Origin of the sequence: Muricoccus pecuniae (genome assembly GCF_014199205.1) — a bacterium.
Lineage (GTDB): Bacteria > Pseudomonadota > Alphaproteobacteria > Acetobacterales > Acetobacteraceae > Roseomonas > Roseomonas pecuniae.
In genome coordinates, this window is record NZ_JACIJD010000027.1 from 1 (window position 1) to 47275 (window position 47275).

General features: G+C 68.5%; 49 protein-coding genes and 3 pseudogenes. 38 read left to right on the forward strand and 14 right to left on the reverse strand.

Annotated features, from left to right (window positions below):
* The 4 genes from FHS87_RS23940 to tnpC form a co-directional block, all read left to right on the forward strand.
* A partial coding sequence (locus tag FHS87_RS23940) for an ATP-binding protein (protein ID WP_246418559.1) occupies nucleotides 1-194 on the forward strand: 194 nt, incomplete at its 5' end.
* On the forward strand, nucleotides 181-591 hold the full coding sequence (gene tnpA / locus FHS87_RS20020) for an IS66-like element accessory protein TnpA (RefSeq protein ID WP_073140531.1): 411 nt from the start codon (nucleotides 181-183) through the stop codon (nucleotides 589-591). The genes FHS87_RS23940 and tnpA, both read left to right, overlap by 14 nt.
* Nucleotides 588-944 carry an IS66 family insertion sequence element accessory protein TnpB gene (tnpB, locus tag FHS87_RS20025; protein ID WP_073140533.1) on the forward strand — a complete coding sequence of 119 codons (357 nt, stop codon included), beginning with the start codon at nucleotides 588-590 and terminating at the stop codon, nucleotides 942-944. Before tnpA ends, tnpB begins: the two co-directional genes overlap by 4 nt.
* A 13-nt stretch (nucleotides 945-957) precedes the next feature.
* On the forward strand, nucleotides 958-2532 hold the full coding sequence (gene tnpC / locus FHS87_RS20030; RefSeq protein ID WP_073140535.1) for an IS66 family transposase: 1575 nt from the start codon (nucleotides 958-960) through the stop codon (nucleotides 2530-2532).
* A gap of 400 nt (nucleotides 2533-2932) precedes the next feature.
* On the opposite strand, the gene vapC is transcribed toward tnpC, so the two are convergent.
* Together vapC and vapB are read right to left on the reverse strand one after the other, a co-directional pair.
* Entirely contained in the window at nucleotides 2933-3349 is a 417-nt protein-coding gene (gene vapC, locus FHS87_RS20035) for a type II toxin-antitoxin system tRNA(fMet)-specific endonuclease VapC (RefSeq protein ID WP_073140686.1), read from the reverse strand.
* Nucleotides 3349-3570: a type II toxin-antitoxin system VapB family antitoxin gene (gene vapB, locus FHS87_RS20040; protein ID WP_073140683.1), complete on the reverse strand. Its 222-nt coding sequence runs from the start codon at nucleotides 3568-3570 to the stop codon at nucleotides 3349-3351. The genes vapC and vapB overlap by 1 nt, the downstream gene beginning before the upstream one ends.
* 126 nt (nucleotides 3571-3696) lie before the next feature.
* On the opposite strand from vapB, the gene FHS87_RS20045 reads away from it, so the two are divergent.
* Nucleotides 3697-5598: a DEAD/DEAH box helicase gene (locus FHS87_RS20045; protein ID WP_184521128.1), complete on the forward strand. Its 1902-nt coding sequence runs from the start codon at nucleotides 3697-3699 to the stop codon at nucleotides 5596-5598.
* Between the two features lie 9 nt (nucleotides 5599-5607).
* On the opposite strand, the gene FHS87_RS20050 is transcribed toward FHS87_RS20045, so the two are convergent.
* Nucleotides 5608-6009, reverse strand: a complete 402-nt coding sequence (locus FHS87_RS20050) for a type II toxin-antitoxin system VapC family toxin (protein ID WP_184521129.1) — start codon at nucleotides 6007-6009, stop codon at nucleotides 5608-5610.
* A 65-nt stretch (nucleotides 6010-6074) separates the two neighbouring features.
* On the reverse strand, nucleotides 6075-6356 hold the full coding sequence (locus tag FHS87_RS24675) for a FitA-like ribbon-helix-helix domain-containing protein (protein WP_073140675.1): 282 nt from the start codon (nucleotides 6354-6356) through the stop codon (nucleotides 6075-6077).
* A gap of 548 nt (nucleotides 6357-6904) precedes the next feature.
* Here FHS87_RS24675 and FHS87_RS20055 point away from each other — a divergent pair.
* The 23 genes and pseudogenes from FHS87_RS20055 to dgt all read left to right on the forward strand — a co-directional run bounded on the left by FHS87_RS20055 (nucleotide 6905) and on the right by dgt (nucleotide 24400).
* Nucleotides 6905-7294: a hypothetical protein gene (locus tag FHS87_RS20055; RefSeq protein ID WP_073140672.1), complete on the forward strand. Its 390-nt coding sequence runs from the start codon at nucleotides 6905-6907 to the stop codon at nucleotides 7292-7294.
* A gap of 30 nt (nucleotides 7295-7324) precedes the next feature.
* The gene (locus FHS87_RS20060; RefSeq protein WP_075822074.1) at nucleotides 7325-8029 is read left to right on the forward strand and encodes a lytic transglycosylase domain-containing protein; all 705 of its coding nucleotides are present in this window, start codon (nucleotides 7325-7327) and stop codon (nucleotides 8027-8029) included.
* On the forward strand, nucleotides 8026-8322 hold the full coding sequence (locus tag FHS87_RS20065) for a TrbC/VirB2 family protein (protein ID WP_075822075.1): 297 nt from the start codon (nucleotides 8026-8028) through the stop codon (nucleotides 8320-8322). The genes FHS87_RS20060 and FHS87_RS20065 overlap by 4 nt, the downstream gene beginning before the upstream one ends.
* Nucleotides 8323-8336: 14 nt before the next feature.
* The gene (locus FHS87_RS20070) at nucleotides 8337-8678 is read left to right on the forward strand and encodes a type IV secretion system protein VirB3 (RefSeq protein ID WP_075822076.1); all 342 of its coding nucleotides are present in this window, start codon (nucleotides 8337-8339) and stop codon (nucleotides 8676-8678) included.
* A complete protein-coding gene (locus FHS87_RS20075; protein WP_075822077.1) occupies nucleotides 8671-11088 on the forward strand; it encodes a VirB4 family type IV secretion/conjugal transfer ATPase in 2418 nt (805 codons plus the stop codon). The genes FHS87_RS20070 and FHS87_RS20075 overlap by 8 nt, the downstream gene beginning before the upstream one ends.
* Nucleotides 11089-11102: 14 nt before the next feature.
* A complete protein-coding gene (locus FHS87_RS20080) occupies nucleotides 11103-11813 on the forward strand; it encodes a type IV secretion system protein (RefSeq protein ID WP_184521130.1) in 711 nt (236 codons plus the stop codon).
* Complete coding sequence (locus FHS87_RS20085; protein WP_073140636.1) at nucleotides 11813-12244, forward strand: hypothetical protein; 432 nt, start codon at nucleotides 11813-11815, stop codon at nucleotides 12242-12244. Before FHS87_RS20080 ends, FHS87_RS20085 begins: the two co-directional genes overlap by 1 nt.
* A complete protein-coding gene (locus FHS87_RS20090; RefSeq protein WP_073140639.1) occupies nucleotides 12234-13223 on the forward strand; it encodes a type IV secretion system protein in 990 nt (329 codons plus the stop codon). Before FHS87_RS20085 ends, FHS87_RS20090 begins: the two co-directional genes overlap by 11 nt.
* Nucleotides 13224-13269: 46 nt before the next feature.
* The gene (locus tag FHS87_RS20095) at nucleotides 13270-13443 is read left to right on the forward strand and encodes a type IV secretion system protein VirB7 (RefSeq protein ID WP_139281460.1); all 174 of its coding nucleotides are present in this window, start codon (nucleotides 13270-13272) and stop codon (nucleotides 13441-13443) included.
* Nucleotides 13440-14240, forward strand: coding sequence for a VirB8/TrbF family protein (locus tag FHS87_RS20100; RefSeq protein WP_184521131.1), 801 nt, complete (start codon nucleotides 13440-13442; stop codon nucleotides 14238-14240). The genes FHS87_RS20095 and FHS87_RS20100 overlap by 4 nt, the downstream gene beginning before the upstream one ends.
* Complete coding sequence (locus FHS87_RS20105) at nucleotides 14237-15277, forward strand: TrbG/VirB9 family P-type conjugative transfer protein (RefSeq protein ID WP_184521132.1); 1041 nt, start codon at nucleotides 14237-14239, stop codon at nucleotides 15275-15277. Before FHS87_RS20100 ends, FHS87_RS20105 begins: the two co-directional genes overlap by 4 nt.
* The gene (locus FHS87_RS24520) at nucleotides 15274-16449 is read left to right on the forward strand and encodes a TrbI/VirB10 family protein (RefSeq protein ID WP_184521133.1); all 1176 of its coding nucleotides are present in this window, start codon (nucleotides 15274-15276) and stop codon (nucleotides 16447-16449) included. The genes FHS87_RS20105 and FHS87_RS24520 overlap by 4 nt, the downstream gene beginning before the upstream one ends.
* An 11-nt stretch (nucleotides 16450-16460) precedes the next feature.
* Nucleotides 16461-16619, forward strand: coding sequence for a hypothetical protein (locus FHS87_RS20115; RefSeq protein WP_184521134.1), 159 nt, complete (start codon nucleotides 16461-16463; stop codon nucleotides 16617-16619).
* Nucleotides 16616-17656, forward strand: a complete 1041-nt coding sequence (virB11, locus tag FHS87_RS20120) for a P-type DNA transfer ATPase VirB11 (RefSeq protein ID WP_216348644.1) — start codon at nucleotides 16616-16618, stop codon at nucleotides 17654-17656. The genes FHS87_RS20115 and virB11 overlap by 4 nt, the downstream gene beginning before the upstream one ends.
* Nucleotides 17657-17805: 149 nt before the next feature.
* Nucleotides 17806-19602, forward strand: a complete 1797-nt coding sequence (locus FHS87_RS20125) for a type IV secretory system conjugative DNA transfer family protein (RefSeq protein ID WP_312862058.1) — start codon at nucleotides 17806-17808, stop codon at nucleotides 19600-19602.
* A gap of 9 nt (nucleotides 19603-19611) precedes the next feature.
* Nucleotides 19612-19836: a hypothetical protein gene (locus tag FHS87_RS20130; protein WP_184521135.1), complete on the forward strand. Its 225-nt coding sequence runs from the start codon at nucleotides 19612-19614 to the stop codon at nucleotides 19834-19836.
* Nucleotides 19837-19857: 21 nt separating this feature from the next.
* On the forward strand, nucleotides 19858-20082 hold the full coding sequence (locus FHS87_RS20135) for a hypothetical protein (protein WP_139281455.1): 225 nt from the start codon (nucleotides 19858-19860) through the stop codon (nucleotides 20080-20082).
* Between the two features lie 75 nt (nucleotides 20083-20157).
* On the forward strand, nucleotides 20158-20823 hold the full coding sequence (locus FHS87_RS20140; RefSeq protein ID WP_073140489.1) for a hypothetical protein: 666 nt from the start codon (nucleotides 20158-20160) through the stop codon (nucleotides 20821-20823).
* Nucleotides 20820-21974, forward strand: a complete 1155-nt coding sequence (locus FHS87_RS20145) for a helix-turn-helix domain-containing protein (protein WP_184521136.1) — start codon at nucleotides 20820-20822, stop codon at nucleotides 21972-21974. The genes FHS87_RS20140 and FHS87_RS20145 overlap by 4 nt, the downstream gene beginning before the upstream one ends.
* Nucleotides 21975-22030: 56 nt before the next feature.
* The gene (locus FHS87_RS24680) at nucleotides 22031-22381 is read left to right on the forward strand and encodes a transposase (RefSeq protein ID WP_073140494.1); all 351 of its coding nucleotides are present in this window, start codon (nucleotides 22031-22033) and stop codon (nucleotides 22379-22381) included.
* Nucleotides 22291-22698 (forward strand): annotated as a pseudogene (locus FHS87_RS23950) (transposase); the annotation flags it as partial. The gene FHS87_RS24680 and the pseudogene FHS87_RS23950, both read left to right, overlap by 91 nt.
* 174 nt (nucleotides 22699-22872) lie before the next feature.
* Nucleotides 22873-23034, forward strand: a complete 162-nt coding sequence (locus tag FHS87_RS20160) for a hypothetical protein (protein ID WP_171979089.1) — start codon at nucleotides 22873-22875, stop codon at nucleotides 23032-23034.
* Nucleotides 23035-23071: 37 nt separating this feature from the next.
* Nucleotides 23072-24400, forward strand: a complete 1329-nt coding sequence (gene dgt / locus FHS87_RS20165) for a dGTP triphosphohydrolase (RefSeq protein WP_216348643.1) — start codon at nucleotides 23072-23074, stop codon at nucleotides 24398-24400.
* Between the two features lie 97 nt (nucleotides 24401-24497).
* On the opposite strand, the gene FHS87_RS20170 is transcribed toward dgt, so the two are convergent.
* Genes FHS87_RS20170 through FHS87_RS20180 form a run of 3 tightly spaced genes read right to left on the reverse strand, consistent with a single transcriptional unit; the run spans nucleotide 24498 to nucleotide 30276 of the window.
* Nucleotides 24498-25283, reverse strand: a complete 786-nt coding sequence (locus FHS87_RS20170; protein ID WP_184521137.1) for an abortive infection family protein — start codon at nucleotides 25281-25283, stop codon at nucleotides 24498-24500.
* A gap of 28 nt (nucleotides 25284-25311) precedes the next feature.
* Nucleotides 25312-29952 carry a MobF family relaxase gene (gene mobF, locus FHS87_RS20175; protein WP_184521138.1) on the reverse strand — a complete coding sequence of 1547 codons (4641 nt, stop codon included), beginning with the start codon at nucleotides 29950-29952 and terminating at the stop codon, nucleotides 25312-25314.
* 12 nt (nucleotides 29953-29964) lie between these two features.
* On the reverse strand, nucleotides 29965-30276 hold the full coding sequence (locus FHS87_RS20180; protein WP_073140700.1) for a hypothetical protein: 312 nt from the start codon (nucleotides 30274-30276) through the stop codon (nucleotides 29965-29967).
* Nucleotides 30277-31053: 777 nt separating this feature from the next.
* On the opposite strand from FHS87_RS20180, the gene FHS87_RS20185 reads away from it, so the two are divergent.
* The 7 genes from FHS87_RS20185 to FHS87_RS20215 all read left to right on the forward strand — a co-directional run bounded on the left by FHS87_RS20185 (nucleotide 31054) and on the right by FHS87_RS20215 (nucleotide 35000).
* The gene (locus FHS87_RS20185; protein WP_083755604.1) at nucleotides 31054-31989 is read left to right on the forward strand and encodes a DEAD/DEAH box helicase family protein; all 936 of its coding nucleotides are present in this window, start codon (nucleotides 31054-31056) and stop codon (nucleotides 31987-31989) included.
* Between the two features lie 68 nt (nucleotides 31990-32057).
* A complete protein-coding gene (locus tag FHS87_RS20190) occupies nucleotides 32058-32612 on the forward strand; it encodes a hypothetical protein (RefSeq protein WP_073140702.1) in 555 nt (184 codons plus the stop codon).
* A 24-nt stretch (nucleotides 32613-32636) separates the two neighbouring features.
* The gene (locus FHS87_RS20195; protein WP_171979083.1) at nucleotides 32637-32804 is read left to right on the forward strand and encodes a hypothetical protein; all 168 of its coding nucleotides are present in this window, start codon (nucleotides 32637-32639) and stop codon (nucleotides 32802-32804) included.
* 52 nt (nucleotides 32805-32856) lie between these two features.
* Entirely contained in the window at nucleotides 32857-33102 is a 246-nt protein-coding gene (locus FHS87_RS20200; RefSeq protein ID WP_073140705.1) for a hypothetical protein, read from the forward strand.
* A 185-nt stretch (nucleotides 33103-33287) separates the two neighbouring features.
* The gene (locus FHS87_RS20205) at nucleotides 33288-34163 is read left to right on the forward strand and encodes a DUF932 domain-containing protein (RefSeq protein ID WP_075822449.1); all 876 of its coding nucleotides are present in this window, start codon (nucleotides 33288-33290) and stop codon (nucleotides 34161-34163) included.
* Nucleotides 34164-34233: 70 nt separating this feature from the next.
* On the forward strand, nucleotides 34234-34506 hold the full coding sequence (locus tag FHS87_RS20210) for a hypothetical protein (protein ID WP_073140138.1): 273 nt from the start codon (nucleotides 34234-34236) through the stop codon (nucleotides 34504-34506).
* A 128-nt stretch (nucleotides 34507-34634) separates the two neighbouring features.
* Nucleotides 34635-35000 carry a helix-turn-helix domain-containing protein gene (locus FHS87_RS20215; protein ID WP_184521139.1) on the forward strand — a complete coding sequence of 122 codons (366 nt, stop codon included), beginning with the start codon at nucleotides 34635-34637 and terminating at the stop codon, nucleotides 34998-35000.
* Between the two features lie 221 nt (nucleotides 35001-35221).
* Here FHS87_RS20215 and FHS87_RS20220 read toward each other — a convergent pair.
* The 6 genes and pseudogenes from FHS87_RS20220 to FHS87_RS20245 all read right to left on the reverse strand — a co-directional run.
* Nucleotides 35222-35797: pseudogene (locus tag FHS87_RS20220) on the reverse strand (IS66 family transposase); the annotation flags it as partial.
* Nucleotides 35798-35842: 45 nt separating this feature from the next.
* Nucleotides 35843-36790, reverse strand: a complete 948-nt coding sequence (locus FHS87_RS20225; protein ID WP_073140129.1) for a replication protein RepA — start codon at nucleotides 36788-36790, stop codon at nucleotides 35843-35845.
* 611 nt (nucleotides 36791-37401) lie between these two features.
* A complete protein-coding gene (locus FHS87_RS20230; protein WP_073140126.1) occupies nucleotides 37402-37959 on the reverse strand; it encodes an IS5 family transposase in 558 nt (185 codons plus the stop codon).
* Nucleotides 37875-38347 (reverse strand): annotated as a pseudogene (locus FHS87_RS20235) (IS5 family transposase); the annotation flags it as partial. The pseudogene FHS87_RS20235 and the gene FHS87_RS20230, both read right to left, overlap by 85 nt.
* A gap of 1918 nt (nucleotides 38348-40265) precedes the next feature.
* Nucleotides 40266-41021: a ParA family protein gene (locus tag FHS87_RS20240; protein WP_073140120.1), complete on the reverse strand. Its 756-nt coding sequence runs from the start codon at nucleotides 41019-41021 to the stop codon at nucleotides 40266-40268.
* Between the two features lie 1929 nt (nucleotides 41022-42950).
* The gene (locus tag FHS87_RS20245) at nucleotides 42951-43841 is read right to left on the reverse strand and encodes an IS110 family RNA-guided transposase (RefSeq protein WP_073140117.1); all 891 of its coding nucleotides are present in this window, start codon (nucleotides 43839-43841) and stop codon (nucleotides 42951-42953) included.
* A gap of 448 nt (nucleotides 43842-44289) precedes the next feature.
* On the opposite strand from FHS87_RS20245, the gene FHS87_RS20250 reads away from it, so the two are divergent.
* Nucleotides 44290-45276 carry a tyrosine-type recombinase/integrase gene (locus tag FHS87_RS20250; RefSeq protein WP_184521140.1) on the forward strand — a complete coding sequence of 329 codons (987 nt, stop codon included), beginning with the start codon at nucleotides 44290-44292 and terminating at the stop codon, nucleotides 45274-45276.
* Nucleotides 45277-45328: 52 nt separating this feature from the next.
* On the opposite strand, the gene FHS87_RS20255 is transcribed toward FHS87_RS20250, so the two are convergent.
* Nucleotides 45329-45523 (reverse strand): hypothetical protein, encoded by a 195-nt coding sequence (locus FHS87_RS20255; RefSeq protein WP_184520967.1) that lies wholly within the window; start codon nucleotides 45521-45523, stop codon nucleotides 45329-45331.
* A 28-nt stretch (nucleotides 45524-45551) separates the two neighbouring features.
* Here FHS87_RS20255 and FHS87_RS20260 point away from each other — a divergent pair, with 28 nt between their 5' ends.
* Nucleotides 45552-46283 (forward strand): hypothetical protein, encoded by a 732-nt coding sequence (locus tag FHS87_RS20260; protein ID WP_184521141.1) that lies wholly within the window; start codon nucleotides 45552-45554, stop codon nucleotides 46281-46283.
* A gap of 43 nt (nucleotides 46284-46326) precedes the next feature.
* On the forward strand, nucleotides 46327-47061 hold the full coding sequence (locus tag FHS87_RS20265; protein ID WP_184521142.1) for a segregation and condensation protein A: 735 nt from the start codon (nucleotides 46327-46329) through the stop codon (nucleotides 47059-47061).
* Nucleotides 47062-47275 lie beyond the last annotated feature (214 nt).

Below are 47275 nucleotides of genomic sequence, written 5' to 3' on the forward strand. Positions count from 1 at the left end.
CCCTGCTCGACCGGCTCACGCACCACTGCCACATCCTGGAGACCGGCAACGACAGTTTCCGGTTCAGGAGCAGCTCGGCCGAACCCAGGAACAGGGTAAGCGTGGCCACGAGGCCCGTCTTCCGGCGCGGTTGGTGGATGTGCTGGGTCGGCTTGGAGCAGGGAGCTTCGGGCCGACATTATGGTCGACATTAGTGGTGACGCGAAGGACGGCGGATATCGGCGTGTCGAGGTTCTGACCGGACCTGGCCGTCGGCGGAAGTGGTCGGACGACGACAAGGCACGGATCGTAGCGGAGACGCTGCGGCCCGGCACGGTGGTGGCCGAGGTGGCACGACGCTGGCAGGTCAGTTCGCAGCAGGTGTTCACGTGGCGGCGGGAGATGCGGCGTGCTGCGGTGGCGCCGCTGAGCTTTGTGCCGATCGTGCCGGCGCCGTCGATGCCTGTGCCCGAGCCGACAACAGTCTCGTCGGCAGGTTCCTCGCCACCGATCGAGGTGGAACTGGCGGGAGCGGTGCTGCACGTGGTGCCTGGCACAGATGTGGACCTGCTGACGATGGTGCTGCGGGCGATCCGGACATCGGCGGCATGATCGCGCCCCCGGCTGGCGCGCGGATCCTGCTGGCGACGAAGCCGGTCGACTTCCGCAAGGGCGCGCACAGCCTGGCGGCGCTGGCCGCCGAGGTGCTGGGCGCAGATCCGTTCTCCGGGGCGGTGCTGGTGTTCCGTTCGCGCCGTGCCGACCGGATCAAGATCCTCCTCTGGGACGGCGGCGGCCTGGTCCTGGTCTGGAAGCAATTGGAGGGAGGCGCGTTCCGCTGGCCGCCGGTGGTGGACGGCGTGCTGCGTCTGACGCCGGTGGAGTTCGCCGCGCTGTTCGACGGGATCGATTGGCGGCGCGTGCAAACGCTGCGGGAGATTCCCACGCCGAGCGCGCCGGCATAGAATCCGCGGCACGATGCGCGCCGCGGGAGACGACAGGCCGACACTGCCGGAGGACCCCGCAGCCCTGCGCGCGCTTCTGCTCGAGACGCTGGTCGAGGTCGACACGCTGGTCGCCGAGCGTGATGCGCTGACGGCGCAGAACGAGCGCCTCCAGCACCTGCTGCTGAAGCTGAAGCGCCGGCAGTTCGGGCAGAAATCCGAGAGGCTCCCCGAGGAGCAACTGCTGTTCGCCTTCGAGGAGATCGAGGCGACGCTGGCCGGGAACGCGGCCGAGGCCGGCAAGGCCTCTCCGGCGCTGCGCGACCAGCACAAGAAGCGCCGCCGGGCAGGCCGGGGCCGACTGCCGGCGCACCTGCCGCGCATCGAGCAGGTGCTGGCGCCCGAGGCGACGGTGTGCCCCTGCTGCCAGGGCCCGCTGGTCGAGATCGGCACCGATGCCGCCGAGCGGCTCGACGTGATCCCGGCGCGGTTCCGCGTCCTCGTCACGAAGCGGCCGAAGCTGGCCTGCCGGGCCTGCGCCGGCGTGGTGCTGCAGGCGCCCGCGCCGGCCCGCCTGATCGAGGGCGGGGTGCCGACCGAGGCAACGGTCGCCCACGTGCTGGTCTCTCGCTACGCCGACCATCTGCCCCTTTACCGCCAGGCGCAGATCCTGGCGCGGCAGGGGATCGAGATCGGCCGCGAGGTGCTGGCCGACTGGACCGGCACGGGGGCGCTGGAGATCATCCCGGTGGTCCGGCGCATGCGGGAGATCCTGCTGGCCTCCTCGCGGCTGTTCGCCGACGAGACCACGATGCCGGTCCTCGACCCTGGACGTGGCAAGACCAAGAAGGGCTATGCCTGGGCGATCGCGCGCGACGACCGGCCCTGGGGCGGGACGGACCCGCCGGCGGTGGTGTTCCACTACGCGCCGGGCCGCGGCGCCGAGCACGCGAAGGCACTGCTGGGCGGCTATCGCGGCATCCTCCAGTGCGACGGCTACGGCGCTTACAAGACGCTCGCCGCGGCGAGCGAGGGCATCACGCTGGCATTCTGCTGGTCGCACCTGCGCCGGCAGTTCATCGAGCTAGCCAAGGGCAAGACCGCGCCGATCGCCACCGAGACGCTGCAGAGGATTGCCGCCCTCTACGCGGTCGAGGCGGAACTGCGCGGCAAGCCGCCCGACATCCGCCGCGCCGTCCGCCAGGAACGAAGCCGCCCCCTTGTCGAGGACCTGTTCGCCTGGTTCTCGGCGCACCTCGCGCGGCTGCCGGGCAGCAGTCCGACGGCAGAGGCCATCCGCTACGCGCTGAACCATCGCGACGGCCTGATGCGGGTCCTCAAGGACGGTCGGATCGAGCTGGACACGAACACGGTGGAGCGCGCCATCCGACCGATCTGCCTCAGCCGCAAGAATGCGCTCTTTGCCTCCGGCGACGATGGCGGGGCCAGATGGGCGGCCGTGGCCTCGTTGGTGGAGACCTGCAAGCTCAACAGCGTCGACCCGCAGCGCTACCTCACCACAGTGCTGACGCGCCTGGTCAACGGCTGGCCCAACAGCCGCATCGACGAGCTCATGCCATGGCACTGCGCGGCCGACGAAAACAGCTGACGATCAAGCAAAGGCCGCAAGGGTCCGTAGACCTCGCTTACGGAACAGGAGGGCCAAAACACCTGCTTGACCCGCGGCCACAGCCCGCGGGACATATCCCCGCACGGGTCAGTTCTCGATGAAAACCCCGGGTCAGTTCTCAGCGAAACTCAACAAGTGTTCGTGGAGGCTGTGCGCCATCAGTCGTGAACCGGAGGCAGCGTTCCGGCCTTGGCTGAGCCGTCATTCTGGCCCTCCAGGCTGTTGCAAGAGCGTCGCGATGCCACGGGACAACGCGTCACGGGGCAGCCACGAGGGGTTCCTCAGCCGAGTGGGGACATGACCTAGCGCGTGCACGTCAACGACATCGTCGCGTAATGTATCTTATGTAAAATAGACGTCCTACTTGCCTGTTTTTCGGCTACTTTTCCTGCACTGACGCCAGCCAGTCCTCACAGCGTAGTCCCTCCACGCGGCGGAACTCGCTGAGGTTGCCTGTGACCACGACCAGCCCGCGGCTACGCGCGTGTCCCGCGATCATCAGATCGTAGGCACCAATAACCTGCCCGGCGCGCTCCAGCGCTGTGCGAATCTCTCCCGCATGCGCTGCTGCGTCCGCGTCGAAGGCCAGCACATCCAGCCGCGCCGTGAAGCGCTCCACCTCCCGCCGGTTCTCGATCGGGCGGGCCGACTTGCCCGCACCGTGCAGTAACTCCATCAGAACCACGGTCGAGATGCAGAGTGAGCCGGCCTCGGCGTTGAAGCGTGTTCGTAGGCCTTGCGGTCGATCTCGCAGAACACGGATGCAGAGATTCGTGTCCAGCAGATAGCGCAGCATCAGAAGCGCTCGCGTTCCTCGGCACGAGGCTGGTTGCGGTCCGGCAGGTCAATCCCGGGTGCACCGAAGAAGTCGTCCCAACTAGCATCCGCCGGCACGATGACCCGGCGGGTGCCGTCCCGGAGGATCGAGACTTCCCTAACACTTTCTGGAAAGGCCACGCCCTTCGGCAGACGTACGGCCTGCGTCCGGTTGCTCTGAAAGAGAGTGGTCCGGGTCATGTGAACCTCTTGGGATATACAATCCATATATCCCCGCCTTGCCAAGGCGCAAGGTTTATAAGCCCTAGACACAGGAATCACGCTGAATCAGTGTCTTGGGGTGCTCTGTTTTGATCTTCCCCCACCGTGACCCGCCGGCTCCGCTCCCACCAGCAACGCCTCGCCGGGGTGGTGGAGGCAATCGCCAACGGCGAGACGGAGGCACGCGACATCCTGGCCGCCGTAACGCCCGGCGGGGGTAAGTCGCTCCTGCCGGTCATTGCCGCCAGCTGCCTCGTCGCAGCCGGGATCGTGGAGCGGGTCTGCTGGGTGGTGCCGCGCGACAGCTTGCGCCTGCAGGCCGAGGAGGCCTTCGCCGATCCCCTCTGGCGGCGGGCGCTGGGCCACTCCCTTTCCGTACGCGCGGCCGACAACACGCCGGACCCGAGCCGTGGCCTGGCCGGCTACATCACGACCTATCAGGGCATCGCGGCCGCCCCGGACCTGCACCTGGCGGAGTTCCGACGCCGCCGCACGCTGCTGGTGGTGGACGAGGTGCACCACCTGCCGGCGCTGGCCGACATCGATCTTGTGGCCGCGGCGCAGGAGACAGAGGAGGACCAGGCGAGCGCCTGGTCCCGCGCCATCCTGCCCCTGCTGGAATGCGCCCGCGTCCGCCTGCTGCTCTCCGGCACGCTGGAGCGGGCGGACGGCAGGGGCATCCTCTGGCTGCCCTACCGCCGCGGCCCGAAGGCGCGCACGCGCGAGGTGGAGCTGGACGCCGAAGGGTGGGCGGTGGTCGGCTACTCCCGTGCCCAGGCGCTGGCCGAGCGCGCCGTGCTGCCCGTGACCTTCGGCGCGCTGGATGGCGAGGCCAGCTGGCGCGACGAGGACGGCAACGAGCTGGGCCCGCACCGCATCTCCGGCCTCTACCCCGACGAGACGACGCGCCCTGCCCTCTTCACCGCGCTGCGCACCGGCTTCGCGGAGGCGCTGCTGCGCGAAGCCTTCCTCGCGATCCGCGACCTGCGCGCGCGGCGCCGGCGGGAGCGCGGCCTGGCGCCGGGCGAGGCGGCGCGCGGCCTGGGCAAGTTGCTGGTGGTGGCGCCCGATCAGACGACGGCGCGCCACTACCTGGAGGTGGTGCGGAAGTGGGTCCCGACGGCTCAGGCCGCGGTTGTAGCGGGGCTCGCGACCTCGGACACGCCGCGCGCCCACGAGCTGCTCGCCGCCTTCCGGCTGATGCCGGAACCCTCGATCCTCGTGACAGTGGCCATGGCCTATGAGGGGCTGGACGCGCCCGAGGTGGCCGTGGTGGCGGCGCTGACCCACATCCGGTCGCGGCCCTGGCTCGAACAGATGGTGGCCCGCGCAACGCGAGTGGACCCGAATGCCGGGGGCTACGAGGCGCAGCAGGCGCTCGTCTTCCATCCCGACGACCCGCTGTTTGGCCTGTTCCGCCGCAGGATGGAGACGGAGCAGGGCACGATGGCGCGCCGGCCGAAGCCCCGCCGCGGGCAGATGGCGCTGCCGGACTGGCTGCTGGACAAGCTGCCGCCGGCGGAGAAGGAAGGCATCGTCCCGCTCTCCTCCAACGCGTTGGCGCTGCGCTACGACCGGCTGGCGCCCGGGCCAGAGCTGGCGATGCACCGGCCCGAGAACGAGGAAGCGCAGGGCGAGCTGCTGGAGGTGCCCTCAGTCGTCGAGCGGAGGCTGAGGGCACGGCTGGGGGAGATGGTGGCCGCCCAGGCGGTCGAGGACGAGGCGGGGGCGAGCGGATTGCGGGGTGGCCTGGCCGGGCCCGGCCTCTACCATCGCTACAACGCGGTCCTGAAGCGTGTGACGGGCGACAAGGCGCGGGCGCGCATGACGCTGGAGGAGCTGGAGGCCGCGATCGGCTGGATGGAGCGCAACCGGCTGGGCGACCACCTGCACCTTCTGGAGGGCGACCCGCGCTACGCCTGGTCCGCCCGAAAGCGGGGTGAGTGGAAGCCGCCCGTCGGCCGCCCCATGCGGCTGAGGCCTGAAGCACGGGCCTCCAGGAGGTAGGAGGCGCGTCTAGCCATCCTGTCCAGTGAGCCCCTGCTCCTCTGCCCAGCTGGAGAGCGGAATCACCATGCCCGCCACGAGCGGATCAGGGTGCCGCTTCATGTCCCGCACGAAGGGCGCGTCCGACACCACGACGCCCCGGGCTCCCATGGCGATGGCGAAAGCCAGGTAGAGCGTATCATAGGTCGAATGATTGGTAGCCAGGCCGATGTCGAGCGCGACGGAGTGGAGGTCCAGCCCCGTCGTCGAGGTTGGCTCCACCTGCGCCTGCAGGAGTGCCAGCCCTTCCCGTGCCTCCTCAGCTGTGAGGGCGCGCCTGCGTACCTGCAGCCAGAGGACATTTGTGGCCTCCCCCAGCCAGAAGTCAGGAAGGAGGAGCTCTTCACCTCCTGTCGCGAGCGCCTGAGCCAAGTGGCTGTCGGGCTCCTCGAGGACCTACTTCAGCCCCACGGATGCGTCCACAACCAGCGCCAAGCTCAGTCGCCCTTCGGCCTGTGGGCCAGTTGCTCGGTGCGACCTGCCCGCGACTGCTCCAAGAGCTCACTAGTCCCCGCTGAACCGCGCCCCGCCGTTCTGCGCCGGAACTCAGCCAGCCGCTCGGCCGCTTGTTCTCGGGCCGATGCAGGCCCTGGTCCCGTCAGCACGGCGCGCAGGATCTCCCGGTGTTCGGCTTCGGCAGAGCGGCCATGCTCCGCTGCACGGACCCGCAAGCGGCGGACGATCTCCTCGTCCAAGTTCCTCACTGTGAGGGCGGGCATACCTACCTTCCTTCGCCTCCAGCTTAGCTGATAGCAAAATGCCAGCAATGCAAGCAAGCCAGACCCGGTCCTGTTCGGGATGGGGCTACTGTGAGAGGGACCGGTACCTGATCGAGTCCGGGCACCCTCTTCCCCTTTCGAGGCTAGATGGCAGCGCCGATTCGCGGATCAGGGCAGCAGCCCGGGCGATTGGCAGTTCCGGAGCATGCCGGTCTCCGAGTTGTGACTTGCAGCTGAACATGTTCGAGACCGGCACCTCCGTGCGCACCTACGGATCCGCAAAGTTAGAAGTTCGGTTTTGTTCCCAACGCGGATAGGTCATGTAAGAAGGCGTTTTGCTCCTCCTTCTGCGTTGCAATTGCTGCGCTATGCTCGCTAGGGTTGCGGCACAACAGACCCAACTGCAGAAGCGAAATAGCAATTTTGGTTCTCCGCACCACCATCTCCAAGGGGCTGCAGGCCGGACCCTCGTGCGAGGTTCGGCAGCTACCACTCGGCAGGATGGCGGGTTCCCAGCTAAGTTCCCCCTCCGTCAGGGGAACGGATACTTGCGAGGGCTTCTGCAAGAGGCAGAGATCCGCGCCGGCCTGGAGGCTGGGGGGCGGATCGAGAACGTGGTCATCGTCGCGCGTCGCAGCGAGGCGGATGGGGTGGAGCACGTCCCCTACCTGCTTCCGAGCTGGCGGCGAGGCTACGTCGCTATCGGCCTCTTCCGAGGTGCCGGCGTGCGCGCCTATCGCGACCTCAACCGGCTGGTCCGCTTCATGCGCGACGAACTCGGCTTCCACGGCCCTATCTCCCTGCACGAGCCGGACTGCACGAAGCTCGCGAAGCTCCGCTCCTTCCTCGACGGCGCCGTGCCGGGCGGGCCGGTCCAGCCCAACAAGTCCCTGCCAGCCGGCGACGGGGTGGCGACGCCGGACACGCTCGACACCTAGCGAGGCGGCCCGCGGCCCGGTGGTGGCCGCGTGATCCTGGAACTGGCCGTCGTCGCGCAGCTCGCCGCCCGCTGCGCCCCCTCTGTCGCTATTGAGACGCTGGCCGCCGTCATGCGGACGGAAAGCGGCTTCAAGCCCTTCGCCCTGGGCGTGAACGGGCCGGGCGGCGGCGCGATCTTCCCCGAGACGCGCGAGGCCGCCGTGGCGCTCGCGACGGACCTCATCGAGCGCCAAGGCCGCTCCGTGGACCTGGGGCTGATGCAGGTGAACAGCGGCAACCTGCGCGCGCTGGGGCTGACGGTCGCGGAAGTCCTCGACCCCTGCACCAACCTGGCGGCCGGCGCCCGCATCCTGCGCAAGGGCTACGCCACGGCCAGCCGCGGCGAGGCGGACCCGCAGCAGGCGCTCCGCGTCGCCTTCTCCCGCTACAACACCGGTCACCCCGAGCGGGGCTTCGCCAACGGCTACGTCCGCCGCGTCCAGGGCGCGGCCGAGGTCGTGGTGCCGGCCATCCGTCTGCGCGGCGAGGCCGTCGGGGCGCCGCAGCGCCCGGCCGCCACCTCCGCCCCCGAGCTGCCCGACGACGATCCCGACGCGCCCCCGGAGTGGGACGTGTGGGCACGGGCCGCCCCTGCGAGCCGGCCGCGCTTGGTGGCCGTGCCTCGTGAGACCCCCGCGGCGTCGGGGGGCGCCGCGGGAGCCACCCCCACCGAGCCCCCGAGGACCGCAGAATGACCCTTTCTCCAAAGGCGCGGAACGTCGCCCTCTTCGCTGCCGTGGCCTGCGCCGCGCTGATCCTGCCCGACCTGGCGCACGCGCAGATCGGCGGCGGCGGCTCCGGCGTGGTCAACAGCCTGACGCAGTGGTTCATGACCAACGTGGCCCGCGGCCTGGTGATGCTCGGCATCATCGCCGTCGCCATCGGCCTCTTCGTCATGCGCTTCTCCGTCAGCGTCATCGCCTCCGTGGTGGCCGGCGGCCTGATCCTGGCCAACGCCGACACCATCGCCGGCTACTTCGGCTTCTGAGGGGCGGGCACGGCGTGGAACCCCTGACCGAAGATCCCTTGCACGTCGCGGCGACGCGGCCGGCCCTGATGTGGGGCCTGCCGCTGCCGCTGGCCCTCGCCCTGTTCGTGATCGGGGCCGAGGTGCAGGTGGTGTTCAAGGGCCTGACCGGCGTGACCTGGGCGCTCGCCCTGGTCGCCCCGGTCTGGATCGCAGCCCGGTTCCTCGTCGCCCGCGACTACAACGCGGTCGGCGTCGCGGTGCTCTGGCTCAACACCAGCGCCCGCGGCCTCGACACCGCCGATTGGGGCGGCGCCTCCGTCGCCCCACTGCCCGTAGGGAGCGCGCGGGGGCCGCGCGGCATGTCCAATGCGTAACCCCTTCCTCTCCGCCTCCGGGTGGAGCGAGCGCAGCGCCGACGACTACGTGCCTTTCGTCGGCCACGTCCGCGACGACGCCGTGCTGCGGACGGACGGGTCGGTGATGGGGATGCTGCGGCTGGTCGGCGCTCCCTTCGCTCTGGAGGACCACGCCCGGCGCAACAGCCGGCACCGCTTCCGCAACGCGGTCCTCCGCAACATCGCGGACGACACCCTGACGGTCGTGGAGACCATGGTACGGCACGACGGCGTGGCGCCGCTGCCGGCCGGGGCCTACCGATCCGCCTTCGCCGCCGATCTCGAGAACGCCTACCGCCGGGAGGTCCTGGCCGGGCGCGAGCGGGTCAACGAGTGGTTCGTGTCGGTGATCGTCACCCCGCGCGCCCCGGTGACGCGCGGTCTCAACGCCCTCCGCTCGCGCCTGGGCCGCAAGAAGGAGGCCGCCGCCACCACGGCCAGCGATGAGCTGATCCGCACCCTGGATGACCGGATGCTCGTGCTGGCCAAGGCCTATGCCGAGATGGGGCCGGTGCGGCTGGGCGTGCGCGAGGCCGGCGGGGTGATGTTCTCCGAGATTGCCGAAGCCCTGCGCCTGTTCCTGACGGCGCGCTTCCTTCCCGTGCCGATGGTCAGCGGCTCCCTCGGCGGCTCCATCTACACGGATCGGGTGATCTGCGGCCGGCGCGGCTTTGAGGTCCGCACCCCCGGCCGTCCATCCTTCGGCACCCTCATGGGGTTCAAGGAATACCCCGACCGCACCCGCCCGGGGATGCTCAACGACCTGCTCTCGGCCGACTGCCGGGTGGTGCTGACCAACTCCTTCCGCTTCCACTCCCGCGCCGCGGCGACCGGGAGCTTGGCGCGCAAGCAGGCGCAGATGGCCAATGCCGGCGACCGCGCCCTGAGCCAGATGGACGCCCTGCACGACGCCATGGACGACGTGGCCTCCAACCAGGCCACCATGGGATCGCACCACGTCTCCGTCGCCCTGCATTGCGACAGCCTGCCCGAGCTGGAGCGCCGCACCGGCGAGGTTCGCGCCGCCCTGACCAATGCCGGGGCCAGCGTCGCCGTGGAGGACCTGGGGACCGAGGCCGCCTATTGGGCGCAGCTCCCCGGCAACGCCGCTTGGCGCACCCGGCCCGGCGACATTTCCTCTCGAAACTTCGTGGGTTTCTCGTCCCTGGATGGCTACCCGCGGGGCGGCCCGTCCCCGGAGTGGGGCGCCCCGCTGCTGCGGCTGCTGACCTCGGCCAACACTGGCTTTGACCTGTCGCTCCACGTCGCCGGCCTGCCGCACATGGCCATTTTCGGCCCCTCCGGGTCGGGCAAGACCGTGTTCCTCGGCATGATGGTGGCCGCCCTGGAACGGGTGACGGGGCCGGGCGGGACCGTGGTGGTGTTCGACAAGGACAACGCCAACGAGATCCTCGTCCGCGCCATGGGCGGGCGCTACCTGACCCTGCGCGCGGGCGAGGATAGCGGCCTGGCGCCGATGCGGGCGCTGCCGAACACCCCCGACGCTCGGGTGTGGCTGCTGCGCTTCGTGGTGGGGTTGATCCGCGCCGACGACGGCCCGCAGCCCGACGCGATTGAGCTGCGCCGGCTGTCCAAGGCCATCGCCTTCCAGATGCGGATGCCGCCTGCTGCCCGCTCCATCGCCGGGCTCTGCGCCTGGCTGGTGGGCGAGGGCGCCGGCAGCGCCGGCAAGCGCCTGGAACGCTGGGGCCGGGACGGCGACCTGGGCTGGTCCTTTGACGGCGAGGCCGACGCCTTCGATCCCGATGCCGGTTTGGTGGGCGTGGATTTCTCGGCGCTGATGGAGGACGAGACGGTGCGCGGCCCGGCCGCCTCCTACCTCCTGCACCGGGTCCGCGGCGTGATCGACGGCCGGCGCTTCGTGCTCGCAGCCGATGAGTTCTGGGCCTACCTGCCCGATGAGCGGTTCGCCCGCGCCTTTGAGGACTTCGCGCTGACGCTCCGCAAGGGCAACGGCGCCCTGGTGATCGCAACGCAGCAGCCGCAGCAGGTGCTCCGCCATCCCATCGGCGCCACCCTGGTCAGCAACATGCCGACCAAGGTTCTTTTTCCCAACCAGTCGGCCAGCCGGTCCGCCTACTGCGACGTGGGAGACGGCTACGAGAGCCTGCATTGCACGCCGGGCGAGTATCGCGCCGTCACCGAGGACATGGCCGCCGGGGCGCGATCCATGCTGGTCAAGCGCGACGCCGGCTCCGTGGTCTGCCGGGTGGAGCTGCCTCCGGCCATGGCGCCGCACCTAGCGGTGTTGAGCGGCAAGGTCGGCACCGTCCGCCTGCTGCGGAAGATCCGGCGCGAGCTGGGGACCGATGAGCCGTCGGCGCTCCTGCCCGAGTTCCACCGCCGCCTGCCGGAAGCGGCAACCTGATGAGGACATGGAGCATGAAGCGGACGCTTTTGGCGGGGGCCGCGGCCCTCGCCCTGGCCGTGGCGGCGCCTGGCGCTGCGCGGGCACAAATCCCGGTGACGGACGCCCTCGCGAACGCGCAGGCGCAGATTACCAACTCCCAGCTCGTGCAGCAGGTCGCGCAGGCCGTGGCCACCGTGCGCCAGCTTGAGCAGCAGTATCAGCAGCTCCAGGCCACCTATAACGTGCTCGCCCACACCACCAGCGTCTCGGGCCTGGCAAACCGCCTGGGCGGCGTCGCGAACGGCTACGGTGCCAGCCAGATCGGCGGCGCCATGACGGGCGTGGGGAGCTTGGCCGGCGCTGCCGATCAGGTGGCCAACATGCGCTTCTTCTCGTCGTCGGGAACGGACTTCTCCGCGACCGAGCAGACGCGGCGGGCGCAGCGCCTGGGCAACGTCCAGGCCGCGGCCATGCAGGGGATGCAGCAGTCGGAGCAGCGCATCGCCGGCCTGCGCGAGCTGATGGGCGAGATTGACGGGCAGCCCGACGTGCAGGCGTCGGCCGCCCTGAACAACCGCATCCAGGCCGAGCACGCGCTTCTGTCGGCGCAGCAGCAGCAGCTCGCGCAGTTGCAGCTCATGGCGGCCACCCAGCAGCAGGGCGACACCCTGCGCGCGGAGGAAGCCGCCCGGCAGAGCGCGGAGCAATACCGCGATAGCTTCCAGCCGTTGGGGGACAACTGATGCGCGGTGCGGTGCTCGTGCTCGCCCTGGTGGCCGTGGGCACCGCGCCCGTTCTCGCGCAGCGGTCGCGCGAGAACCGCGACGTGCCCTGGTTCCAGGCGCATCCGCAAATCCTCGATGAGACCTTGCGACGCTGCCAGCGCGACGCCCGCCTGGCCGCGAGCTGGGAGTGCCAGAACGCGGAAGCCGCGGGCGCCTCGCGCATGGGCCGCCCGCTGCCCAACACCCTGCCGCGTGCCGGCCAGGGACGCCAGGCGCCGCCCGTGGACAGCAGCGGCCTACCGGAGCCGGACTACAACCCGCGCACCAACCCGTTCGGCTTTCAGTCCCTAAAGCGGGCTTGTCAGGAACGTGGGCCGGGAAGCTCGATGTTCCTTCCCTACTGCTACCAGCTCGATCGCTACCCGGAGGAACGCGACCGTGGCCGGTGAGTTCTTCCAGAACGTCTCTCTAGCCTTCGATGGCAATCTAGTTTCCGCCGTCAACAACGTCATTAACAACGGCCTCACCTGGGCACGTCCCCAGGTGCGGGCCGCTGCCACGCTGTTCATCCTCATTTCCGGTTGGCTCGTGCTGACCGGCCGGATGGACAAGAGCGTGCTGGCCGGGCGCGTGCTGCGGATCATGGCCGTGGCCGCCTTGCTCACATCGGCGGGCACGTTCAACACCTACGTCCGCGACTTGTTCCTGACCGACATTCCTTCCACGGTCGGAAGTGCCCTCACGGGCGGAACCACCTACGCCCCGGCCGCGCAGTTCGATGCGCTGTGGGGTGCCACGCAGCGCATCGCCGCCACCATGCTCGCGGAAGCGACGGGCTGGACGCAGTTCGGTGAGCGCCTGGTGATCCGCGCGCTGATGGTGATTTCCTTCGTCGCCCTGGTCGTGATCTTCCTTATGTGGATCGTGGCCCGCGTGGTCATGGGCTTCGTGATTGCCCTCGGGCCGTTCCTGATCGGCCTTGCCCTGTTCGACGCGACGCGTCCCTTCGTGGATCGCTGGGTGGGCAAGCTCGTCTCGCTGACGCTCGTGCAGCTCTCCGTCAGTGTCATGCTGCAAATGCTGATGACGGGTTTCAACAACTACGTCCGCGTCGCGCAGTCCAATTCCGGCGGTAGCCTGGATGAGAAGATGGGCGCGCTGCTGCAAGTCGCCGCCTGGTATTGGTGTGGCCTGCTACTGATCGGCGCGCTGACGGGCGTGGCCTACTCCATCGGCGGCGGCCTGGCCGGCTCCTTCGCCCCGCACACGCAAGCCCTGGGCGAAGCCATCGACCGCGGCATGGCGTCGATGCAGCGCCGCTCCGACAAGAAGGCCGCCGCCGCCTCCCAGGGCCGGCAGGAAGCCTATCAGAGCCGAACGGCCACCGCCGCCGAGGCGACAGCCGCCAACACCGTGCCGAAGGGCTGATCCCGTGCGCGCCTCCTGCCCCCTCCTCCGTCACCGTGGAGCCCCGATGAAGCCCGCGCTGCTGCTCTCCCTGCTGGCCCTGGCCGCCTGTGCCAGCGCCTCCGAACCGCCGGCCTGCAAGGGCGAGGTGTTCCAGCTCAATCCGACCCGGATGCTCCCGCCGGCCACCCTCGCCGCCGCGGCCCCCGTGGTCGCCCCGGCCAGGAGTGTCGTGCGTTGAACGCCATCCTCCCGCCCGGCCAGCCGGTGCCGCCCAACGCCTCGCCCGCGGGTGGCCCCTCCGATGGCGATATGGCCGCCGCCGTGGTGATCCCACGGGGCGAGCTGAACCGCCTCTACGCCGAGACGCGGGCCCGCCAGCTCCGCGACGCCCGCTGCGCCAAGCGCATCAGCATGGGAAAGACCTGGGCCATCGTCGGCCTGCTGGGCGTGGTCGGGATGCAGGCCCTCGCCGCCCTCCAGCTCTTTCCCCTGGTGCGCGTGGTGCCCGTGGTGGCCATCCCGCAGCCGGACGGCAGCATGGCCACCGTGGTCCACGGCGACGCCCTGCCGGCCGGCGTGCAGGAGCGCGCCGTGCGCGCCACCCTGTTCCAGTATGTCCGCCTGCGCGAAGGCTGGTCCTCCGGCGAGGCCGGCTACGCCTATGACGTGGTGAGCCGCATGTCGGCGCCCGCTGTTCGCACCGCTTTTCAGGAGTGGTTCAACCTCGACAAGCCGCCCGGCCCGCAGGCCGTGTGGGGGACGCGGGCGACCGTCACCGTGGAGCAGATCAGCGGCGCCCTGCTGCCGAACGACACCGCGCAGGCCGACGAGATTTACCAGCTCCGCTTCCGCCGCACCGAGCGCGCTGCCGGCCGCCCGCCGGTCGTGTCCACCTGGGTCACGACACTGCGCTACCGCGCCGGCCAGAACATCGCCTTCACCGACGGCACCACGATCAACCCGCTGGGCGTGCTCGTGACCGAATACCGCCCGCCCGAGCGTGAGGGCGTGCCGACGCTGGGAGAGGCCCGATGAACCGCCCCCGTTCCGTCCTGCGGCTGCTTCTGGCCCCCTCCGTCGCCCTGCCGCTGGCCTGGGGTGCCCCGGCCACGGCGGGCGAAGCCCCGGCCCCGGCCGGCGCCGATCCCCGCGTGCGGGTGATCGCCTACAACCCGCAACAGGTGGTCAAGCTCTATGCCGTCCCCGGCGCCACCCTGACCATCCAGCTCGCGCCCGGTGAGACGGTCGCCGGCCTGCCAGTGTCGGATCAATCCCTGTTGGACACGCCCGAGCCCGCCGGCCCCGGTAACGGCCCGATTGCCCTGGCCGGCGGCCCCGTCACTCCCTCCGAGCGGGCCGGCGCCGGCCGCGGTGCCTCGACGGATCGGAACCTCTTCACCGCTGTCCGCGGCAACTTCGTGATGCTCAAGCCCCTGCGCGACCTGGCGCCGCAGCCCTTGTTCATCATCGGCCGCAGCACCGACCCCACCACGGGCAAGGAGGTGATGCGCGCCTATACCTTCGAGCTGTCCACGCGAGAGGGGCCACTGACCGCGGACGCCCCGGATACCTACTACCTCGTGCGCTTCACCTACCCCGCTGAGGAACGCGCCGCCGCGGCGGCTGCGGCGGCAGCTCGTCGGCAGGCGGCCAACGCCGCGGCCGAGACGCGCCGCCGCGAGCTGGCCGACCGGCAGGCGCGTGAGCGCCTAGTGCTGGCCAGCACGAACGCCGCCACGCCCGGCGTCCTGAACTGGAACTACGACGGCCAGGGCGACCGTGACCTGGCCCCGGCCGAGGTGTGGGACGACGGGCAATCCACCTTCCTGCGCTTCCCCGGCAATCGTCGCGTGCCGGCCATCTTCTCCGTCCTCGCGGACGGACGCGAGGCGGCCGTGAACTACTCGGCCAACACCTCGGGCCTCATCACCATCCACCAGACCAACGGCACCTTCCGCCTGCGGGACGGCGGCCTGGTGCTGTGCATCCTCAACCGGGCCTTCGATGCCACCGGGCGCAACCCCGGCACCGGCACCACCAGCCCCGATGTGGTGCGGGAGATCAGACAGTGAGCGACGCAACGGCCACCAGGGGCGCCGCCGCCTCCAATGATCCTGTCTCGCCCGTGGCCGGCGGCCGGCGCCTGCTGACCGGCCGGGAGAAGGTGCTGATCGGCGTCGGCATCTTCGCGGCCTGCGGCCTGGTCGCGATGTGGCCCTCGTCCAAGCCGGCCCCGGAGCGCGAGCGCGAGCAGCCGGTCGCAGAGGCCGGGCGCTCCATGCCCTACCGGCCGATGCCCGAGCCGGCCGCCCCGCCGTCCCCGGCCCCGGCCGTCACGGCCGCGGCGCTGCCCACCCCGCCGACCCCGGCGGCCATGGGGATGCCGATGCCGATGCCGGGCGCCGGCAGCGCCGTAGCCTTCGGCGGCGGGGGCGGGCGCCAGCTCCCCAACCCCACCCCGATCATGAGCTACGAGGACCGTGCCGCCCCGCAGGCCGCGCAGCTCGTGCAGGACGGGCCGGCCGGCCCCCGCGCTGCCCGGGCCGGGGCGCCTGCTACAGTCCCCGGCGGCCTGGCCGGGGGCGCCAATGAGCCCGACGACGCGCTCTCTTCGCGCCTGCGCCCGTCCCGCATGGCCGCGGCCCGCGCAACCGTGCTGCGGAATCCTGAACTGACGGTGCCGATGGGCACGCGCATCCCCTGCATTCCCGAGATGCCGATAGACTCCACGGTTGCCGGCTTCTTCTCCTGCATCACTCCCGTGGACGTGCGCGGCTCCACCGGAACCGTCGTGCTGATGGAGCGTGGCACCCGCATCGTGGGCGAGGTCCGTTCCGGCCTGGCCCGCGGCTCGCGTCGCCTGTTCGTGGTGATGACCCAAGCCCTCACGCCTGGCGGCGTGCAGATGGAGCTGAACAGCCCCGGCGCCGACGTGATGGGCCAGGCCGGGCTGGATGGCGAGGTCGATAGCCACTTCTTCGAGCGGTTCCGCGGCGCCATGCTGCTCGCCTTCCTCGACACCGGCCTACAGGCCGCGGCCACCGTCGCCAGCAACTCGCTGAACAACGGCACGGGCGTCACCTTCAACCAGTTCCAGTCGGGCGGGCAGCGCGCCACCAGCCAAGCGCTGGAATCCGACATCAACATTCCCTCCACCCTGCGCCGAAACCAGGGGGAGCCCATGACGGTGTTCGTGGCGAGAAATCTGGACTTCTCGGACGTATATCGGTTGGTGAGCCGGTGAGGGGCGCGGCGGTGCAGCTCGCCCTTCACCTCGCCGCTGCGGCGCCGGCCGGGAGTTGGGGAACGGCAGGGCAGGCGTGCCGCCTGCCCGGTCCCTCCCCGGAGGACGCGCCCACCATCCACGATCCGGCGCAGCTCCTGTTCGCCTTCGCGCGGGAGGCAGGCCGATGATGCACGCCGCGGCACAACTGGATTTCGCCCTCGCCCCCGTGGCCGGCGCCCTGGCCGATCCGCGCACCGAGGAGCTGTGCATCAACCACCCCGGCGAGTTCTGGCTACGCCAGGGCGGGCGCTTCGAGCGGCACGCCGCCCCCGAGCTGGACTTCGACATGCTGGAAGGCGTCGCCATCCTGGCCGGCGCCCTGCGGAACCAGAACGTCGGCGCCGAGCACCCGCTGTGCTCCACCGACCTGCCGACCGGCCACCGCCTGCAAGTCGTGCTGCCGCCCGCCGTGCCGCCCGGCACGGTCTCGCTGACCTTCCGCCGGCCGAGCGATTCCGTGGCCGCCCTGTCTGACCTGGCCGGGCGCTACGACACCTCCCGCTGGAACCGCTGGGACAAGCGCCGGGAACAGCGCCAGGCGGACAGCGCCGGGCTGCTGGAGCTGTTCGACGCGGGCGACGCCGTGGCCTTCTTCGGCGGCCTAGTGCGGGCGCGCCGCAACATCCTGTTCTGCGGCGCCACGGGCGGCGGCAAGACGACGCTGAGCAAGACCCTCACCTCCGAGATCCCGCGCACCGAACGCATCCTCACAATTGAGGACGCGCTTGAGTTGGTCGTGCCACACGGCAACTCTGTCCGCCTGCTCTACTCCAAGGGTGGGCTGACCATGGGCGGCGTCACCGCCGACGCCCTGCTGCAAGCCACCCTACGGATGCGCCCCGACCGCGTGCTGCTGCAGGAACTGCGCGACGACGCGGCCTGGGTGTACCTGAACGAGGTGATGACCGGGCACCCCGGTAGCCTCACCACGATTCACGGCGCCGACGCGCCGCAGGCCATGCGCCGGCTGTTCAACCTGGTGAAGGGCACCCCGCAGGGCGCCACCTACGGCGACGACACCCTGGCCGCGATGATCGGCAGCGCCGTGGACGCCATCGTGCCCCTGCACAATGACGCCGGCACCTACTCCATACGCGAGGTCTGGTTCGCCGATGACGCCGCCCGCCGCGGCGAGGTCGCCGCCGATCTGCTCCGCGCCGCCTAACGCTGGACCGTCTTGGGAGGGCCCTGCATAGGGCTGGAAGAGAGATATACGATGGGCGCTGTACGTCTTGCGTCTAGCCGTCCAGCATCAGGTCGCCGGAGGCCGGGGCGATGAGCGAACGTCGCCGCCTCCCCTCCCCCGGTCGCTTAGTGGCCTGGGGCCTGCTGCTGGCCATCCTCGCCCTGCTCTGGACCGCTGCGGCCTCGGCCGTGTTCCTGTGGGGCACCGGCCTGGTCCGCTACTTCCCGTTCCAGGGGACCGCCTGGATCGGCAAGTGGTGGAGCTACGCCCTGTTCGCGTCGCCCCACCCCATCGTCGGCCGATGGCTGATGTTCGGGGCCGGGGCGCCCACCGTGTTCCTCGGCCTGGTGATCTACCGCCTGGTGCAGCTTCGCGGCGGGCGCGTCACCCGCCCCGGCGAGGTCGTCCGCGGCAGCACCGACAACCACGGGCACGCCGAGTGGATGAGCATGAAGGAGGCCCGTGACCGCTTCCCTGGCCCGCACCCCGACTTCGGGGGCGTGGTCGTGGGCGAGGCTTACCGGGTGGATCAGGACAAGGTGGCCAGGCTCGCCTTTGACCCGGAGCGGCGGGAGACCTGGGGCCAGGGCGGCAAGGCCGCGCTGCTGGTGGACCCCTGCAAGATCGGCCCGACCCATAGCCTGGTGTTCGCCGGCTCCGGCGGCTTCAAGACCGTCTCGGCCGCCTCTACCCTGGTCCACTGGACCGGCGCCGCCGTCGTGCTCGATCCCTCGCGCGAGCTGGGGCCGATGCTGTCCGCGGCCCGCGCCGCCATGGGGCACAAGGTCGTCTCCCTGGAACCCGGCACGCCGGGCGGGATCAACGTCCTCGACTGGATCGACGTGACCCACCCCCTCGCGGAAACCAACGTCCACGCCGTCGTGGGCTGGATCTTCGGAGAGGCGGAAGGCGGCAGCTCCGACGCTGATAAGTTCTTCCGCAACTGGGGCAAGCAGCTCGTCGCTTGCCTGCTGGCGCATATGCTGTGGGACGACACCATGCCCGCGGAGGCCAAGACCCTCCGCACGCTCCGCGCCGGCATCGTCACCCCCGAGGACCAGATGCGCGACGTGCTGGAAGGCATCCACGCCGGGTCGAACAGCCCCATGGCGCGCGACATTGCCGGCACTATCAAGAAGATCGTCCCCGAGACCTTCTCGGGCATCTACGGCAATGCCACCGGCGACACCGCCTGGCTCTCCGTCGCCGCCTACGCCGATCTGGTGTCGGGCGGTACCGAGGGCGCGGAACCCTCCTGCGGCACCGCCGAGCTGACAGAGGGCAAGCTGACGGTGTTCCTGCAAATCCCGCTCAAGGTGCTGCGCGACACCCCCGCCGTCGGGCGCGTGCTCGTCGGCGCGTTGCTGAACGCGCTCTACGAGGCGGACGGCGCCGTGCAGGGCCGGGTGCTGTTCATGCTCGATGAGGTCCGCCGCCTGGGGCCAATGAAGATCCTGGAGGTCGCCCGCGACGCCGGCCGGAAATACGGGATTACCTTGCAACTGCTCTACCAGGCCGAGGATCAGCTCGTGGAACAGTGGGGCCGGCAGGGCCGCAACGCCTGGTTCGATAGCGTGAGCTGGCGGATGTATGCCGCCGTCCAGAACACCGACACCGCGAAGTCGGTATCGGACGCGGCCGGCGGGCACTCGGTCCTGGCCGAGAGCGAGGGCAGCAACGCCGGCAGTCAGGGCAAGGCCCTGGAAGTCGGCTCACGCTCCAAGGGCACCAGCATGAACCGGCACGAGATGGCCCGCGCCCTGATCCGGCCGGATGAGCTGATGCAGGACGTGCGCGGCGATGAGGCGTTCGTGTTCGCCCGTGGCTCCAAGCCGCTGCGCTGCGGACGCGCGATCTACTTCCGCCGCGCCGAGCTGCGCGCGGTGATCGAGGCCAGCCGCTTCCATAAACAAGCGGCGGAGTAGGAGGGCAGTATGTCCGACACCAAGGGTTCCAACCAATCCCACGACACCGCGCCGCGCCGGGCGGAAGAGTCGGCCTTAGCCGGCGCCAGATCGTCAAAGCTGGGGCAGGGGCAAGCCTCGGCTGCGACGCAATACTGGCAGAGCGTGGCCGCTGCCGGCCGGGCCGCGAAGCCGGCCGCCGCAGCGCCGACTGAAGCCGCCACGCCTGGCCGTCAACGCGGCGCGCGTGCGTAAGATAGACAAGGAAATTACCTTATGAAGCTCGTTCTGTCTGCATCCGGCCTGGCCGCTGTCTATGGCTTCGGCATCCTGCCTGCCTCGGCGCGGGCGCCTCAACCCGTGCCCCAATGCACGGCAGTAGTCACCGGCCGTGACGGTCGGAACGTGGAGGCTGAACAGGTGGTCAATGCCCTGCGCGTGCAGGGATGCGCCGGCATTAAGCAGCAACGAGACCTCACGGGTCAGCGAGGCGCGGGTTGAGCCGCTACGGGCTGTTGACTTTTTTCCCGAAAAGTCGCCTTCTGTTGATTAGCGCAAAAATCAACAGGATCCGACATGACGGAGGCCGACAACCCGGTTGAGCGGTTCGTGGATGGCGAGTTTCCGGTTCGATTCCGTGCCTTCCTGCCGCCGGCCATGCGTCTCGCCTACGCAACTGTGGACACATTCATGGAGCAGGCGGATTTCCTGATGACCCCGAGCGGCCTGTTTCAGCGCGGCCAGCTCATCGTGAAGGCTGTCGAGCTACAGCTCTTCAAGTTAGCACGGAGCGGCAGCTTGCCGTTCGAGCCGAAGTGGGAAGAATATGCGTCTCCGACCGGCAAGCATCTCGTGCTGCACAGCCCGCGGTCACGTATCACGGTCAACCAAGTTTCGGAGCCTTCGTCGAAGCCTCGTCACGCCAAGTTTCGTGAGAACTTTGGCCTGAACAATACGCGGTATCTGTGGCCGGAATGGAATGACGAGGCGGAGCGTTCGGACAGACTTCGCCATCTGCTGATCCTGCACGGGTATCAGGACCTCAACTTTGTCAACATCGGCTTCCCACATCCGACTAAGGATCGACTGCTGTATCGAACCGAAAACTTTGTCGATATGCCGCAGGTGATCGGCGGCACGGACGAGCGCGACGACAAGCGCGAGGGTCCCACCGAGGCCCCTGATCTTGAGCCGCTTGAGGACCTTGAGAAGTTTTTACGTGATAACAAGCTGGATCGATGACGAACGTAGTTTCCTTTCCGGATCGGGTGCGTGGTTTTGCTCCCGCACGGCTTATTGAGGCTCGGGTTGCGCTCCAAGCGTCGCGCGACGAGCTGGGGCGTGCTGTTGGGCTGACAGGCCAAGCAATTGGCTATTACGAGACGGGCGCGCGTAGGCCCGACATGGAAAAGCTGCTCTCGATCGCGGCCGCGCTTAGGCAGCCCGTCACGTTCTTCCTGCGCGAGGGGCGGCCCATGCCAGCCACCACTGGCACGCGGTTCTTCCGCAGCATCGGTCCCAAGAGCAACAAGCTTAATGCGTCGTTGGACGTAAAGACCAAGTGGCTGTGGGAGGTGGTAGACCGCATTGGCAAGCTCGTGCGTTTGCCCGAAGTGAAGTTGCCTTCGGTAGATCGTTCGCCGGGCGCGACTTCCTACTCGGACGAGGAAATCGCACAAATTGCTACCGCGACCCGCCGCCTTTGGGGGCTGGGTGACGGCCCGATTGCCAATGTCATAGCATTACTGGAAACGAACGGCATCATCGTTAGCCGCTATGAGATGGGGTCGGATAAAATCGATGCCTTCTCATGCTGGGTCGACGGCCGACCTCTGATTCTACTCGGATCAGATAAGGAATCCGCTTGTCGTTCCAGATTCGATGCGGCCCATGAGGTTGGACACATCATCCTCCACCATGGCGCGGCGCAGGAGGATCTGAATGACAAGCGCATCCGCGACCGGTTGGAGGAGGAGGCGCATCGGTTCGCCAGCGAGTTCCTGTTTCCGCGTAATATGTTTCTGATTGAGTTCTATTCGACCCGTGCAGCGCACCTACAGGGGCTTAAGCGCCGGTGGGGCATGTCGATGCAGGCGATTGCACATTACGCTAAGGTGCTAGGCGCGATTGACGACAGTCAGTACGTCTTATTTCGGAAAACCGTCACTAAGAACCGATGGCTTAGAGAGGAGCCTCTGGATCGGGAAATCCCGATGGAACAGCCAAAGATGCTGCTCAAGGCGATCAAGATGCTCGTTGATCGTGGGGCGCTGCCCCCCTCTGGCTTAGAATCTGAGAACGGCTTTTCGTTGGAGATGGTGCAGAGGCTATGCGGCGAACTGCCAGCGGCTTTGGCTCCGGTTGGTCCGTCACTCACGCTATTATCGTCGTAAGGTGGGCGGGCGGGGAACCCCGCCCGCCTCCGGGCTAGGTCTCTGGAGAGGCGTCTATGCCGATTGGGATATCGCCCGAGAACACTGGTCGCACCCCGGCGGCTTCCAGCGTCTGCCTCAGCACGCGGAGGTTAGCCGCCATTGGGGTTCGCTTCTCTCCCTCGAACCGGTCCGATGCCACACTTTCCGGCGTGGTGGAGATCGACGGCGCCTATGTCGGCGGCCACACCCGCCGAGAGAACAAGAAGGCGGATCGCAAGGACCGGCGCCTTTCGGAGAACCAGTCCAACGTCGTCACTCCGGGGTTGTCCTTCGTGAGCGCGACGGGCGTACCCTGCCGTTCGTCGTGGCGCGCGAGGCGGACGGTGTGGCGCTTGCCCGCCAGCATATCGCGCCGGGTTCCGTGATTCATGCCGATGAGGCGGGCGGCTGGGACGTCCTGCACGCCTTCTACAACCTGCGTCGGATCAACCACTTCGTCGCATTCAGCCTCAACGCCGCCTGCACCAACCAGGCGGACAGCTACTTCGCCCGCTTGCGCCGCGCCGAGTGGGGGCAGCATTACCACATCAGCGGACGATACCTCGCTGCCTACGCGGGCGAGATTGCATGGCGCGAGGACACTCGCCGTCAGCCGAACGGGGTGCTGCGCCAGCGCGCGACCGGCGCAGCGCTACGATACCCGGTGTCTCGGGTGTGGGCTGGGTACTGGCAGCGCGGCTAGATGCGCGCTCCCCGAGAAGTTGAGCGGCGAGTGCTCTAACCCAGCCCGACTAGGCGCGTTGACCGAAGCGCGCTATGCGATGCGGAGTACGCCATTCGTTAAGGCAGACTCGCAGAGAGTTGCCGAATCGAGTTAGATGCGCGCTCATTGTACGCGCCAGACGGGAGCCGTTCTATGTCAGGCTATGCAGCCGTTAATGACGCTTTCCGCTTTGTGGAAAAGCAGGACACGCTCTTGAAGCAAGTCATTCGGATGCAGGCTGAAAAGGTTCGCCTTCAGGGAACAGCGGAGGCGAAGAAAGAGGGCGAGGCTTCTGGAGCCAATTCTGAGCGATAGGGGCTTGTTTTACCAAAAGGATGATTTCAGGCGATCTTTGTCCAAAAAGGACGATGAGGAGTGGCGTCCATCGTTCTTCCGCGATTACGGCAGGATCATCCATTCACCCAGCTTTAGGCGTTTGCAAGGTAAAACGCAGGTTTTCCCTGGGCATGAATCTGACTTCTTCCGTAATCGGCTAACGCATTCGCTCGAAGTAGCGCAGATTGCGGAAGGAATTGCCGATAGGCTGAATACTGAGCATCCAGAATTGAAAAAGATGGATGCAAGGCAGCGCATCGATACGCGCCTCTGCGCTGCAGCTAGCCTCATACACGATCTCGGTCATCCTCCGTTTGGACACAATGGTGAGCGCGCCCTTGATCACGCCATGCACTCGCATGGTGGATTTGAAGGCAATGCACAGACGCTTCGGATCGTCACTAAACTTGAGCGTAAAGCTAGGGACGCCAATAATGTCCCATATGGCCTTGATCTTTGCTATAGAACCCTTGCATCAATCCTCAAGTATGATTCGCTGATCCCCAGAGCGCGACCCGAGGGCGCAAAACTTTCAAAGGGGTATTATCAGAGCGAGCGCGAGATTGTTTCTGAGATAAAGAAGCATGTCTTGGGTTCGTACGTGGTCCCAGACGGTGAGTTTAAGACCGTCGAGTGTGCGATTATGGATATAGCGGACGATATTGCATATTCGACGTACGATCTTGAGGATTCACTTAAAGCAGGATTTTTAACGCCCGCTGCAATTTTGTCCTCTCCGCCGCGATTGATGAATGATGTGGCGAAGAAGGTTAGCGACGAGCTTCAGAAGAATGTTACCGCGGTTGAGGCAATGGCCGTATTTGTTGAGATTTTTACTGATCCCAACCAGAGAGTAGGCGATAAGGGCGATTTAGAGAAGTTTATTGATCAATACAACGCATATGATCAGCTGGCAAAGTCTGGCTATTTTCGCACACAGCTGTCGTCTCAGTTGGTTAAAGAGGCCATCGGATCGGTAACTTTGACGTACAATGCCGACTGTCCGGCAATGTCTAAGGTTCATCTGTCGGCGGAGGCAAAACTTAGAGTGGAGGTGCTGAAACAGTATACTTACTTAGCTACCATTTTCTCTTCGAGGGTCAAACTCCCTGAATACCGCGGATACGAAGTGGTAATGGGCATATTCAAAGCCTTGGCCGGCCCCAAGGGACACCTACTTATGCCTGATGATGTTAGAGATCAGTACTACCTGTGCGGCGGTGACATGGACACGGAAATGAGACTTATATGCGACTTTGTGGCTGGCATGACCGATCGATATGCGATGGAGTTCTATGGCCGTCTGCACTCGGATGGGCCGCAAAGCATGTTTAAGCCAATCTAGGCCATCAATCACTTAGCCCCCTTCCAAAGCACAAATTGACCCGTTCCCTGCACCGATTTGACGACCCCATTCCACAACGGTAGCAGCGCCAAGCGCGTCAACTAAACCAATCAGCCGTTTTCTTGGAACGATGCTGCCAAGTTGAAACCAAGAAAGAGGCCATTGTTCCGGCTAGGTTGACCGCTAATTCAGCGTGACGGGGTTGAGCACGAATACCTGTTCGGCCCTGTCCATGTGCGTCACCCGCCTTGTTGCGGATGGCAGCAAGATTTCCCACAACAGCCTGAGCATTACCAAGTATGGCTTTGAACACCGGCTCTTGATGCTGGTTCGGCGCCAGGTTCAACAGCTCTGCGGTCATTCCCCAAAGCCGCGGCAAGTCCACGTCATCAGGATACGCCTTCTCAGCATCGTCAAGGATGTGCTTGCAAACAGTCTCAAGCATCGTCCGCGCTGCTGTAATTGCGCCATCTGGATCATCGGTGCGGCGCTCAAGCGCCTTTGTCCAGGCCACAGCAACGTGCTCTGCATCGAGGACTTCCAACGCCTCTGTTATGGGCTCTGTGCCGGGTGAATTTTCCTGGGCTTCGAGCTGGTCCAGCAATGGCCGGAAAGCGTCCCAAATGTGGACCCGTCTTCCCTGATACTGCGCGTGCTCTATTTGAATGTAAGGCCAGAATTGGCTTGTATCCCGACAGGGCCGAACAAAGGCAGGCAGCTTTCCCGCCGTCATTGGATTGCGGGTCAGCTCGTCCCGAAGCTGCTTATATTCGTCATCGTCAAAGTTGCCTCCAGTTGCTCTAGCGACCAATCCGTTTTGCAACCTAGTCACTTTGTCGATTAGAGATTCCTCATCACCAGCACCCCACGGCGGCAAGCTCAAATGCACCTCCCCTTGGATTATTCGTTGCCTACATTCTGGGACCGGAAGCACGCCCCTGCTTTGTAGTTTTCTCGGTAGCAGCGTTTTGAGCCATTGCGGTTTTGTTGAGCTGCGCTGTTTGTAAATGGCTCAAAACGTTTTGTACCGCCGTGGCGATGGGCTGGTGTCCCTGGCGTCGCGCCAAGTCGTTCCAATCGCTGCCGCGGTCGCCGGCCGGAAAGGACGGCACCGCCGCAGCTCCCCCCACGGCCGCCGCGGCGGCCTCCGCCTTCTCCTTCCCCACGTTCGGCAGCGGCACCGCCCGCCTCGGCAGGTGGTGGTCGTTGTCGCCCGCGATGACGATGGGCCGCGACGGGTCGGCCGCCCGGTACGCCTTCGCCACGGCCGCCAGGTTTGCCGCGTTGAAGGCCACGGCCACCGGCAGGCCGGTCGCCTCGTGCAGCGTCGCCGCCGTGGCGTAGCCCTCGGCCACCAGCAGCGGCGCCCCCGGCCTCGGCCGGTCGCCGATCAGCGCGTGCCCGCCCTCGGTCCTGGCGCCTTTCAGGAACAGCTTGGACCCGTTCACATCCACTCGCTGAAGGCCCCATAGCCGCCCGTCCGGTCCTTGCACCGGCACCAGCAGCCGGCCGCGCCGGTCCTGCCGTAGCCCGTGCGCTCGCACCCCCTTGGCCGCGAGGTAGGGGTGCGAGGTCGCCGGCGCCGCCGCCGCCCATAGCCGGTGCGCCATCCTGGCCGCCCGCTCCTGGGTGTCGTGGCGCTCCCGCGCCCGCTCCGCGGACTTTGCCGCCGCCTTGGCCGCGAACGCCGCCCGCTCGGCCGGCGCCATCTGCACCACGGGCCGCTCGGCCTTCCAGCGGATCTCGGTTCCGGTCTTGTGGTTGCGGATGTAGCCCGCCGGCCAGCCGTCCAGATGCCCGACGTAGGTTCCCGACTTCTGCCCCTTCCGGTCCCCCTCCACGGCAACCCGGTGCATCCGCCCGTCCATCTCCACCGGCCCGCTCACGCGCAACCCCGCCTGATGCAGCGCCACGGCGAAGTCCACCGCGGCGTCGGCCTCGGTGAAGCGCGGCGCCGCGCGCCGCCCCGAAGCTGCGGAAGCTCGCGGGGAGGCCCGGGGAATGACCGGGGATGGCGCCGGGTTGGCCTGGGAAGGCGCCGCGGGTCTGGCGGAGGCCTGCGCCGCGTCGCGGTCCTGGCACGGCTGGGTCGCCTGGGCGGGCTTCTGGCCCCTGCCCTGCTCCATCCCCGCCAGCACCGCCCCGCGCTCGCCCAGGGCCAGCGCCAAGCGGTCCGCCACTACGGCCACGGCGCCCTCCTCGCGCTTGCGCTGCGCCGCCCGCCGCACGCTCGGCCGCGGTGCTCCCTTCGCTCCGGCCGCCGTGCGCCGCCAGTAGGCCGCCGCGTCCACCGGCTGTGCCGGGCTGGCCTGCTTCGGCCGCGGCGCCCGGTGCCGTTCGGCCGCCGTTCGGCTACGGGCCTGGTTGTCCCGCGCCCGGTCGCGCACCGCCTTGGCCTCGCCCTCGGCCGGCCGCTGCTCCTCGCCTCCGCCCTCCTGCAGAACGGTTCCGCCGGCTCGCCGCAGCCGGTCGGCCAGCTCGCGCACCGCCTGCCAGCGGGCATCGAGCGCCTGCCGCAGCCGTTCCACCGCCTGCCCCACCGCCCGGCCGTCGCGACGATCGCGGAGGTGTGCCCCCAGGGTCGTCCGTGGCTCTCCCGCCACCTCACGTGCCTCGGCTCGCCGGAAACCGGACTGCATGGCGTGCGCCGCGGTGCGGCCCACGTCGCGGGCGCGGTCCATGAAGTCGAGCGCTGACGCCTTCGCCGGCTGCCGTGCCAGATTCCGCGCCACGTTCTCCCACACATCGGCCGCACCCACCGGACGAGCATCGCCCAGGGCGCGTCGGGCCATCACCTCGCGCCGCTCCGCCCCGTCCGAGGTGATGAGCCAGGCGGAATCCTTGTGCCGGCTCTCGGCCGTGTAGCCCTTGAAGCCCTGCACCCCCGCCGATCCCGCCGGCATGGCGTTGATGTGCTCGCGGCTGGTGATGCCCTGGGCGGCGTCGATGGTCAGCACGTCGCCCGGCGCCAGCCGCGTGCGGCCGTTCTTCTTGTCCGCCAGACTGTCCCACGACACCGCCCCGTCGCGGCCCCCGGCCGTCCGCAGCACGATCCCGTCCGCGTTCACCTCGCGCACTTCGAGCACGCTGCCGTTGTTGCCGATGTTGCCCCGGCCGCCGTCAAGGAAGCGGGCGTTGAGCCGGTCGAACAGCCGCACCCGGTCGCCCGGCGCCAAGGTCAGGTTGTATGTGGCGCCGGCCTGGTCGGTCGCGCGGATGCTGAACAGATCGGCCCCCAGCTCGCCCATCGCTCGGCGCTCCTCGCGCAGCGCCAAGGCCACGGCGCGGGCGTCGGCGTTCGTCGGCGCCGTGACGCTGATCGAGAATCCCGCATCGCCGGCGTTCGCCTCGCGCCGCTGCCGCCATAGCTCGGCCACCCGGCGCACGGCGTCGTCGTAGCCGCCCGGCACCGCCTCGGCCGTGCCGTCCTCGCGCTTCATGGCCAGCGCCTCGGCCGCCTTGCCGTCGCGGAACAGCCCGGCGATCTCGCGCTTGCGCTCCGTGCGCTGCCGGCGCGTGGTGAGGATTTCCGGCACCGCCTCTGACCCCAGCGCCCGGCGCATCAGGTTGACCACCGGCCCGGCCTCGATGCCCTGGCATTGCTTGTCGTCGCCCACGGCGACGATGCGGAAGCCGTGCTCCTGGCGCAGCCGCAGCAGCTCCAGCATCTGCCGGGCGCCCACCTGCCCCAGCTCGTCCACCACCACCACCGTCCGCGGCCCGACCGAGATGCGGCCGGCTCTGACCCCGTGCAGGAAGCCGGTCAGCGCGGCGACGCTACCCACGCCGGCCTCCTTCAGCGGCTCGGCTTGACGCCAGGCAATCGCCACGCCCACCACGTTGTCCCCCTGGGACTTCCAGGCATCCACCAGCGGGCGCAACAGGGCGGTCTTACCCGACCCGGCCACGCCCACCGCCACCCCTACGGCACCGCCCGTGCCAAGGCGCACCATGGCAGCGTGCTGCGCCTGGCCGTGCTCGTCCGCAAAGTCCAGGCCGCTGCGCTCCACGGCGGCAGCGAGGGCGGCGGGGGACAGGGCGCGGCTGCGGTCTGCCGCGGCGGCCTTGGCCAGGGCCACGGCTTCGCCCTCCTGGGCGACGTGCAGCGCCGTCGTCACCTTCACCTCGTCGCGCTCGCCGTCGCGGCCCCACACCAGCCCCGTAAGGTGGCCATCCTGGCGCACGCCGCGCTCGCGCATGGCCCGCGTCAGGGCGTCCACATCGGCCCGGCCGCCGTCCGCCCCTGGCGTGATGCCGGCGGCGATCAGGGCGCGGGCCGCCGCGGCGCGCAGGTCCGCCCCGTTGAGCACGGAGGCGCGGGAGAACTCGGCTTCGAGGAAGGGCAAGGCCGCCTCGTAGCCGGCTTCCAGGCGGGCCGCCCGGCTCTGCTCCCGTGGCGCCTCGGTGGCCTGGCGCTGCGGCGCCACGACGCCACGGTGCTGCCAGCCGATGGCCGCGGCCTGGCCGCGCCAGGCGGCAAAATCGCTGAGGTCGTCCGCCTTGCTCTTGCGGGCCGCCTTTGTGCCGCCTTTGAGAAAGTCCACCTGCATGTCCGGCGTCATGGCGTCCCAATCGAGACCGCGCTTTGCCGCTTCCTCGCGCGCCGCCTCGGTGCCGTCGCGGGTGCGCTTGCTGAACGCCTCGCACACCGCCTCCGGGATCGCCGACAGGCGGGCCATGCCGGTGCGCTCCTCCAACTCTACCTCCACCCCGACGCGGCGCAGGTTCGCCGCGACCTGCGCCTGGTAGAAGGCGCCGAACTCGTGGATGCGCGTCCGGGTCGGGTTGAGGTCCAGGGCGCCGAGGTGCCCGCCGTCCGTCAGGACCAGGTTGGGCACCGCGCAATGGGTGTGGAGCTGGGGGTCCCCTGCCCCCGAGGGATCGCGCTCCATGCGGAGGGTGAAGAACTCGGTGCGGTCCTCGCCCGTCCTCTGGTCGGTGACGACCACGCTCGCGGTCGGGCGGGCGGTGAAGTGCTCGAAGCCGATCCACGCGATGTGCCCGGCCTCGGTGCCTCCGCTGCCGGCCTTGCCGCGGCGGACCTGGCCGATTTCCCGGGCGACGTAGCGCAGCGAGGCGTCAACCGCGTCCCGGTGCGCTTGGAGGATGGTCGCCCGCTCGGCCTCGGTCGGGGCGAACGCCCACGCCAGGCTGACACTCTTGGGGGCGGAGAAGCACAGGTCGATGTAGCTGACGCTGCGCGTGGTCGCGGCCTCGTTCGTCGCCAGCTCGGCGCCGTCCGCCCGCCGACCGGCGAGGATCTGACTGACCTGCTCCACGGTCGGCGTGCCGTGCGGGTCCAATCCCAGCGCCGCCGCCAGACCGGGGTGCATGTCTCGCCGCGGCTGCGGCCGAGTGCCCCGGTTCGGCGCCTCCGGTCCTGCCTCGCCGCCCGGTCCCGGCCCGGCCCCCAGCTCGGCCGCCCGGTTCCGGGTATAGTAGTCCCCCATCGCCACGGCTTCGGGCGAGAGGGTTTCTTCCATCAGGTGGTCTGCCATCGCCCGCGCACCGCCAGGGGTGACGGTGGCCGCGCCCTTGCGGAAGGTCAGCACCGGCCGGGCCTGCTACTGACGCGACGGCGGCCCCGGCCGCCGGCCGGCGTGGCGCTCGTCGTCCTGGGCATCCTCGACCGGCCCACCGTCGGCCGCAGCCTCGATGCGGTGCAGGATTCCAGTCTGCTCGTCGAGGCGTTCCACGATCTGCGTCAGCAAGCCCGGCAGCGGGCTCTCGCCGGCTTCCTCGGTCGCCGCCTCAAGGATGGCTTGCAGCATTTCGGTGTGGGTGGCCTGTGTCTCCACCATCATCCGCAGCCCTTGGGTCAGCGTCTCAACGGTGTCCCGGAGGCGGGCCAGCTCGGCGGTGATGGCGTCTGACATGGCGGCTTCCTCGGCGTCGGGTGGTCGGGCGCCAATGAACCATCTCCGCTGGGGATGAGACCAGCACCTTCTAGGGTGCATTGGTCTGTAGAAGACTTCTCTTCCCCTCCCCTGCCCCTTTGAGGACGCCATAGAGGACGCCTTGGGACGTTTTGGGGACACCAGAGGAAAATTTGGGGATGCTTCGGATATCAAAAAGGGACAGAGCAGTGGACGCTTCTAGGGACGTTTGGCATGATGCAGGCGGCAACGATCTTAGGATGGCCGGCCCGGCATGCCTGACGATGAGGACGCTCTAGCTCGGGTGCTGCGGGCCGCGGACCAGGGTTCTTCGCGCTCTCGGCTCTACCAATGGATGCGCCAGCATCACGAGAACCTAGCCGCGCAGTTTGGGAAGGTTCGCCCAAACTGGCCTGCCCTGGCGGCCGAGTTCGCATCCCTGGGCATCACGGACAGCACCGGAAAGCCGGCCACCCCGGAGCGCACCCGCAAAACATGGTGGCGTGTCCGGGCAGACGTGAAGCGGGCTCAGGCTCGCAATCTTGCCGGGGCCATCCCCGCCTCCGTGGTGCCCTCTCCTGCGCCGACGCCGGCACCGGCCGCCCCTCCTGCGTCTGCCGCGTTGCCACAGCCTCTCACGACGACGCCTTCGCCTATCCCCCCTCGCCCACCCGCGCCCGACAACTCACCCGTGAACCTGTCGGAGGGGGTCAATCCGCCAGCTAAGCCGAAGTTCGGCATTGCTCGGCTTAGGCAATGACTTGGAAGGAACCGAACATGGCCACTAAGCCGACCGCCATTCCCGGCGCCGATGCTCCTCCCGCGGCCGAGGGTGGCGCGAGCATCGTCCGCCTGTTCCAGCGCAAGCGCAGCTTTGACGCCCCGGAAGCCACCATCGGCCTGCCCCCCTCCGCGCTCGATGCGGCGGCCTCGTCCCTGACACCTTCCGGGCCGATCCTCGACCTGACCGGGAAGCCCAAGGTGTGGTTCGTCAGTGGCCCGGGGCGGTCGGGCAAGACCACCCTGCTGCGCTACATCCTCGAAGCCGCCGCCGCGACCGGCAGCGAGGTCTTGGCGGCCGCCCTGGACCCACAGAACCGCTCCCTGGCCGCCTTCGTGGACGGCGTTGACCAGCCGCCCACCAACGAGGCCGCCAGTGTCGCGGCATGGCTGGAAGAGCTGCTTCGATTCGCGATGGAGGAGAAGCGTTCGGCGCTGCTGGACCTGGGCGGCGGCGATACCAGCCTCAGCCGGCTGCTGGACGATGCGCCCGACCTGGGCGACGTAATGGAGGAAGCCGGTGTGTCGCCAGTCGCGATCTACACCCTCGGCCCGCGCGTGGACGATCTCTCCTCCCTCGCCTCCTTCGAGAAGAAGGTGTTTGCGCCGGCGGCGACGGCGCTGATCCTCAACGAGGGCTTGGTGTCCCCCACGCAGTCGCGGGAAGAAGCGTTCGGCTGGGTCCTCAATCACTCCGCGTTCCGCGAGGCCGTGGCGCGCGGGGCGGTGCCGATCTGGATGCCGCGGCTGGACGCGACCGTGGCCAACGAGATCGAGGCCAAGCGGCTCTCGTTCAGCCTGGCGCGCGACGGCCAGGAACCGCAGGGCCGCGCGCCTGTCGGGCCGCTCGGCCCGCTCAACCGCTCTCGCGTCCGCAAGTGGATGGCGAGCATGGATCAGGCGCTGGCGCCGATCCGCTCCTGGTTTCCGTGAGCGCCGCGGCGCCGACGCCGGCCGGCCCTCCTGGCGAGGGCGCGCAGCTCCCCGACGTGGGGGAGGCAATGCGCCAGGCTCGCGCCGATCTGGAAGCCGCGGCCGAAACCGCCAGGGTAGAGCGGGACCCGCTCGCCCCGGTGCTGGCTGGGCTGTCGTCCAGCCTGGGCGCCATGGTCGCGCTACAGGCCCGCATGGAAGCCAGTCGGGAACCGCTGGACGCCAAGGCACGGGCCGAGATGACGCGCCAGCTCGTGCAGGCGTGCCGGGCCGACTTCGTGCGTCTGGCGGCCGGGCAGTCCCGCCGGCTCGCGGTGGTCTCGGGTGTCGGCGCCGCGGTGCTGCTGCTGGCCACGCTCGGCGGAGGGTATCTGTGGGGACGGTCCAAGGAAGCGGCGGAAGTGCGCGCCGCCTCGGGCGTGATCCGCGCCGCGTTGTCGGAAGGGTCCACCTCGGCCCAAGCCTGGGCCGACGCGATCCGCCGCAACGACCTGGTGGGCCTGCTGGCGCGGTGCGAGGGGCGCTCGGTGTGGGCCGACCCGACCGGCCGGCGAGCCTGCGCCGTGCCGCTATGGCTGGATGAGGCGCCGCCCCCGGTGGCGCCGACCGGGCCGCGCTCGTGAGGCGTCCCACGGTGTCAGAATTTCATGGCGCTGTGGCGCTTCGGCGCCTTGGTTCTTCGCCTGCTGCTGGCCGTGATCTTTCTCGGCCGCGGGCCGCTGCGACGGCTGCTCGCATCCGTCACGGGGATCCCCACCGTCGCGGCCTTCGCGTGCCTGTTCAGCATCCGCCTTGCCCTGGACGCCGGCAGTTGAAGTTTTAAAGTTTCGAAGTTAACGGGAAGGGCTTTGCAGAAGGTTTGCCCACATGCCCCGCACCGCTGCCGCGTCCGTTCCGCACGATGCGGACGACGCGCCCGCTGCCAAGCGTCGCCCCGGCCGGCCCTCGCCCGGCGACACCGTGCAAGTCACGCTCCGCATCCCTCGCGGCCAGCTCGCACAACTCGTTGAGGAAGGCGCCAGGCGCACCGCCGCGACCGGCCGCACCGTCACCGCGCAAGCCGTGATCATGGAGCTGCTGGAAGCGAAGTTTCCTTATAGACCGGGCGCCTGATCGTGCGCGGGCGAGATACCCCGGCCGCGGAGCGGCCCGGCGCTGGCTCTCCCAACACCTCACGAACTCGCGACCAGATTTATGACTTTTAAACTTTTAAAATGTTGACGGCAGGGGGAAGGGGGTGTAATGTCCCTTTCAGCCGAGACGCAATGCCTCGGTGGCTAGAGCAAAGGCGCTCTCCAATGTCGTTCTTCCGTTCCTCTCGTTCCTTCGGCTCTACCCGCGCCGCGATGGGCGCCAGCCCGCTGTCCGACGGAGAGCTGATGCAGCTCGCCCCGTCCGCCTTCGCGACCGAGGCCCATTCCTCCCGCTCCGCGCGCTACGCCTACATCCCGACCGCGGACGTGATCGCAGGCCTACGGCGCGAGGGCTTCGCCCCCGTGCTGGCCCGTCAGACCCGCCCGCGCGACGCCGAACGCAGCGGCCACACCAAGCACCTCATCCGCTTCCGCCACGAGGGCCAGGCCAACCAGCCGCGCCGCCTCGGCATGACCTTCCCCGAGGTCGTGCTCATCAACTCGCACGACGGAACCAGCGCCTACCACGTCACCGCGGGCGTGTTCCGCCTCGCCTGCCTGAATGGGATGGTGGTGTCGGACGGGCCGGAACGCTCAGTGAAGGTGCCGCACAAAGGCGACGTGGTGCGCCAGGTGATCGAAGGCAGCTTCGAGGTTCTGGACGCCTCGCGCCAAGCTATCGAGGCGGCTGACGCCTGGACCGGCGTCACTCTCAACCGGGACGAACAGCACGCTCTCGCGGATGCGGCCCGCGTGCTGCGCTTCGGCGACGAGGAAGGCAACGTGTCCACTCCGATCCAGGCGGATCAGTTCCTACGCCCCCGCCGGGTCGCGGACGCCCTGGACGATCTGTGGACCACCTTTAACCGGGTGCAGGAAAATACCATCCGCGGCGGCCTCCAGGCGTGGGGCAGGGACGGCAACAACCGACCGCGCCGCGTCACCTCGCGCGAGGTCACGGGCATCGACCAGGACGTCAAGCTCAACCGCGCGCTGTGGATGCTGGGCGAGCGCATGGCGGCCCTCAAGGGCGCCGCCTGACGGGCCGGGGCGGGGAGCCGTCACCGCCCCTCCTTCCCCTCCTGCTCCACCCCGTCGAAAGCTCCGCACCATGGATCGCCACGCCCTGCCCATCCTGGGCCTTCCGCTCATCCTCAACGACGATGCCGGCAACGGCCTGGCGCTCGGCACCAGCTCAGAAGATCCCGCCTACCTCCTGGCCGTGATCGAGGACGGCACCGGCCGCGCCATCATTCGCAACCTCATCGACGCCGAAAGCGAGGCGCTGTTGCTGGCCATGCTGAATCTGCGCGCGGCCGTGCGCGCCGCTGCGGCGATTCCGCCCTATCGTTCTGCGCCAGGCGCCACCGGGGCCTCGTCGTGACCGCGTTGCAGGTGGTGCCGGCGGGCTTCGGCCCACCCCCGCTGTCCCGCTCCGCGCTCCGCCGCTGGCCGCCTCCGGGCGGCCTTCTGCGTTGCGGCAGGCCCCGCCGCCGGGCCATTACCCACCGCATGTCGCCCGATCGATTCAACCAGTGCCTAGACCTGATCGGCTGGACCCGGCGAGGCGCCGCCCGTCGCCTCGGCTGCGATCCGGGCGCCGTGCGCCAGATGGCTAACGGCCGCCGGCCGGTTCATCCCGGCTTCGCCGCCTGGCTGGAAGGGCTGGCGGCAGCACACGCGCCGCTGTCGCCTGAGCTGCGCGAGATCGCGGAGCGCATGGGCTGCGACCGGGGGGAGTGGGTGCGCTACCCTCGCGGCATCCGGCCGCTGTCAGATGACGAGGCCGAAGCCCTGCGCCGGGTCGCGGAAGCGCATGCCGCGGCTCCGCACCCCCCCGGGTGGACGAAGCAGAGTGACGGGACGGATTCCCCATAGCCATCGCGAGCACGCCACCAACCGGCCCGTAGCCGCCTGATACCACGTCGCCGGGGCGCCGCATCGTCCATCGCGCGCTCAGCCGGCTTCGCCGGCCTGCCGTTCGCTCCGAGTTGCCAAGCTGCGCCGGGTTGGGTGGAAAAAGGCTGTTCAGGGTCTGCTTTAGGTGTCTGCTCCACCGTAAGCGAGAGCTACAGACCCTTGCTGGGTTCGATGGACGCTCAGTCAGCTTTCACGTTGGCCCAGTACCAGGGCATTAGCATCGTCGATGCGGCTGTTGGGCCAGCCATCGGCAAGGCGGGTCAGCAGGTCGGTGAGGCAGCGCTGCGGGTCGACACTGTTCAGCTTGCACGCCTCGACCAGGGAGGCGAGGTCAGCCGTGCGGCGCCCGCCGTCATCGCCGCTGGCAAACAGGGCGTTCTTCCAGCTGAGGACCACGGGGCGGATGGCGCGCTCGACGGTGTTGGAGTTCATGTCCACTCGACCGTCCTCGAGGAACCTTTGGAATCCCGCACCGCGGTTCAGGGCGTAGCGGATCGCGCCTGCCGTGGGGCTGCCACCGGGCAGGCGTGCCAGCCGCTGCTCCAGCAAGGCGAACAGGTCCTCGACCAGTGGCCGGCTCCTGGCCTGCCGCGTGGTCCGTCGCTGCTCGGGTATCTGGCCGCGGATCTCGGCCCGACGGCGTAGAGGGCGGCGATCCGCTCCAGCGCCTCCGCCGCGATCGGTGCCGTCTTCTTCCGGGCCAGGTCGTAGAACTCGCGACGCACATGGCTCCAGCAGAACGCCAGCGTCACGCCGGGGCCGCCCCGCTGGATCCGCGGTCCGCGTGGCCCGATCCCCGGTCAGGCGAGACTCTTGGGGGCGATCGGTGGCGGTGTGTATCGGAGGATCAGCCCCTTGTCGGTCACCTCCACCCCTTTCTCCGCGGCCTCCGGATAGACAGCCAGTGCTGCGGGCAAGACCTTGCTCAGGAACGCCCGCTTGAAGGCTCCTAATGCTCCGTAGGAGGGCCCGAACTGCCGGTGGAGGGCAGGCCAGGGGATTGGAGTTGGGCGGCGTATGGAATGGAGCCTGTAGGCGAGCCAGCAATATACATCGATCGCCATCGAGGAGTGGCTGATGTGACGTATCGCCCGCTCCTCAAGAGGAACGGCGTGTTCCCTCAGGCTGTTGAAGAAGCCTTCGCTGAGCACGACGCCTTCGCTGAACATGCTCGACTGGCGCTCGTCGTGGGTCGCGGAGGCGCTAAACAGTAGCCCTTCCTCGACGATCGACTGGTTCCGTACCGCACGGACGCCGTTCCGTTCGCTGTGGAAAGTGAGGCGACACGTCGCAATCCGCTCCGCTTGCTGCCGAACCAGGTTGTAGGAGTTGCCACCAGCCTTCTTGTCGAGGCGCTTGAACCAAGCGTTCATGCTTCCGCCAAGTTCGACGCTGCGGCTGCCTGTCCTCAACGCTTCTGTCTGGAGGTAGATCAGGATGAGTCGGGCGGTCGGGCCGTACGGCACCCCCACCCATTCGTCCGCTTTCCCAGGAGCTGCCCGTCGTCCGGGCTCTACGAGTAGGACAACCTGCCCGTTCTCGAGCCTCCAGGCCTCATCGTCCGGGATCTTGGAATGGGGGAGAGCCGTCATGGCCCATCCCGAATAGAGAAAACTCGGGATGCCGACTTCCTCATCGGCTCCGTAAGCGGCGACGATCTCCACGAGGCCACGGCTGTCTGAGCGGGCGATGGCACCAAGCCTGCCATGCTCCTCTACGAGCTTTCTAGCCTCCTGGACCTCACGCAAAGCGCCACTCCCGCACCTTCATTCACAAGGAGGACCTTTGCACCAACCGGCGGGGAATGGAGCCCTTGGACCTTGGTCATCGAAGCTACTGGAAAAGCTAGTTGTAGATTCTTCTACTTGAGTCATGACCGAGGTCCAAAGGAACAACCGGGGTAAGTGCTTGTTTCCTAACGCGGGCCACTGTCTCGGCTCCGGCGCCTCGGATGACCAGTATCCAAGCCGGTATGACCAAGGTCCAATTCCTGGCCGGCCCAGGCTGTGGATTTCGCTAGCGCGAGGGTGGACCAGCGACTCCACGACTCGGAAGTGCAGGGTTTGAAGGTAACAGCGCTTGGACGTTGGTCACGGAGGAGCCCGGCCTTGGACTTTGGTCACGCGGCGCGGAGGTTGGACCTTGGTCACGACGCGCATGGGTGCCCCGGCTTATTCCGACGCTTCCGCCATCTGGCTGTTCAGGAGGTTCCGGTCCGCCGCTCTCGTGAGGGTTTCGAGAGGGCATCGCCAGCTCACCTGATCGACCCCCCACGTCACATTCGCCGCGCTGCATCTGGGCAGATCCCTGATGCATGCCCGTTCGGACCAGGCTGCTAAGCACTAGGTAGGGGACTCATTCAGGTCCACTCGCTGACGGCAGCGACGAGGGCGAGACTGGCGAGGTAGTTTCGCGCGAGGCGGTCGTAGCGGGTGGCCAGCCTTCGCCAGTTCTTGAGGCGGCAGAACAGGCGCTCAATGACGTTGCGGCGCTTGTAGGCACGGTGGTCGAGTGGGTAGGGCACGGTGCGGGTGGCGGTGGACGGGATAACGGCCTTGATGCGCCTGTCTTTCAGCCAGCGGCGGAGGCTTTCGGCGTCATAGGCCTTGTCAGCGAGAAGACGCCGGGGGCGTGCCACGGCCTGGAGCAGCGGCAGGGCCATGGTGATGTCGGCGACGTTGCCGGGCGTCAGCGCGAAGGCGAGCGGTCGGCCACGATCATCGGCCAGGCAATGGATTTTCGAGGTGCGACCGCCACGCGAGCGCCCGACCGCTTGCGTCCACTCCCCCCTTTTCCGCCAGCCGCCGAGCGGTGGGCTTTCACATGCGAGCTGTCGAGGTTCAGGGCCGCTCCCTTGTGGTCGCTCATCTGCCCTTCGGAGAGGAGCAGGACCACGGGGCGGCCCCGACCGTCGCAGACGGCATGGAGCTTGGAGTTCAGGCCGCCTTTGGTACGCCCGATACGGCGGGGAACAGCCCCTTTTTGAGCAGACTTGCGGCCGTGCGGTGCGCCTTGAGGTGGGTGGCGTCGATCATCAGCCGGTCCGGTTCGCCTTTGCGCCCGGCAAGCCCGGCGAAGATGCGGTTGAACACGCCTAGGCGGCTCCAGCGGATGAAGCGGTTGTAGAGCGTCTTGTGCGGCCCGTACTCGGCCGGGGCGTCACGCCAGCGCAGCCCGTTACGGATGACGTGGAGGATGCCGCTGACGACCCGCTGGTCGTCCACCCGCGGTACCCCGTGCGAGAGCGGGAAGTAGGGCGTGATCCGCCGCACCTGAGCCTTCGTGAGCCAAAACAGGTCAGCCATGGCAGCACCTCCGGCCGCCATGGAATCAGCCAATCCACTCAGCGCATAGCCCCGATTAACGGGTCCTGAGCCTAGGCTCTCGGCTCAGGCGGTCCCGACCTGATCTCAACGAAATGCGCCGAGGTGCACTCCGACGCCCCTCCCTGGGAGATCAGGCTGCTCGAGAGCTGGATCTAAGAGGGAACGCCACGGCGGTGCGAGACGTCGGAGTTGCCCCAAGTTGGTGTCGCTAAGCCGCGGCGGTCGCACCTGAAGGTTACCGGCCTGGGGTCGTCAGAACCCCCCGGAAGGCTGCCGTCATTCGGTTCCTGGCTCCGCAACCGGCACGTGCTCCACCGTCAGGACCACCGCCGGACAGCAGTTTGGTGGCCCGTGATTCAGCATCGGCCGTGGCTCCCCCGAAACAGGCAGCACTGCCCACCGCCGATAGCACCGGATCCTTGGCTGGCCGAGTGGTCATGTTGCCATATGACCACGCGGCCCCCTCCCCCTCCCCTGCCATTCCCTCTTTACCCGCGGCATCGCCGTGTCGGGCCCCACGACGTCACGAACCAGGGCTTGGCCGGTCCTTTCTGGAAGCGCAGTTCGAAAAGGTCGCGGACCTATACGCCCCGCTCAAGCGCGTCGGGGCGCGGCCCCTTCTTGCCGGCGGGTGCAGGTGGACGACGGCGGGATCCGCCGCGTCCTCCGGAGGTAAGCTCCCTTGCTCTGAGGGCGAGGTCCGTGGAGCTGACCATGGGTAGATCTGCGACCAAGCCAGGCGCGCTTGATGCCTGCCGGGCCAAATTCCGCGACCTCGCGAGCGGTGAAGCGATTGAAACGGAGTGGGACGGCCCGCTGCTGCCGAACATTTCAAGCCGGCGGTCGCAGCCGCTGCCTGCTCCACCGTCAGCGGCGATCGATGGATCAGCGCTCTGGTCGGCTCGTGGCTCGCCAGAGGGTTTCAGCCGCTTAAGAGAAGGTAAGAACGTCCACCATTTGGCCCGTGGCCAACGGAACAGATGACCGAACGGTCATGTCGCCATATGACCACTGGGCCCTCTCCTTCCCTTCCGCTTCTTACCCGCGGCGGCGTCGTGGCGGGCGCGACGGCGGCACGCGCCAGGGCCCGGCCAACCCTTTCTGGGAAGCCCAACTCCCTATCGCCTCGGGGAGAGGGTCGTGGATCTTCGAGCCCCGCTCGACTGCGTTAGAGGCCCAAGGCCTTCTTAGCGGCCGGATGCAGGTAGACGACGGAGGGGGCAGGCCGTCCGTGGCAAGTTCGGTGGTGCTGTTCATCGTGTATCTGGCGACCAAGCCAGGGCGTTTGATGCCTGCCCCGACAAGTTCCGCGATCGGTTTGCCGGCTGCCGCCAGTGCATTCCAAGCCGGCCGCCGGCTCAAGGATCAACGGCCTCCACTCCCGACCGCTCTGGTCGGTGCGTGCACCAGCATCGGGGCCTCGCCCTACCGGGCAGGCAGATGGCCGACTTCCGGGAGATGTAGGCTATCCGGCAAGGTGACCCCGTGGTCATGTTGCCATATGACCACCGGGCCCTCTCCCCTCCCCTCGCCTCCCCTTCAGCTTCTTACCCGCGGCGGCGTCGTGGCGGGCCAGAGGACGGGACGCGCCAAGGCCCGGCTAATCCTTTCTGGGAAGCCCAGCTCTCTATGGCCTCGAGGAGAAGGTCGTGGACCTTCACGCCCCGCTCTACCGCGTAGAGGCGCAGGGCCTTCTTGCCGGCCGGATGCAGGTAGACGACAGAGGGATCGGCGGCATCCTCCAGAGGCCGGCGCCCCCTAACTTGCACCATCTCCGGCTCGCCAACTGCCCTGTGTGCGGGAGTCAGCGACGGTGCAGCCGACGGGGGTGAAGCGACCCGCGGTGGCTCGACCATCAGCGACGCTGCGTATGAAACAGGGGCTCCCGGACGCTTGCTCACGCGACCAGCTCCTTCCTGCTGGACGTCTTGGCCCGAACCCGCTTAGCCGTCCCGTCGGCTTGCGTGCCAGCATCCTGGTCCGGCACCTTCGAAGCTCCACCGTCATATGGCCCAATGGCCATGATGCCAGAGCGCTGAAGCCACCCCCACACCTCCGCCAGCTCTGCACGCGCTCGACCTTCCGGCTCACGCTCCTGCGGTGTCAGGCCCTCTGCATAAGCATACGGGTAGCTGATCGAGGCTGAGACGGCCGTGGGACAGACATCAGCGCCCATGGCCACGAGGGCTTCTCGGGCCAGGGCAACCGCACGGACGCGCTTGTCGGGTGGCGATTGCCACAGGATGACGCCGGTGCGCCGCTTCTGGGCACTCGCCACGCGGAGGCTCTCCTGCACGCTCTCGAGGTCCTCCGGGTTCGGCCGGGTGACGACCAGGGCGCCGGTCGAGGAGTCCAGCGCCGCGTTGACGGCGGGCGTTGCCGTCGGAGGCGTATCCACAAGGATGAGGTCGACGCCCTGGGCACGGAAGCCTTCGATCTGCGCGGCGAGGCCTCCGGGCGCCGGAACGACCACCAGCGGGACCGGGATCCCCGCTGCAGCCCGGCGCTGGCCCCAGCGGAAGCATGTGGGCTGTGGGTCTGCGTCGATCACGACCACTCGGCGGCCCGCCTTCAATGCCTCGACCGCAAGACAGCGAACGGCGGTCGACTTCCCGGTTCCGCCTTTCCGGGCAAGGACACTGACGACGAGCATGGCGGCCTCCGGACAGAATGACCCACGTGCCGTAGCGCACCGCGGCCACACGATCAATGTGCGAGGCGGCCATTGCGCCATATGACGTGCTGGCACGGGGGCGCAGTGGCGCGGCATGCTTCAGTGATCGGGGATCAGGCGATTCCGAGCCCCTAGCGAGTCTGAAATCTCCGCGGGTGCACGCCCCTCCAAACCCAGTCTAGAGTTCTCTGGCGGGTCCCTCGGACGAACACCCACCCTCGCAATACGGCCCTGAACAGATCCAGCACTGTCCCTCCAGCTGGTGCCGACACAAAGCCCCCGATATTCCGCGCGCCAACGCTTCCGGCCCCGCCTTCCTGCCCGTCAAAGCAGTGGAAGCCCGACCCATGCGGTGTGCGAGGGGGGGCGACGAACGCACGTGGCCACCCGGAACCGTAGGAAGGCACACATCGACCGGCCCCGTTGAAGGCGGCCACTCCGAATCCACTGAGGGCTACGCGAATGCCCCTGAAACCCCTCTGTCAAATGCCGATTATGGCCATATGGCGATATGGCCTTAGGGAAGCGCAATGCGTTTTCCCACCTACACCATCTTGTGCTCCGGCTCGCGCGCCGACGCGCCGGCAGCAATCATCCCGCAGCTGGTCGGGGCTGTGACGGTCGCCTGGCGCACCGCAGATTGTGCAGCCGTAGAAGTCAGACCATCCGCCGCCGACGCAGCTCCGCTGCCACCGGCCGGCGTGGAGGCTGAACCTGAGTGTCCAAAGGTCCATTGGACATTGTGTCATATGACCAACTGGCCGAACGGCGTTCGCTCGATTATGCCGGATTCGAGCCGTGTCCCGTTAAGGGCTGAGCTGCATCCCGGACAGCAGGGGAGGGACCGCTCGGCCGCAGGAACGAGGAGCAGGCACATACGCGTGGCCTCGCGAAAGGATGATTCGAGACCGAGGACCAAGCACACGGGCGAGGAACACCCGCCCGTTCTGGAGGAGAGATTCGAAAGCGCCGCTAGGTGTCTAAGGACGCGGGGAGTGTGGGACCCGAGGGGGGGAGGGCGCGTCCGTACGACGCTGCTGCCCATCCTCCCTAACGCACGAGGTGCGACGGCAGTCACCGAGGGCGGAGGCGCTCGGCTGCAACCGCCGGCCCCACGTTCTCAAGGCCGACAACCAGTCCCTCGGCTTCGGGCCAAAGTACGGCGGGATGCCGGCCTTAGCAGAGGAGTAGGGGCGGTCGCAGCCGAAGGGGCTGGTTCACCGTGCCGCCGTTGGCCCGAGGCCCAGCATGAGGCCACGAGGTCGGCTGGTCATATGGCAAATTGGCCCCTTCGCCAAACAACCGCCCGACCTGTACGGGCCGATCAGAAACCAGATAGGGGATTGGGGTAAGGCATCCTGAGCAAGTTCAACCGCAGTACCATGCAGGCCGCGTGGCGCCTCCGACCAGCCACGGATGTTCCCCTTCGTCCGGCCGAAAACACCACTCGCCGCATCGAGGGAGCCTCACCGGGCGGGCGTACACGGCCTCGCCTCGACGCTGTCTGGTTCCGGAGGCCACACTCGACGGGGCGCCACGCGTCTCTCGACCGGCCGCTATTCTGGGGCGACACCCGTTCCGGCTTTCGCACTCAAGCAGAACACTTGCCGCGCTCGGGCCGACGGCGGGCCACCCGGGCGGCGCTGTGCGACGTAAGTGGTGCCAGGCTCCCGGCGCTGTAACAGCTCACAGGACAGCGTGGACATGTGCGAACCGCTGCCGTAGCTCGACGACGCCACGATCCACCAATCTCCCCATGATCACACGAGCCCTCTTGGCAGGAGCATCGGAATGGTGTGACCGAGCCCCGAAACGCTTCTTCAACAGCGCAGGTAACGGCCCTCGTGCCATATGACCAACTGACCATCAGAGCCGCCGACGGAAGGACCTGAGCGACCGTCTTGTTGGTCAAGCGGGTTGCCATGGTGTGTTGGTCCGGACGATGGCGTTGAGGATGCCCAGGAGACGCCTGATGCAAGCGACAAGGGCGACCTTCTTGGGTCGGCCGCGGGCGATAAGGGCCTGGTAGTGGGCGCGTAGGACGGCGTTGTGCCGGACGGCAACCAGGGTGGCCATGAAGAGGGTGTTGCGAAGGGAGGTGCGGCCGCCGGCGATAGCGCGGTGCCCACGGAACTGTCCGCTGTCGCGGTTGACAGGGGCGACACCGACCAGGGCGGCGAGCTTGCGCCGGTCGAGTTGGCCCAGTTCGGGCAACTCGGCAATGAGGGTGCGGGCGGTGACGTCGCCGATGCCAGGGACGGAGGTCAGCAGGTTCTCGGTTTCGCGCCACAGTGGCGAGGCGCGCACGGTGCCCTCGATGTCCCCGTCGAGGCTGGCGAGCTGAGCGCGCAGAACGGCCAGCGTCGCATCGATGGCGGCCCGGACCTTGGGATTGCGGGCGCAGCGTCGGCGGTTGCCCTCCATGACGGTCATCTCGACCACCTGACGCCTGCGGGCGACCAGTTCGGTGAGAGCCTGCGCCAGGGCGTCGGGAAGTGGGCGGGGCTCGGGTCGGATGCGCTCGGCGAAGAGGGCGAGGAGGGCGGCATCGATGCGATCGGTCTTGGCCAGTCGCCCCGTGGCGCGGGCGAAGTCGCGGACCTGCCGCGGGTTTACCACCGCGACGGCCATGCCGGCGGTGGCGAGGTCGGCCGCCAGCCGGACCTCGTAGCCGCCGGTGGCCTCGAGAACGATGAGCGCGGGCGACAGGCCGGCCAGGACGGTGGCGACCTGTGCGAGGCCGGCCTCGTCGTGCGGCAGTCGGATCAAACCTGGCAGCCCAGAGCTGGCTGAACAAATGTCGTCTCTCCCGCATCAGGCCCTCAAAAGCGGCCGTGCCGCTTTCGGCCCGACCCTGCCGTTGCGCACGAGCCCAAAAGGCGCCCCTCTACGTAGGCCTGCAGGGATCGAGCGGACGGTCGGGCCCAATGCCCCGCGGGGCCGGGTTCCGGCTGTTTCAGCCGCTCTGGGCAGGCACCCAGGCACGATAATCCCCCATTATCGTGCGTGAGGGGGAGAGAGTGCCGGATTGCCATCAAGGAGACCCTCCTGGCACCATGAGGGAGGTGGCAGGGGCGGGCGCGGGGGCGTCCGTCCGGCTGGCCAGAGAGGGCAGGGGGGCCGGAGGCTTGGGCGCGACAGGGACACAGGATCCAGTGTTTGCTGAGGTTTTCAGGGGTCAGCCGGCGAGGGCTGGCCGTTGACGCCGCCCGACAGGGCAGGGGGCCGGCCGCTGCTCCTCCCAGCCGTGCGGCGCCTAGCCGGCGAGGCGCTGCCGCCCGAGGCGCTGGCCGTGCTCTCGGGCCCGGTCGGGGAGGCGGTGGCGCGGGCGGCCGGCTATGCCGGCCGCGCCCTCTCGGACAACACGCGCCGGGCCTATGAGTCGGACTGGCGCGCCTTCCTTCTCTGGTGCGAGGCGGGCGGGGTAGTCGCCCTCCCAGCCGCCCCGGTCGTGGTCGCGGGGCATCTGGCGAGCCTCGCCGCCTCGCTCGGCCGCAGTGGGCTGCGCCGGCGCCTCGCCGCCATCGCCCACCAGCACCGGCAAGCCGGCCACCCCTGGGAGGCACGGCACCCGGCGATCGCGGCCACCATGCGCGGCATTCTCGCGACTCACGGCAGGACCTCGCGTCCCGCCGCGGCGCTGACCTCGGCCGAGGTCAAGCGCCTGCTGGCCGCCTGCGGGACCGACACGGCCGGCCACCGCGACCGGGCGTTGCTGCTGCTCGGCTTTGCCGGGGCGCTGCGGCGCTCGGAGATCGTCGCGATCGACCGCGAGCACCTGCGCTTCACGGGGGAGGGGATGACGGTGCTGATCCCGCGCTCCAAGCGTGACCAGGAGGGGGAGGGGGCCACCATCGGCATCCCGCGCGGGCTGAACCCGCTCTCCTGCCCGGTGCGGGCGATGGAGGAGTGGCTCCGCCGCACCCGCATCGAGTGGGGCCCGGTGTTCCGCCGGCTCAGCCCCGGAGGGGCGCTGGAGGAGAGGCTGAGCCCGCAGGGGGTGTGGCGGGTCCTGCGGCGGCGGGCGGAGATGGCTCGCCTGACGGTGGACGAGGCCGAGCGGTTGTCCCCGCACGGGCTCCGGGCGGGGTTCATCACCGAGGCCTACCTCAAGGGCGCACTCGACGAGCAGGTGATGCACCACGCCCGGCAGAAGAGCATCGCCACCACCCAGGGCTACCGCCGCCGGGCCAGGATCACCAGGGACAGCCCCGCCCGGCTGCTCGACCTGTGAGGCGCGATGAAGGGCAGGGGGCGACGTGCGGTCGGGCACGCAGTGCCGCGCGTCAGCGGTTCAGGACGCGGCGGCCATCCTCATACGCGGCCTCGGCACCCGAGAAGCCCTGGGCGGCGCGGGAGACGAGGGTCGTGCCGCGCCAGATCGACCAGCGCCAGCTGTTCCGGCCAGAGCCCTCCTTGCTGACCCGGATCTCGACGGGTTCAGGGAGGTCCTGCATGGGGCGGAGCTGTTTCGCGAGCATGGCGGCCCTCTAAGGACGCCGGCGAGACATGCCAAGTCAGGAGGGCGAGACCAGCGCTGCCGCGGAGCCAGGGGAGGCGTCGGCCCATCCCTGGCAGCCCACCCCTGTGCCGGTGGACTGGCTGTGGAACACCCTGGAGGTGGGCGGGCCCGCCGAGCGGGTCGAGGCGTTCCGGGCGGCGGCGGCCGGCCCAGGTGTGGTGCCCTGGGTGCTGGACCTGGCCGCGCTCGAGGAGGAGTTCCTCCTGCCCATGGCGGGCCCGCAGGACGGGGTGCGGGCGATCAGCCTCTCGGGTGCCAAGGTCCTGGCCCGGCGCCTGCGCGACGCGGCGGCGGCCAACCACCAGGCCGCGCTGGCCCGGATAGGCTCGGACCGGAGCTGTCCCTTTGACCTGCACCGGCTCCTGCCCGTGCCGCCCGGCATCCTGGCGCTCGGGCCGGAGGAGGAGGAGAGCAAGAGGTGGCTCCGGACCCACTACTGGGGCGTGACCCGGCCACTGCGCCACGTCGAGGTGCTGCCCTCCACCCTGGACGGGCGCAGGAAGAGGATGGGGCAGCTGCGGGTCGGCTTCTGGTCGGCCGACTGGTCGCCCTGGCAAGCAGTGGCCCGCCTGCGCCGCGCCTGGCCCGACCTCTCCTTTGATCTGCGGCCGCACTACCCGGGCTCTCAGCAGCAGGTAGACGAGGAGAGGCCGACGCCCGCTCCGGAACGGAAGGGTCGCAAGCGCCGGGCAGGGGCTGGGGCGCACCGGGGTGGCTGAGGCTCCTCTGTCCACCCCAACCCACGCAGCACCCCGGCTCAGCGTGGAGGGCTTTGAGGGCCCGCTCGACTTCCTGCTCGAGATGGTCCGCCGCCAGCGGGTCGACCTCGGCCGGCTCTCGATCCTGACCCTGACCGATCAGCTGGTGGACGCCATCGAGGGCGGGGAAGGCCGGATCTCGCTCGAGCGCCGGGCGGACTGGCTGGTCATGGCCAGCGGGCTCCTGCTGCTCAAGGCGCAGTTGCTGGCCCCGAGCAGCCCGGAGGAAGCCGAGGACGCCAGGGCGACCGCGGCTCGGCGGCTGGAGCTGCTGGGCGAGCTCGCCCGCATGCGGGCCGGGGCGGACTGGCTCGCGGCGCGGCCGCAGCTCGGGCGGGAGACCTTCAGCAGGGGACAGAGCACACCACCTCAGGCCCAACCGCAGGCGGAGCTGTATGTCGCCTTCCTGGAGGCAACGCTGGTCCTGCTGGAGGGAAGGGAAGGGAGGGCCACCGAGCCCACGCCCACGTACCAGCCCCGCCCTCCCGACCTCTGGCGCATCCCGGACGCGCTCCGGCGCATCGCCGGGTTGCTTCGCCAGCACCCGGGTCAACTCGCCCTGGAGCGCTGCCTACCGCCCATCCCAGCCCACACCCCTGACCGGCAAATCAGGATACGGGCGGCCCTTGCCAGTACCTTTGTGGCAGGGCTGGAGATGGCCCAGGGCGGTGCCTTGCTGCTGGAGCAGCATGACCCGTTCGGGCCGATCCACTTGACGGGAGCCCGTGTGCCCAGCTGAGGCCAGTCGCTAGTCGTACGATTTCAGTGCCTCTCCTGAACTGTCCGAGGTGGGCCACCTCGCCGTAGAGAGGTCAAACCTAAACCTCCCTGCTTGCCCATTCCTTGTTGAAAGCCAGAGCTGCCAAGGTACAGATCGCGCCAGAGAGCAGATAAGCGCCCACAGACAGCAACCCGAAACGTGTCGAGAGCACCAAGGCAGCGAGTGGCGCAAA

Coding starts and splice junctions, on each gene's coding strand:
- tnpA (WP_073140531.1), top strand. CDS start 181: ATGGTCGACATTAGTGGTGACGCGAAGGACGGCGGATATCGGCGTGTC.
- tnpB (WP_073140533.1), top strand. CDS start 588: ATGATCGCGCCCCCGGCTGGCGCGCGGATCCTGCTGGCGACGAAGCCG.
- tnpC (WP_073140535.1), top strand. CDS start 958: ATGCGCGCCGCGGGAGACGACAGGCCGACACTGCCGGAGGACCCCGCA.
- vapC (WP_073140686.1), bottom strand. CDS start 3,349: ATGCTGCGCTATCTGCTGGACACGAATCTCTGCATCCGTGTTCTGCGA.
- vapB (WP_073140683.1), bottom strand. CDS start 3,570: ATGACCCGGACCACTCTCTTTCAGAGCAACCGGACGCAGGCCGTACGT.
- FHS87_RS24675 (WP_073140675.1), bottom strand. CDS start 6,356: ATGCCCGCCCTCACAGTGAGGAACTTGGACGAGGAGATCGTCCGCCGC.
- FHS87_RS20065 (WP_075822075.1), top strand. CDS start 8,026: ATGACCCTTTCTCCAAAGGCGCGGAACGTCGCCCTCTTCGCTGCCGTG.
- FHS87_RS20075 (WP_075822077.1), top strand. CDS start 8,671: ATGCGTAACCCCTTCCTCTCCGCCTCCGGGTGGAGCGAGCGCAGCGCC.
- FHS87_RS20080 (WP_184521130.1), top strand. CDS start 11,103: ATGAAGCGGACGCTTTTGGCGGGGGCCGCGGCCCTCGCCCTGGCCGTG.
- FHS87_RS20085 (WP_073140636.1), top strand. CDS start 11,813: ATGCGCGGTGCGGTGCTCGTGCTCGCCCTGGTGGCCGTGGGCACCGCG.
- FHS87_RS20095 (WP_139281460.1), top strand. CDS start 13,270: ATGAAGCCCGCGCTGCTGCTCTCCCTGCTGGCCCTGGCCGCCTGTGCC.
- FHS87_RS20105 (WP_184521132.1), top strand. CDS start 14,237: ATGAACCGCCCCCGTTCCGTCCTGCGGCTGCTTCTGGCCCCCTCCGTC.
- virB11 (WP_216348644.1), top strand. CDS start 16,616: ATGATGCACGCCGCGGCACAACTGGATTTCGCCCTCGCCCCCGTGGCC.
- FHS87_RS20130 (WP_184521135.1), top strand. CDS start 19,612: ATGTCCGACACCAAGGGTTCCAACCAATCCCACGACACCGCGCCGCGC.
- FHS87_RS20135 (WP_139281455.1), top strand. CDS start 19,858: ATGAAGCTCGTTCTGTCTGCATCCGGCCTGGCCGCTGTCTATGGCTTC.
- FHS87_RS20140 (WP_073140489.1), top strand. CDS start 20,158: ATGACGGAGGCCGACAACCCGGTTGAGCGGTTCGTGGATGGCGAGTTT.
- FHS87_RS20145 (WP_184521136.1), top strand. CDS start 20,820: ATGACGAACGTAGTTTCCTTTCCGGATCGGGTGCGTGGTTTTGCTCCC.
- FHS87_RS24680 (WP_073140494.1), top strand. CDS start 22,031: ATGCCGATTGGGATATCGCCCGAGAACACTGGTCGCACCCCGGCGGCT.
- FHS87_RS20160 (WP_171979089.1), top strand. CDS start 22,873: ATGTCAGGCTATGCAGCCGTTAATGACGCTTTCCGCTTTGTGGAAAAG.
- FHS87_RS20180 (WP_073140700.1), bottom strand. CDS start 30,276: ATGTCAGACGCCATCACCGCCGAGCTGGCCCGCCTCCGGGACACCGTT.
- FHS87_RS20185 (WP_083755604.1), top strand. CDS start 31,054: ATGGCCACTAAGCCGACCGCCATTCCCGGCGCCGATGCTCCTCCCGCG.
- FHS87_RS20190 (WP_073140702.1), top strand. CDS start 32,058: ATGCGCCAGGCTCGCGCCGATCTGGAAGCCGCGGCCGAAACCGCCAGG.
- FHS87_RS20195 (WP_171979083.1), top strand. CDS start 32,637: ATGGCGCTGTGGCGCTTCGGCGCCTTGGTTCTTCGCCTGCTGCTGGCC.
- FHS87_RS20200 (WP_073140705.1), top strand. CDS start 32,857: ATGCCCCGCACCGCTGCCGCGTCCGTTCCGCACGATGCGGACGACGCG.
- FHS87_RS20205 (WP_075822449.1), top strand. CDS start 33,288: ATGTCGTTCTTCCGTTCCTCTCGTTCCTTCGGCTCTACCCGCGCCGCG.
- FHS87_RS20210 (WP_073140138.1), top strand. CDS start 34,234: ATGGATCGCCACGCCCTGCCCATCCTGGGCCTTCCGCTCATCCTCAAC.
- FHS87_RS20215 (WP_184521139.1), top strand. CDS start 34,635: ATGTCGCCCGATCGATTCAACCAGTGCCTAGACCTGATCGGCTGGACC.
- FHS87_RS20240 (WP_073140120.1), bottom strand. CDS start 41,021: ATGCTCGTCGTCAGTGTCCTTGCCCGGAAAGGCGGAACCGGGAAGTCG.
- FHS87_RS20255 (WP_184520967.1), bottom strand. CDS start 45,523: ATGCTCGCGAAACAGCTCCGCCCCATGCAGGACCTCCCTGAACCCGTC.
- FHS87_RS20260 (WP_184521141.1), top strand. CDS start 45,552: ATGCCAAGTCAGGAGGGCGAGACCAGCGCTGCCGCGGAGCCAGGGGAG.